Origin of the sequence: Marinobacterium sp. MBR-109, from assembly GCF_040547565.1 — a bacterium.
Classification (GTDB): domain Bacteria; phylum Pseudomonadota; class Gammaproteobacteria; order Pseudomonadales; family Balneatricaceae; genus Marinobacterium.
The window spans coordinates 1-57,671 of sequence record NZ_JBEPPZ010000016.1 but is presented as its reverse complement, the minus strand read 5'-3'; the positions used below and the strand labels follow the sequence as shown (position 1 = coordinate 57,671).

Annotated in this window: 53 protein-coding genes and 4 tRNA genes (1 of these 57 running past the window's edge); 50 read left to right on the top strand and 7 right to left on the bottom strand. The window is 55.7% G+C overall.

Going from position 1 to position 57,671, the window contains the following annotated elements; all coding sequences use genetic code 11:
• From rpsB to rpoS, 26 genes are all read left to right on the top strand, one after another.
• Window positions 1-153 carry the final stretch of a 30S ribosomal protein S2 gene (gene rpsB, locus ABIE60_RS16030; protein WP_354470503.1) on the top strand. Its footprint begins 582 nt before the window's first position, so 153 of the gene's 735 nt are visible here — the last part of the coding sequence; its start codon lies off the left edge, out of view; the stop codon is at window positions 151-153.
• Window positions 154-258: 105 nt separating this feature from the next.
• Window positions 259-1,119 (top strand): translation elongation factor Ts, encoded by an 861-nt coding sequence (tsf, locus tag ABIE60_RS16025; protein WP_354470502.1) that lies wholly within the window; start codon window positions 259-261, stop codon window positions 1,117-1,119.
• A 96-nt stretch (window positions 1,120-1,215) separates the two neighbouring features.
• Window positions 1,216-1,971 (top strand): UMP kinase, encoded by a 756-nt coding sequence (gene pyrH / locus ABIE60_RS16020; RefSeq protein ID WP_354470501.1) that lies wholly within the window; start codon window positions 1,216-1,218, stop codon window positions 1,969-1,971.
• On the top strand, window positions 1,964-2,521 hold the full coding sequence (gene frr / locus ABIE60_RS16015; RefSeq protein WP_354470500.1) for a ribosome recycling factor: 558 nt from the start codon (window positions 1,964-1,966) through the stop codon (window positions 2,519-2,521). The genes pyrH and frr overlap by 8 nt, the downstream gene beginning before the upstream one ends.
• 36 nt (window positions 2,522-2,557) lie before the next feature.
• Window positions 2,558-3,322 (top strand): polyprenyl diphosphate synthase, encoded by a 765-nt coding sequence (gene uppS, locus ABIE60_RS16010; protein ID WP_354470499.1) that lies wholly within the window; start codon window positions 2,558-2,560, stop codon window positions 3,320-3,322.
• Window positions 3,316-4,119, top strand: coding sequence for a phosphatidate cytidylyltransferase (locus tag ABIE60_RS16005; RefSeq protein ID WP_354470498.1), 804 nt, complete (start codon window positions 3,316-3,318; stop codon window positions 4,117-4,119). The genes uppS and ABIE60_RS16005 overlap by 7 nt, the downstream gene beginning before the upstream one ends.
• Window positions 4,120-4,127: 8 nt before the next feature.
• The gene (gene rseP, locus ABIE60_RS16000; RefSeq protein WP_354470497.1) at window positions 4,128-5,486 is read left to right on the top strand and encodes a sigma E protease regulator RseP; all 1,359 of its coding nucleotides are present in this window, start codon (window positions 4,128-4,130) and stop codon (window positions 5,484-5,486) included.
• Window positions 5,487-5,535: 49 nt separating this feature from the next.
• Entirely contained in the window at window positions 5,536-7,824 is a 2,289-nt protein-coding gene (gene bamA / locus ABIE60_RS15995) for an outer membrane protein assembly factor BamA (protein ID WP_354470496.1), read from the top strand.
• Between the two features lie 9 nt (window positions 7,825-7,833).
• A complete protein-coding gene (locus tag ABIE60_RS15990) occupies window positions 7,834-8,328 on the top strand; it encodes an OmpH/Skp family outer membrane protein (RefSeq protein WP_354470495.1) in 495 nt (164 codons plus the stop codon).
• Window positions 8,329-8,337: 9 nt separating this feature from the next.
• Complete coding sequence (gene lpxD, locus ABIE60_RS15985; protein ID WP_354470494.1) at window positions 8,338-9,402, top strand: UDP-3-O-(3-hydroxymyristoyl)glucosamine N-acyltransferase; 1,065 nt, start codon at window positions 8,338-8,340, stop codon at window positions 9,400-9,402.
• Window positions 9,389-9,826, top strand: coding sequence for a 3-hydroxyacyl-ACP dehydratase FabZ (fabZ, locus tag ABIE60_RS15980; RefSeq protein ID WP_091826885.1), 438 nt, complete (start codon window positions 9,389-9,391; stop codon window positions 9,824-9,826). The genes lpxD and fabZ overlap by 14 nt, the downstream gene beginning before the upstream one ends.
• A 2-nt stretch (window positions 9,827-9,828) precedes the next feature.
• Window positions 9,829-10,599 (top strand): acyl-ACP--UDP-N-acetylglucosamine O-acyltransferase, encoded by a 771-nt coding sequence (gene lpxA, locus ABIE60_RS15975; protein ID WP_354470493.1) that lies wholly within the window; start codon window positions 9,829-9,831, stop codon window positions 10,597-10,599.
• A gap of 8 nt (window positions 10,600-10,607) precedes the next feature.
• Window positions 10,608-11,768, top strand: a complete 1,161-nt coding sequence (lpxB, locus tag ABIE60_RS15970; protein ID WP_354470492.1) for a lipid-A-disaccharide synthase — start codon at window positions 10,608-10,610, stop codon at window positions 11,766-11,768.
• Window positions 11,755-12,363 (top strand): ribonuclease HII, encoded by a 609-nt coding sequence (gene rnhB, locus ABIE60_RS15965; RefSeq protein WP_354470491.1) that lies wholly within the window; start codon window positions 11,755-11,757, stop codon window positions 12,361-12,363. Before lpxB ends, rnhB begins: the two co-directional genes overlap by 14 nt.
• A complete protein-coding gene (dnaE, locus tag ABIE60_RS15960) occupies window positions 12,356-15,853 on the top strand; it encodes a DNA polymerase III subunit alpha (protein WP_354470490.1) in 3,498 nt (1,165 codons plus the stop codon). The genes rnhB and dnaE overlap by 8 nt, the downstream gene beginning before the upstream one ends.
• Before the next feature lie 89 nt (window positions 15,854-15,942).
• Window positions 15,943-16,902, top strand: coding sequence for an acetyl-CoA carboxylase carboxyl transferase subunit alpha (gene accA / locus ABIE60_RS15955; RefSeq protein ID WP_354470489.1), 960 nt, complete (start codon window positions 15,943-15,945; stop codon window positions 16,900-16,902).
• Window positions 16,903-16,921: 19 nt separating this feature from the next.
• Complete coding sequence (gene tilS, locus ABIE60_RS15950) at window positions 16,922-18,205, top strand: tRNA lysidine(34) synthetase TilS (protein WP_354470488.1); 1,284 nt, start codon at window positions 16,922-16,924, stop codon at window positions 18,203-18,205.
• 77 nt (window positions 18,206-18,282) lie between these two features.
• The gene (gene pyrG / locus ABIE60_RS15945) at window positions 18,283-19,911 is read left to right on the top strand and encodes a CTP synthase (protein WP_354470487.1); all 1,629 of its coding nucleotides are present in this window, start codon (window positions 18,283-18,285) and stop codon (window positions 19,909-19,911) included.
• A 32-nt stretch (window positions 19,912-19,943) separates the two neighbouring features.
• The gene (eno, locus tag ABIE60_RS15940) at window positions 19,944-21,239 is read left to right on the top strand and encodes a phosphopyruvate hydratase (RefSeq protein WP_354470486.1); all 1,296 of its coding nucleotides are present in this window, start codon (window positions 19,944-19,946) and stop codon (window positions 21,237-21,239) included.
• 59 nt (window positions 21,240-21,298) lie between these two features.
• Complete coding sequence (gene ftsB, locus ABIE60_RS15935; RefSeq protein WP_354470485.1) at window positions 21,299-21,595, top strand: cell division protein FtsB; 297 nt, start codon at window positions 21,299-21,301, stop codon at window positions 21,593-21,595.
• The gene (truD, locus tag ABIE60_RS15930) at window positions 21,595-22,635 is read left to right on the top strand and encodes a tRNA pseudouridine(13) synthase TruD (protein WP_354470521.1); all 1,041 of its coding nucleotides are present in this window, start codon (window positions 21,595-21,597) and stop codon (window positions 22,633-22,635) included. The genes ftsB and truD overlap by 1 nt, the downstream gene beginning before the upstream one ends.
• 14 nt (window positions 22,636-22,649) lie before the next feature.
• Window positions 22,650-23,405, top strand: coding sequence for a 5'/3'-nucleotidase SurE (gene surE / locus ABIE60_RS15925; RefSeq protein ID WP_354470484.1), 756 nt, complete (start codon window positions 22,650-22,652; stop codon window positions 23,403-23,405).
• Window positions 23,405-24,067 carry a protein-L-isoaspartate(D-aspartate) O-methyltransferase gene (locus ABIE60_RS15920; protein WP_354470520.1) on the top strand — a complete coding sequence of 221 codons (663 nt, stop codon included), beginning with the start codon at window positions 23,405-23,407 and terminating at the stop codon, window positions 24,065-24,067. The genes surE and ABIE60_RS15920 overlap by 1 nt, the downstream gene beginning before the upstream one ends.
• 19 nt (window positions 24,068-24,086) lie before the next feature.
• Window positions 24,087-25,007 (top strand): polyprenyl-phosphate transporter, encoded by a 921-nt coding sequence (locus ABIE60_RS15915; protein ID WP_354470483.1) that lies wholly within the window; start codon window positions 24,087-24,089, stop codon window positions 25,005-25,007.
• Between the two features lie 15 nt (window positions 25,008-25,022).
• Window positions 25,023-25,835 (top strand): peptidoglycan DD-metalloendopeptidase family protein, encoded by an 813-nt coding sequence (locus tag ABIE60_RS15910; RefSeq protein WP_354470482.1) that lies wholly within the window; start codon window positions 25,023-25,025, stop codon window positions 25,833-25,835.
• A gap of 63 nt (window positions 25,836-25,898) precedes the next feature.
• Window positions 25,899-26,948: an RNA polymerase sigma factor RpoS gene (rpoS, locus tag ABIE60_RS15905; RefSeq protein ID WP_354470481.1), complete on the top strand. Its 1,050-nt coding sequence runs from the start codon at window positions 25,899-25,901 to the stop codon at window positions 26,946-26,948.
• A 43-nt stretch (window positions 26,949-26,991) separates the two neighbouring features.
• Here rpoS and fdxA read toward each other — a convergent pair whose 3' ends face one another.
• Together fdxA and mutS are read right to left on the bottom strand one after the other, a co-directional pair.
• Window positions 26,992-27,315, bottom strand: a complete 324-nt coding sequence (fdxA, locus tag ABIE60_RS15900; protein WP_354470480.1) for a ferredoxin FdxA — start codon at window positions 27,313-27,315, stop codon at window positions 26,992-26,994.
• Between the two features lie 56 nt (window positions 27,316-27,371).
• Entirely contained in the window at window positions 27,372-29,972 is a 2,601-nt protein-coding gene (mutS, locus tag ABIE60_RS15895; protein ID WP_354470479.1) for a DNA mismatch repair protein MutS, read from the bottom strand.
• Window positions 29,973-30,088: 116 nt separating this feature from the next.
• On the opposite strand from mutS, the gene ABIE60_RS15890 reads away from it, so the two are divergent.
• The 14 genes from ABIE60_RS15890 to ABIE60_RS15825 all read left to right on the top strand — a co-directional run bounded on the left by ABIE60_RS15890 (window position 30,089) and on the right by ABIE60_RS15825 (window position 42,359).
• The gene (locus ABIE60_RS15890; RefSeq protein WP_354470478.1) at window positions 30,089-30,565 is read left to right on the top strand and encodes a CinA family protein; all 477 of its coding nucleotides are present in this window, start codon (window positions 30,089-30,091) and stop codon (window positions 30,563-30,565) included.
• An 89-nt stretch (window positions 30,566-30,654) separates the two neighbouring features.
• Window positions 30,655-31,698, top strand: a complete 1,044-nt coding sequence (gene recA / locus ABIE60_RS15885) for a recombinase RecA (protein ID WP_354470477.1) — start codon at window positions 30,655-30,657, stop codon at window positions 31,696-31,698.
• Window positions 31,699-31,768: 70 nt separating this feature from the next.
• A complete protein-coding gene (locus ABIE60_RS15880) occupies window positions 31,769-32,233 on the top strand; it encodes a regulatory protein RecX (protein ID WP_354470476.1) in 465 nt (154 codons plus the stop codon).
• Window positions 32,234-32,391: 158 nt separating this feature from the next.
• Window positions 32,392-34,986 carry an alanine--tRNA ligase gene (gene alaS, locus ABIE60_RS15875; RefSeq protein ID WP_354470519.1) on the top strand — a complete coding sequence of 865 codons (2,595 nt, stop codon included), beginning with the start codon at window positions 32,392-32,394 and terminating at the stop codon, window positions 34,984-34,986.
• A gap of 57 nt (window positions 34,987-35,043) precedes the next feature.
• Window positions 35,044-36,279 (top strand): aspartate kinase, encoded by a 1,236-nt coding sequence (locus tag ABIE60_RS15870; protein WP_354470475.1) that lies wholly within the window; start codon window positions 35,044-35,046, stop codon window positions 36,277-36,279.
• A 186-nt stretch (window positions 36,280-36,465) separates the two neighbouring features.
• Window positions 36,466-36,654 carry a carbon storage regulator CsrA gene (gene csrA, locus ABIE60_RS15865; protein WP_354470474.1) on the top strand — a complete coding sequence of 63 codons (189 nt, stop codon included), beginning with the start codon at window positions 36,466-36,468 and terminating at the stop codon, window positions 36,652-36,654.
• A 64-nt stretch (window positions 36,655-36,718) separates the two neighbouring features.
• A tRNA-Ser gene (locus ABIE60_RS15860) sits at window positions 36,719-36,806 on the top strand.
• Between the two features lie 4 nt (window positions 36,807-36,810).
• Window positions 36,811-36,887: transfer RNA gene (locus ABIE60_RS15855), tRNA-Arg, on the top strand.
• A gap of 31 nt (window positions 36,888-36,918) precedes the next feature.
• Window positions 36,919-36,995, top strand: a tRNA-Arg gene (locus ABIE60_RS15850).
• Window positions 36,996-37,016: 21 nt separating this feature from the next.
• A tRNA-Arg gene (locus tag ABIE60_RS15845) sits at window positions 37,017-37,093 on the top strand.
• A gap of 65 nt (window positions 37,094-37,158) precedes the next feature.
• Window positions 37,159-38,619, top strand: coding sequence for a tRNA uracil 4-sulfurtransferase ThiI (thiI, locus tag ABIE60_RS15840; RefSeq protein ID WP_354470473.1), 1,461 nt, complete (start codon window positions 37,159-37,161; stop codon window positions 38,617-38,619).
• 349 nt (window positions 38,620-38,968) lie between these two features.
• Window positions 38,969-39,214: an OadG family protein gene (locus ABIE60_RS15835; protein WP_354470472.1), complete on the top strand. Its 246-nt coding sequence runs from the start codon at window positions 38,969-38,971 to the stop codon at window positions 39,212-39,214.
• Window positions 39,215-39,258: 44 nt separating this feature from the next.
• A complete protein-coding gene (oadA, locus tag ABIE60_RS15830; protein ID WP_354470471.1) occupies window positions 39,259-41,046 on the top strand; it encodes a sodium-extruding oxaloacetate decarboxylase subunit alpha in 1,788 nt (595 codons plus the stop codon).
• Window positions 41,047-41,057: 11 nt separating this feature from the next.
• Entirely contained in the window at window positions 41,058-42,359 is a 1,302-nt protein-coding gene (locus ABIE60_RS15825) for a sodium ion-translocating decarboxylase subunit beta (protein ID WP_354470470.1), read from the top strand.
• Between the two features lie 73 nt (window positions 42,360-42,432).
• On the opposite strand, the gene ABIE60_RS15820 is transcribed toward ABIE60_RS15825, so the two are convergent.
• Window positions 42,433-43,365 carry a histone deacetylase family protein gene (locus tag ABIE60_RS15820; RefSeq protein ID WP_354470469.1) on the bottom strand — a complete coding sequence of 311 codons (933 nt, stop codon included), beginning with the start codon at window positions 43,363-43,365 and terminating at the stop codon, window positions 42,433-42,435.
• Between the two features lie 329 nt (window positions 43,366-43,694).
• Between ABIE60_RS15820 and ABIE60_RS15815 the strand changes: the two genes are divergently transcribed.
• A complete protein-coding gene (locus tag ABIE60_RS15815) occupies window positions 43,695-45,308 on the top strand; it encodes a response regulator (RefSeq protein WP_354470468.1) in 1,614 nt (537 codons plus the stop codon).
• On the opposite strand, the gene ABIE60_RS15810 is transcribed toward ABIE60_RS15815, so the two are convergent.
• From ABIE60_RS15810 to ABIE60_RS15795, 4 genes are all read right to left on the bottom strand, one after another.
• Window positions 45,305-46,849, bottom strand: coding sequence for a cryptochrome/photolyase family protein (locus ABIE60_RS15810; RefSeq protein WP_354470467.1), 1,545 nt, complete (start codon window positions 46,847-46,849; stop codon window positions 45,305-45,307). The two genes, ABIE60_RS15815 and ABIE60_RS15810, sit on opposite strands and share 4 nt — an antisense overlap.
• 91 nt (window positions 46,850-46,940) lie before the next feature.
• Window positions 46,941-47,255: a hypothetical protein gene (locus tag ABIE60_RS15805; RefSeq protein WP_354470466.1), complete on the bottom strand. Its 315-nt coding sequence runs from the start codon at window positions 47,253-47,255 to the stop codon at window positions 46,941-46,943.
• A gap of 9 nt (window positions 47,256-47,264) precedes the next feature.
• Window positions 47,265-48,596, bottom strand: coding sequence for an NAD(P)/FAD-dependent oxidoreductase (locus tag ABIE60_RS15800; protein WP_354470465.1), 1,332 nt, complete (start codon window positions 48,594-48,596; stop codon window positions 47,265-47,267).
• Window positions 48,597-48,793: 197 nt separating this feature from the next.
• Entirely contained in the window at window positions 48,794-49,030 is a 237-nt protein-coding gene (locus ABIE60_RS15795; RefSeq protein ID WP_354470464.1) for a hypothetical protein, read from the bottom strand.
• Window positions 49,031-49,192: 162 nt separating this feature from the next.
• Here ABIE60_RS15795 and ABIE60_RS15790 point away from each other — a divergent pair, with 162 nt between their 5' ends.
• The 9 genes from ABIE60_RS15790 to mobV all read left to right on the top strand — a co-directional run bounded on the left by ABIE60_RS15790 (window position 49,193) and on the right by mobV (window position 56,974).
• On the top strand, window positions 49,193-49,624 hold the full coding sequence (locus ABIE60_RS15790) for a LexA family protein (RefSeq protein WP_354470463.1): 432 nt from the start codon (window positions 49,193-49,195) through the stop codon (window positions 49,622-49,624).
• Window positions 49,621-50,892, top strand: a complete 1,272-nt coding sequence (umuC, locus tag ABIE60_RS15785; protein WP_354470462.1) for a translesion error-prone DNA polymerase V subunit UmuC — start codon at window positions 49,621-49,623, stop codon at window positions 50,890-50,892. Before ABIE60_RS15790 ends, umuC begins: the two co-directional genes overlap by 4 nt.
• Window positions 50,893-50,919: 27 nt before the next feature.
• Entirely contained in the window at window positions 50,920-52,230 is a 1,311-nt protein-coding gene (gene guaD / locus ABIE60_RS15780) for a guanine deaminase (RefSeq protein ID WP_354470461.1), read from the top strand.
• Between the two features lie 57 nt (window positions 52,231-52,287).
• Window positions 52,288-53,058, top strand: coding sequence for a DUF4197 domain-containing protein (locus ABIE60_RS15775; protein WP_354470460.1), 771 nt, complete (start codon window positions 52,288-52,290; stop codon window positions 53,056-53,058).
• Between the two features lie 214 nt (window positions 53,059-53,272).
• Window positions 53,273-54,634 carry a tyrosine-type recombinase/integrase gene (locus tag ABIE60_RS15770; protein ID WP_354470459.1) on the top strand — a complete coding sequence of 454 codons (1,362 nt, stop codon included), beginning with the start codon at window positions 53,273-53,275 and terminating at the stop codon, window positions 54,632-54,634.
• Between the two features lie 354 nt (window positions 54,635-54,988).
• Window positions 54,989-55,219, top strand: coding sequence for a hypothetical protein (locus ABIE60_RS15765; RefSeq protein ID WP_354470458.1), 231 nt, complete (start codon window positions 54,989-54,991; stop codon window positions 55,217-55,219).
• 27 nt (window positions 55,220-55,246) lie between these two features.
• On the top strand, window positions 55,247-55,516 hold the full coding sequence (locus ABIE60_RS15760; RefSeq protein WP_354470457.1) for a hypothetical protein: 270 nt from the start codon (window positions 55,247-55,249) through the stop codon (window positions 55,514-55,516).
• A gap of 28 nt (window positions 55,517-55,544) precedes the next feature.
• Window positions 55,545-55,727: a hypothetical protein gene (locus ABIE60_RS15755; RefSeq protein WP_354470456.1), complete on the top strand. Its 183-nt coding sequence runs from the start codon at window positions 55,545-55,547 to the stop codon at window positions 55,725-55,727.
• 59 nt (window positions 55,728-55,786) lie between these two features.
• Window positions 55,787-56,974, top strand: a complete 1,188-nt coding sequence (gene mobV, locus ABIE60_RS15750; protein WP_354470455.1) for a MobV family relaxase — start codon at window positions 55,787-55,789, stop codon at window positions 56,972-56,974.
• The last annotated feature ends 697 nt before the right edge of the window (window positions 56,975-57,671 follow it).

Sequence of the window (57,671 nt, the reverse complement as noted above, 5' to 3'; positions counted from 1 at the left end):
GGCATCGACCATGTTATCCCGGGTAACGACGATGCTCTGCGTGCCATCCAGATTTACGTCAAGTCCGTTGCTGATGCCTGCATCGAAGGCGCGGCTGCCAATGCTGGCAAGGGCGAGTTCGTGGAAGTTGACGCTGAAGAAGCTGCTCAGTAACCGAACTGACAACTGACGCGTGTAATCGTGTCTGGATGTGCAAAGGGGGGCCTGGCTCCCCTTTTTTGAATTTGAATTGAAGCGATTAATAAAGAGGAACGCGACATGGCGAATATCTCTGCAGCGATGGTCAAGGAACTGCGCGAGCGTACCGGCCTGGGCATGATGGAGTGCAAAAAGGCACTGGTTGAAGCGGAAGGCGACATCGAAAAAGCGATCGACGATCTGCGCAAGTCCTCCGGCATGAAAGCGGCCAAGAAGGCTGGCCGTACTGCGGCTGACGGTGTGGTAGCGGTCAAGGTTGCTGACGACAACAGCTATGCGGTTGCGGTTGAAGTCAACTCTGAAACCGACTTCGTCGCGCGTGACGACAACTTCCTGGGCTTCGTGAACACCGTGCTGGAAAAGGCATTTGCCGCCAAGGAAACAGACGTGGCTGCGCTGATGGCAGGTGAGCTGGAATCCGCTCGTGAAGCGCTGGTACAGAAAATCGGTGAAAACATCAGCGTGCGTCGTCTGATGCTGGTTGAAGGTGACAAGGTTGACGCCTACGTGCACAGCACTAACCGTCTGGCCGCCATCGTGGCGCTGAATGGTGGCAATGCTGACGTGGCGCGTGATATCGCGATGCACGTAACCGCGGTTAACCCCCGTATTGCACGTCCGGAAGATATGCCGGAAGAAGAGCTGGTGCGTGAAAAAGAGATCATCATGGCACAGCCGGATATGGAAGGTAAGCCGCAGGAAATCAAGGAAAAGATGGCCGGTGGTCGCATCAAGAAATTCCTGGCTGAAAACAGCCTGGTTGAGCAGCCGTTCGTCAAGAACCCTGAGCAGACTGTTGGTCAGATGGCCAAGGATGCGGGTGCTGAAATTGTATCCTTCGTTCGTGTTGCCGTTGGCGAAGGTATCGAAGTCGAGCACAAGGACTTCGCTGCTGAAGTTGCAGAACAGCTGAAGAAGTAAACAGCTGCTGCGCTTTCCGGCTGGGTGTAGCCCTTATGCCCAGCCGCATGCTTTCCTGCTACACTCTATGCCATTTCGTCCGCGCGGAGACAGATCATGCCTGCCAAAGATAAACAATCCAGATACAAACGACTGCTGCTGAAGCTCAGCGGTGAAGCGCTGATGGGAGAGGAGAACTTCGGGATCGATCCGAAGGTGCTCAACCGCATGGCGCTGGAGATTGGTCAGCTGGTGGGGATTGGTGTCCAGGTAGGAATGGTGATCGGTGGCGGCAACCTGTTCCGAGGTGCTGCGCTGAGTGCTGCCGGACTTGATCGTGTTACCGGCGACCATATGGGCATGCTGGCAACGGTGATGAACGCGCTGGCCATGCGTGATGCGCTGGAGCGCTGCAACATTGCGACCCGTGTCATGTCAGCCATTCCGATGAGTGGCGTAGTGGATCAGTACGACCGCCGCAACGCGATGCGCTACCTGAATCAGGGCGATGTGGTAATCTTTGCAGCCGGTACCGGCAACCCCTTCTTTACCACCGACTCGGCGGCCTGTCTGCGCGGGATCGAGATTGAAGCGGATGTGGTGCTGAAAGCAACCAAGGTTGACGGTGTATACACGGCGGATCCGATGAAAGATCCTGACGCGCGCAAGTATACTCGTTTGAGTTTCGATGAGGTGCTGGAAAAGCAGCTCGGGGTGATGGATATGACCGCCATCTGCCTGACTCGGGACCATGACATGCCTGTGCGGGTGTTCAATATGAACAAACCCGGTGCGCTGGTGAATCTGGTGTTCGGTGGCGATGAAGGTACCCTGATTGATAGCGGCTCTGTTGCTGGAGAAAACAATGATTAACGAAATTGTGAAAGATGCCGAAGGGCGGATGAAAAAAAGCGTTGAAGCGCTGGTCGAGAACTTCAAGAAAATTCGTACCGGGCGTGCTCATCCGAGCATTCTCGATAGCATTACCGTCTCCTACTACGGATCTGACGTGCCTATTCAGCAGGTCGCCAACGTCTCCGTTGAAGATGCACGCATGCTGACCATCGTTCCCTGGGAGAAAAAGGTCGTCAGTGATATCGAAAGAGCGATCATGAAGTCTGACCTGGGACTGAACCCGAGCACCAACGGCGATGTTATCCGGGTGCCGATGCCGGCGCTTACGGAAGAAACCCGCAAGAACTACATCCGTCAGGCGCGTACCGAAGCGGAAAACGCGCGTGTGGCGATCCGCAACATTCGTCGCGATGCGAATGGTGACATCAAGGGTCTGCTGAAGGAAAAGGAGATCAGTGAAGATGACAGCCATCGTGGCGAAGATCAGGTGCAAAAACTGACCGACAAGTATGTGGCCGAGGTGGACAGCCTGCTGGCACAGAAAGAAACGGACCTGATGGAAATCTGAACCAACGGAGCGGGGCTCGCCCCGCCGCGGATCTGCATGGCTGTTGAGCACCAATTGACAATTCCTCCGGGGCGCTCACTGCCCCGTCATATTGCCATCATCATGGATGGCAACAACCGTTGGGCCAAAGAACGGCGTTTGCCCGGTCTTGCAGGGCACAAGGCCGGTGTGAACAGTGTGCGTGCCGTGATCGAGTGCTGTGCGGAGCAGGGTGTGGAAGCGTTAACCCTGTTTGCCTTCAGCAGCGAGAACTGGAAGCGGCCAGCAGTTGAGGTCAGTGGCCTGATGCAGTTGTTCATGCTGGCGCTCAAGAATGAAGTGCGCAAGCTGGCGCGTCACAATATCCGTTTACAGGTGATTGGTGACCTGTCTCGCTTCAGTCCCGAACTGCAGGAGCTGATTCGCAAGGCAGAGGCCGAAACGGCCGCCAATACCGGTCTGGCACTTAATATAGCCGCCAATTATGGTGGTCGCTGGGACATAGTCACGGCAACCCAGCGGCTTGCGCAGCACTGTGTTGAGGGTGAACTGAAGCCTGAACAGATTGACGAGGAGCTGTTCGCTCGTCAGCTTTCACTGGCGAGCCTGCCGTCACCTGATCTGTGCATCCGTACCGGTGGCGAACAGCGCGTCAGCAATTTTTTAATCTGGCAGTTGGCCTATACCGAGCTCTATTTTACCGATTGCTTCTGGCCTGACTTCGACAAGCAGGCGATGCTGGCGGCGCTACAGTCCTATCTCACCCGTGAGCGTCGTTTTGGTCGAACCAGTGAACAGGTGGAGGCCGACAGCCAGTGTTGAAACAGCGTGTTCTGACTGCACTGGTGCTGGCTCCACTGGCATTGGCAGCTGTCTTTCTGTTACCCCAGGCGGCCTTTGAAGTCGTGCTGGCGGTGGTTTTCCTCTACGGCAGTTGGGAGTGGGGTAATCTCTGCCGACTGGCCCTGTCTGCCCGGCTTGTTTATCTGGCTGTGCATGCAGCGGCGCTTTCGGTTGTGGCCTTTGTTCCGGGCAGTCAGTCGCTGGCCATCGTGCTGGCGCTGCTGTTCTGGTCGGTAGCGCTGCTGTTGGTGAAGGGGTATCCGGCAACGGCAGGCTACAGTCGAGTTCCTCTCAGGCTGTTGATGGGTCTGCTGGTTCTGGTGCCGGCCTGGTATGCCGTTACTGCCCTGCGGGCGGGAGAAAACGGTCTGGCGCTGCTGTTGCTGCTGTTGTTGCTGGTGTGGGGGGCTGATATTGGGGCCTATGCCGCCGGCAAAACCTGGGGGCGGCGCAAACTGCTGCCGGCGGTCAGTCCCGGCAAAACACTTGAAGGGGCTGCCGGTGGCCTTGTCGCCTGCATGCTGGTCGGGCTCGGGTTTGCCGTTTGGCTGGAACTAAGCCTGCTTGCATCGGTCACTCTGGTGTTGCTGTCACTGTTAACCGGTATGGTTTCGGTGCTGGGTGATCTGCTGGAAAGCATGCTTAAGCGTGAGCGAGGGATCAAGGACAGTGGCCAGTTGCTGCCGGGGCATGGCGGTGTACTGGATCGTATTGACAGTCTGACAGCTGCGGCCCCCGTGTTTTTTGCGGGGCTTCATTTTGTGACAGGGGCCTGAACAACATCATGAGTTTGCTGCAGACGATTCTGGCTACCCTTGTGACACTCGGGCTGCTGGTCACCATACATGAATGGGGACACTTCTGGGTGGCGCGCCGCTGTGGCGTCAAGGTGCTCCGGTTTTCGGTCGGTTTTGGCAAGCCGCTCTGGATGCGCGTGGGGCGCGACGGTACCGAGTATACCGTTGCAGCCATACCGCTGGGGGGCTATGTACGGATGCTGGACGAGCGCGAAGGTGATGTGCCTGAAGCACTGCGTGCCCAGGCGTTCAATAACAAGCCAGTGCTGCAGCGTATCGCCATTGTCGCGGCAGGTCCTCTGGTCAATTTGTTGTTTGCTGTACTCGCCTACTGGTTTCTTTTCATTTACGGAGTCTCATCGGTTGTCCCGATGGTGGGTGACGTACGCCCGGATTCGCCAGCCGCTCTTGCAAGTGTGGAACCCGGTTATGAAGTGCTTGAAGTCGATGGCAATCCCGTCCGCTCCTGGGGTGAAGTAAATCTCAGGCTGGCGGCGCGGGTGGGTGAAACCGGCCGAGTCGAGCTAATGCTGGGCGAGCCTGCGCGTGGCTACGCTCGCAGTTACTCAGTGCCGATTGATCGCTGGTATGTTGATCTTGAGCGCGAATCCCCGGTTGCGGCACTTGGGTTGATGCCGTGGCAGCCTGAGATACCGGCCGTGATCGGCCTGCTGACAGAAGATGGCAGCGCCGGTGTTGCCGGCATTCAGGTCGGTGACCGGGTGCTTGAAGTTGATGGTGAGCCGGTAGCGGACTGGATCGAACTTGTGCGCAAGGTACAGGCGGCCCCCGAGCAACCTCTGCAGCTGATGCTTGAACGTGACGGGCGCATCGTCATGCTGGAGGTGGTGCCCGAGTCTCGGACGCTGGCAGATGGTCGGGTACAGGGCTATATCGGTGCCGGTGTTTCTCCGGTTGAGTATCCTGAGTCAATGCAGCGCACTCTGCGTTACGGTCCGATCGACGCGTTGGTGGCGGGTGTTGATAAAACGGGCCAGATGATTGGTCTGACCCTGGATGCCATCGGCAAGATGATTGCCGGGGTGATCTCGGTAAAAAACTTGAGTGGTCCGATAACCATTGCTAAAGTGGCGGGGACTTCGGCTGCGTCCGGTCTGGAGTCGTTTGTCAGTTTTCTGGCCTATCTGAGTATCAGCCTCGGTGTGCTTAATCTGTTGCCGATTCCGATGCTTGATGGTGGACACCTGCTCTATTATGCGATCGAGCTGATCCGAGGACGGCCGGTCAGTGAGCGGGTTCAGATGCTGGGTCTGAGAATCGGCATGATGTTGCTGTTCAGCTTGATGGCGCTCGCGATACTCAATGATCTGGCACGGCTGTTCTGATCTGCGCCAGTTTTCCTATCAGTCGATAACCTAACGTAAGAAGTAGTGCATGAAACGCAAACTGGGTCTGTTTTTCGTATCGATGCTATGGATGGTGCAGGCGCAGGCGGCTGCATTCCCCTTCGAAGTGAACGATATCCGTCTGGAAGGGCTGCAACGGGTAGAGCCCGGCGTCGTATTCCGTAATTTTCCTGTTACAGCGGGTGACGAACTGACCCGCAGTCAATTGTCCGATGCGGTCAGGACGCTGTTTCGCTCCGGCTACTTTGCTGATGTGCAGGTCGAGCGCGATGGTGGAGTGTTGGTACTCAAGGTTCAGGAGCGCCCATCGGTTGCCTTAATTAATATTGAAGGCAACAAGGTGATTAAAAAAGAGGACCTGCTCAATGGTCTGAAGCAGTCCGGTCTGCAGGAGGGCGATGTGTTCCGTCGTGCCGCACTGGACCAGATCAGCCAGGATCTGCTGCGGGTATACACCTCCCAGGGGCGCTATGGTGCCGATATTCAAACCGAGGTCGAACCCCTTTCTGGCAACCGGGTGCAACTGAACATCAACATCCGTGAAGGTCAGGTTGCCTCGATTCAGCACATCAACATCGTGGGTAATACGGTGTTCAGTGATGAAGAACTGACCGACCTGTTCTCGCTCAAACTGCCCAACTTCTGGTCCTTCTACAAGAAGGATGACCGCTATGCCCGTGAAAAGCTGACCGGTGACCTTGAGCGTTTGCGTTCCTGGTATCTGGATCGTGGCTATATCAACTTCGAGATCGATTCGGCCCAGGTCTCCATTACGCCGGACAAGAAGGACGTCTACATCAGTGTCGCCATTACCGAAGGTGAACAGTATTCGGTGCGTGATGTGAGTGTGGCCGGTGAGATGGTGGTGCCGCAAGACGTGATGCTGGCCGAGATGAGTGTTGAAGCGGGTGAGATTTTCTCGCGCAAGGATATGACCCAAAGCCAGGAGCGTCTGGTGCGCCTGCTGGGCGATGAGGGTTACATGTTTGCCAATGTAAGCCCGGTGCCCGAGCTGCACGAAGACAATACGGTCTCCATCCGCTACTTCGTTGAACCCGGCAAGCGCACTTATGTACGCCGCATCGCCATCAAGGGCAATACCCGCACGGCGGATGAAGTGATTCGACGCGAACTGGAACAGATGGAAGCGGGTATCGCCTCTACCAAGGACATCGAGCGCTCCCGTACCCGTCTGGACAAGACCGGTTACTTCAAGACCGTCAATGTTGAAACGCGCCCTGTACCTGGTACCGATGATCAGGTTGATATCGAGTACAGCGTCGAAGAGCAGCAGTCGGGCCAGTTCACGGCCAGTATCGGCTTCTCTCAGAACGACGGCATCATTCTTGATCTAGGCGTGCAGCAGGACAACTTCCTCGGCAGCGGCAAAAAGATCGGCTTCAATATCTCCAACAGCTCCACCCGTACCGAATACAGCTTCAATTATCTCGATCCCTACTACACGCTGGATGGGGTGAGTCGTGGCTTTAACGTTTATTACCGTGAGCGTGATTACGAAGAGGACGATATCAGCTCCTATACGGCTGATGAAGCGGGCGGTGGTGTGACCTTTGGCTACCCGATCGATGACTTCCAGCGGTTGAGCTTCAGTGGTGATATTGAGTTTATTCAGCTCAATACATACGCTCAAACTGCAACTGAAGTTAAGGATTTTATTACTGACGAAGGCGACTCCTTCTTCAACTGGAAGTTGACCGCCGGCTGGAGTGATAACCGACTTAACCGAGGCTTCTTCCCAAGCCGAGGCTACGCACAGGGTGCCAGTGTGGAAGTGGCCATTCCGGGCAGTGATCTGACCTATTTCCGAGCCAACTACAACAACCGCTTTTACAAGCCGCTGAACGAGGACGAGACCTGGATCTTTGCGCTGCGCGGACGTGCAGGCTATGGCGACAGCTGGGGCGACAACCAGTATCCGTTCTTCAAGAACTTCTATGCCGGTGGTCTCAAAAGCGTGCGTGGCTATTCCAACAACTCGCTGGGCCCACAGGATTCCAATGATGACCCCTTTGGCGGCAACCTGATGCTGGCCGGCAGTGCCGAATTCATCTTCCCGATGCCCTTCCTGGAAGACAAGAGTGCCTGGCGCAGCCTGGTGTTCATGGATGCAGGTAACGTCTACTCCACTGACAGCGGTGCCGATGTTGACCTGGGTGATCTGCGTTACTCGGTCGGTGTGGGCGTCAGCTGGCTGACACCGATTGGCCCGCTGTCCGTGTCGCTGGGCATGCCGCTGAATGACAAGGAAAACGACGATACCGAAGTGTTCCAGTTCGCACTCGGTCAGACCTTCTAAGGAGATACCATGAAGTTTGCTGTACAACTGTTTACTGCTGTTTTACTGGCGTTCAGCAGCCATGCCATGGCTGAAAAAGTGGCGGTTTTGGGTGTGGAAGAAGCCCTGCTCAATTCCAATGCGGCGAAAAGCTTCCGCGAGGAGCTGAAAAAGGAATTCGCTGATGATGAAAAGCAGCTCGTGGCACTGGAAAAACAGGCACGCGAACTGAGAGAAAAGCTGCAGAAAAATGCAGGTCTTGCCTCTGAAGATGATATCAAGCAGATGCGGATGCAGTTTCAGAAGGCATTTACCGAGTATCAGCGTCGTGGACAGGAACTGCAGCAGAAACGTGGTGAGCGTGAGCAGGCATTCATTGCCGAGATGCGACCTCGTCTGGATAAGGCGATACGTGAGCTGATCGAGGGCGAGCAGTTTGATGTGGTGATCTCCAAACAGGCAACTGTTTTCAGTGCCAACCGTGTTGATCTCACGCCAAGAGTCATCGAACTGCTGAACAAGTAAGACACATCTATGGCATCCACTGTCCGCTATACCCTGGGGGATCTTGCGCAGCGCTTGGGCGCAACCCTGCAGGGAGGGGATTCCGAGGCGGGCATTGTAACTCTGGCAACCCTGAGTTCGGCTGGCGCAGGTGAGCTGTCTTTTTTTGCCAATCCCCGCTACCTGCGTCAGTTGCAGCAAACTTCCGCTGAGGCTGTTCTGGTGCGGCCCGAACAGGCCGGCGACTGCCCTGTGGCAGCGCTGGTCGTTGATGACCCCTATCTTGCCTTTGCCAAAGCCAGTCAGTTGTTTGACTGGCGTTCCCCTGTGTGTCCTGGCATTCACGGCACTGCCGTTATTGCCGATTCTGCCCAACTGGCTGCCGATGTCGAAATCGGTCCCTATGTGGTGATCGGCGAGAATGTGGAAATTGCCTCCGGTGTCAGCGTGGGTGCCGGTACGGTGATCGGACGAGATTGTCGGATCGGCCTAGCCTGTCGGCTTGAAGCGCATGTCACGCTTTATCCCAACGTGATACTGGGTGAGCAGGTTCTGGTTCACAGTGGTAGCGTGCTGGGCAGCGATGGTTTCGGTTTTGCGCGCAACCAACAGGGCTGGGAGAAAATTTGCCAGTTGGGTGGTGTGGTAATCGGTGACAGGGTTGAAATCGGCGCGGGTGTCACGATTGATCGAGGTGCGCTGGACGATACCCGGATCGAAGCGGGCGTGAAGCTCGATAATCAGATTCAGATAGCCCACAACGTGATTGTTGGCCGAGATAGCGCCATTGCAGGCTGTACCGCCGTAGCCGGAAGCACTAAAATTGGCGAGCGCTGTACCATTGCCGGAATGGCCGGTATCACTGGTCATCTTGAAATTGCTGATGATACCCATGTGACTGCCATGTCGCTGGTCAGCAAGTCCATTACCCGGCCGGGGGCCTATTCCTCTGGTACAGGGCTTGAACCGCATCAGCAATGGAAGCGCAATGTGGTCCGTTTCCGTCAGCTGGATGATCTGGCACGACGCGTGCGCAGAATCGAACAGGCTGTCGAACATATTACTACTGAAGGTCAAAACAATGATGGACGTTAAAGAGATCCGGAAATACCTGCCCCACCGCTACCCGTTTCTGCTGGTGGACCGGGTCTTGGCTCTTGAGCCAGGTGAGTCAATTACCGCTATCAAGAATGTAACCGTGAACGAGCCTTTCTTTAACGGCCATTTTCCTGATCATCCGGTTATGCCGGGTGTGCTGATTGTGGAAGCCATGGCTCAGGCCGCCGGTATTCTCGGCTTCAAAACCATGAACAAGGGGCCGGAAGACGGTTCGATCTATTACTTTGTTGGCGCTGACAACCTGCGCTTCAAGCGCCCGGTGGTGCCGGGAGACCAGTTGCAGCTGGAAGCAAAAGTGGTTTCCGAGCGTCGCGGTATCTGGAAATTCGATGTGCGCGCCAGCGTCGATGGCGAAACCGTCAGCAGCGCCACCATTCTTTGTGCAGACAGGAAGGTGTGACATTGATTCACCCGCAAGCCATTGTCGACCCGTCGGCCCGTCTGGCCGATGATGTTGAAGTGGGGCCCTGGACCCTGATCGGCCCGGACGTGGAGATCGGGAGGGGCACCCGCATCGAGTCGCATGTCGTGATCAAGGGGCCAACCCGTATTGGTGAAGGCAACCGGATCTTCCAGTTCGCGACTGTGGGTGAAGAGTGTCAGGACAAGAAGTACCGGGGTGAGCCGACTCGATTGGAGATCGGTGACCACAATGTGATCCGTGAAGGGGTCACCCTGCATCGCGGTACGGTTCAGGATGCCGGCATCACTCGTATTGGCAGCCACAATCTGTTAATGGCCTATGCCCATGTAGCCCACGATTGCATCGTGGGTGATCACGTCATTCTGGCCAACAATGCGGCACTGGCCGGGCATGTGCATGTGGGTGATCATGCCATTCTGGGTGGTTTCACGGCGGTGCATCAGTTCTGTCATGTTGGTCCGCATGTCATGTGCGGCGCCGGCACGGTGGTACTCAAGGATATTCCGGCCTATGTGATGGCCAGCGGCAACAGTGCGCGTCCCCACGGGATTAACCTCGAAGGGCTGCGCCGGCGTGGTTTCTCGTCCGAGGCACTGGCCATACTGCGGCGCGCCTACAAGGCGATCTATCGCCAGGGGCTGACCGTTGATCAGGCGCTACAGGCGCTTGAGGAGATGGCATCTGAAGAACCTTCCGTTCGTGCTCTGATCGAATCGCTGCAGACGTCCAGTCGCGGCATTATCCGCTGAGGTTATCGATGCGCCCCTTGCGGATCGGCATCGTTGCAGGTGAGGCATCCGGGGATATTCTGGGTGCAGCCTTGATCTCGGCCCTGCATGAGCGTAATCCCGAAATCCAGTTTGAAGGTATCCCCGGCGAGTTGATGCAACAGCAGGGCTGTGCCGAACTGTTTCCGCTGGAGCGGCTGTCTGTCATGGGGCTGATCGAGGTGCTGGGCCGCTTGCCGGAGCTGCTGCGTGCCCGCCAGCGTCTGATTCATCACTTCATCGACAACCCGCCCGATCTGTTCATCGGTATTGATGCGCCCGATTTCACCTTCGGCATGGAAAAGGCACTGAAGCAGGCGGGCATTCCCACGGTGCATTATGTCAGCCCTTCTGTCTGGGCCTGGAAGCGCAAGCGCATCTTCAAGATCAAGCAAAGCACCGACCTGCTGCTGACGCTGTTCCCGTTTGAGGCAGAGGTGTATCAGCCGACCGGCCAGAATCTGCGTTTTGTCGGCCATCCGCTGGCGGATCAGATACCGGCCGAGCTGGATCTGGAAAGCGCCCGTCAGCACTATGGGCGCGACCGTGCCGATCAGGGGCCGCTGGTGGCCATTTTGCCCGGCAGTCGCGGCTCCGAGTTGAAGTATCTGGCCGAGCCCTTCCTCGAGACAGCGCGCTGGCTGGCTCAGCAACGCCCAGAACTGGAATTTATTATTCCGGCCGCCAATCGGCGCCGCTATGAACAGTTGGCGCAGCAGGTGCGGCAGTATCCGGAACTTAACCTCACACTGGTGTTGCAGGGCTCCCGTGAGGTAATGGCGCTGGCGGATGCGATTCTGATCGCCTCTGGGACAGCAACACTTGAAGCCTGTCTGCTGCAAAAGCCAATGGTGGTGGCGTACAAAATGGCCGGCCTGACCTATTCAATCTATTCGCGCATGATCAAAAGCCGTTGGATTTCGCTGCCCAATGTACTGGCGCAGGAGGAGATGGTGCCTGAGGTGCTGCAGGATCAGGTTCGGGCCGAGGTGCTTGGGCCTCTGGTATTGAGAGCGCTGGAAGATCAGCCGTACCGTAACCGGGTAGAGCGGGTTTTTACCGCCATCGGCGATGAGTTGCGCTGTAATGCCAGTGAACGTGCTGCCGACGCCGTGCTGGAGTTGCTGGAGTCACGCCATGGAAAATGCTGAATTGATATTCCGCCCTGCCGGTTTGATCGCAGGCGTGGATGAGGTCGGTCGGGGCCCGCTGGTGGGTGATGTGGTGGCGGCGGCAGTGATTCTGGACCCGAGTCGTCCCATTGAAGGGCTGGCCGACTCCAAGAAACTGAGTGAAAAGCGACGCGAGCAGCTGTACGCATTGATCCGTGAGCGCGCACTGGCCTGGTGTGTTGCCAAAGCCAGTCCGACTGAAATTGATGAGCTTAATATTCTGCATGCCACCATGCTGGCCATGCAGAGGGCGGTGGCAGGGCTCAAGATTGCACCGGACTATGCCCTGATCGACGGCAATCGTTGCCCGGTTCTGGCCTGTCCCGCTGAGCCGGTCGTGAAAGGCGATGCCCGAGTGGCTGAAATCAGTGCAGCCTCGATTCTAGCGAAGGTTGAACGCGACCGTCAGATGCAGCAACTGCATCTGCAATTCCCTGAATACGGCTTTGCACGACACAAGGGTTACCCGACGCCCGAACACCTTGAAGCGCTGTCCCGACTGGGAGCGCTGCCTGAACATCGACGCAGTTTTCGCCCGGTACGAGAACAACTGAACCGAGAGCCTCATGTCTGATCCACGCTTTGTCCATCTTCGGGTACATACCGAATATTCACTGTTCGACGGTCTGGTCAGAATCAAGCCGCTGGTGGCTACGGCGGCGGCACAGAAAATGCCGGCCGTTGCGGTCACTGATCAGACCAACCTGTTTGCCTTGATCAAATTCTACAAGGCGGCACTGGGCGCTGGCGTCAAGCCGATCTGCGGTGTTGACCTATGGGTACAAAACCCGATCGAGCCCGAGGGGGAGCCGTTTCGGCTGACCTTGCTGGTACGTACGGGCAAGGGTTATCGCAACTTGATGGAGCTGGTATCCCGCGCCTATGCCGAAGGGCAGAACATCGATCCCGAGCGCGCACTGGTCAAGGTGGAGTGGATACGGGAAAAGGCTGAAGGTCTGATTGCCCTGTCCGGTGCGCGTCAGGGCGAGGTGGGGCGGGCGCTGCTATCCGAAAGCGGCAATGCCGAAGCGGTCCTCGACAGCTGGCGTCAGGTCTTCCCGGACAGCTTCTACCTTGAAATTCAGCGCACCGGTCGCTCCGGCGATGAGGCGCTGGTGCATGCCAGTGTTGAGCTGGCCGCCAGAACGGGCTGCCCGCTGGTGGCAACCAATGAGGTGATGTTTCTCAAACAGGATGACTTTGAAGCCCATGAGGCACGGGTGTGCATCAACCTGGGCCGCACTCTGGACGATCCGCAACGACCGCGCAACTACTCCGATCAGCAATATTTCCGTTCGGCCGATGAGATGGCCGAACTGTTCAGTGATATCCCCAGTGCGCTGGAAAACACGGTCGAGATCGCCAGACGTTGTAACATCGAGCTGGAACTGGGTACCTACTATCTGCCGCGCTACCCCGTTCCGGAAGGGATGTTGATGGATGACTACTTCCGTCAGGTGTCATGGGAAGGGCTGGAAGAGCGGCTTGAGTTTCTGCTCGACAAGGATGCAGATGACTATCAGGCACGGCGCAAGCCCTACGAAGAGCGGCTTGAGTTCGAACTCGACATCATCATCCAGATGGGTTTCCCCGGCTACTTCCTTATCGTGATGGACTTCATCAAGTGGGCCAAGGAAAACGGCATTCCGGTGGGTCCGGGGCGTGGCTCCGGTGCCGGTTCACTGGTGGCCTACGTACAGAAGATCACCGATCTTGACCCGCTGGAATACGACCTGCTGTTCGAACGCTTCCTGAACCCGGAACGTGTGTCCATGCCCGACTTCGATATCGACTTCTGCATGGATAACCGTGACAAGGTGATCGACTACGTGGCCCGTACTTACGGTCGTGACGCGGTATCGCAGATCATCACCTATGGCACCATGGCCGCCAAGGCGGTGGTGCGTGACGTCGCACGTGTACAGGGCAAACCCTTCGGTCTGGCTGATCGCCTGTCCAAGCTGATCCCGTTTGAAGTGGGCATGACCCTGAACAAGGCCTGGGAGCAGGAGGAAACCCTGCGCGACTTCGTTAACGGCAGCGATGAAGCGCAGGAAATCATGGAGATGGCCTACAAGCTGGAAGGTGTCACCCGCAACGTGGGCAAGCACGCCGGCGGTGTGGTCATTGCGCCCACCAAGCTGACCGATTTCTCCGCCACCTACTGTGACGAATACGGTCAGGGTTTGGTGACCCAGTTTGACAAGAACGATGTGGAAGAAGCAGGCCTGGTGAAGTTCGACTTCCTGGGGTTGCGTACGCTGACCATCATCGACTGGGCGCTGGACACCATCAATCGCAAACGCAGGAAAACCGGCGAGGCGGCGCTGGAGATCGAGACCATCGATCTGGAAGATCCTGAAACGTTCAAGCTGCTGCAGAGTGCCCAGACCACCGCGGTGTTCCAGCTGGAATCCAGCGGCATGAAGGATCTGATTCGCCGCCTGCTACCGAACCGGTTTGAAGATATCATCGCGCTGGTGGCCCTGTTCCGTCCGGGGCCGCTGCAGTCAGGCATGGTGGATGACTTCATCAACCGCAAGCATGGCCGCGCTCCACTGGCCTGGCCGCACCCGGATTACCAGCTTGACAGCCTGCAGCCGGTTCTGGAGCCCACCTACGGCATCATTCTGTATCAGGAGCAGGTGATGCAGATCGCGCAGGTGATGGCGGGTTATACTCTCGGCGGCGCCGACATGCTGCGCCGGGCCATGGGCAAGAAAAAACCCGAAGAGATGGCCAAGCAGCGCAGCATCTTCCTTGAGGGCTGCGCCAATCAGGGGATCGACAAGGATCTGGCAGGCAATATCTTTGATCTGGTGGAAAAATTCGCCGGTTATGGCTTCAACAAGTCACACTCGGCGGCCTATGCGCTGGTGTCCTACCAGACTGCCTGGCTGAAACAGCACTACCCGGCAGCCTTCATGGCCGCCGTACTGTCATCGGACATGCAGAACACCGATAAGGTGGTGATCTTCATTGAAGAGTGCCGTCAGATGAAGCTGACGGTGCGGTTGCCGGACGTCAATGACAGCGAGTACATGTTCACCGTTAACGACGCCGATGAAGTGGTATATGGCCTCGGCGCGGTGAAGGGGGTGGGCGAAGGACCGGTCGATGCCATTGTGCGAGCGCGACAGGAGGGCGGTGCCTTCAGTGACCTGTTCGATTTCTGTGAGCGGGTAGGGGCGGGCAAACTCAACAAGCGGGTACTGGAGGCGCTGGTGCGCTGCGGCGCATTGGACGGCGTAGGCCCTTCGCGTGCCGTGCTGTGGGATGCGATCCCGGCCGCATTGAAGGCGGCTGATCAAAGTGCCCGCAATGAAGATGCCGGCATGATGGATCTGTTTGGCGCGGTGGAAGCGGAAGCGCCCTCGGATCCCTATGCCGAGTTTCACAAGGCCCGTGACTGGACCGACAAGGAGCGCCTGCAGGGCGAAAAGGATACGCTGGGGCTCTATGTTACCGGTCACCCGATCGATGAGTATGAAACGGAGCTGAAACATCTGGTCAGTCGCAAGCTGGTGGAGATTCAGCCAGATCGTGGCCGCAGCCAGAAGATGGCCGGTCTTGTCGTCGACATGCGGCTGAAAAAGACTAAAAAGGGCGATAACCTCTGTTTTCTGACACTGGATGACCGCAGTGCGAGGCTTGAGGTCACCCTGTTTGGTGATACCTATGAAGAAGCCCGCAACGTGATCAACAAGGACGCGATTCTGGTGGTTGAAGGCGAAGTGGTACAGGATGACTACAATGGTGGCCTCAAGGTACGCTGTAATCGAGTGCAAAGCATGGCTCAGGTACGTGCGGCACATGCGCGCTGTGTCGAAGTGCAGTGCGAGAGCCGTCAGCTTGGCCAGCGTCAGTTGCGGCAGCTGGCCGAGACACTGACCAAGGGGCGCAGCCCTCTGATCAGTCTGTCCGTGGCGCTGCGTTACCGGCGTGAAGACGCAGAGGCACGGGTCTGGCTGGGCAGTGAGTGGTCCGTCTCGCCGACTGATGAGCTGCTGTTGCAGTTGAAGGAACAGTTCGGTAACAAGGCCGTGCGCCTGTGTTATGACTGATGGGGTGGTGATCCACCCGCGCAACCGTTAAAATCGTCCAATTATTCAGTGCCCCCGGGCCCCATGTTACAGAACAGAAGCAGACGCGCATGAACCCCAATTATCTGGATTTCGAACAGCCGATCGCAGAACTTGAAGCCAAGATCAGTGAATTGCGTCACGTCAATGAAGGTACTGACGGTCTGAATCTGGGTGATGAGCTGGAAAAACTGCAGGACAAGAGCCGCAGTCTGACCGAATCGATCTTCAAGGATCTCTCGGCCTGGCAGATCTCCCAGCTGGCGCGCCACCCGCAGCGTCCCTATACGCTGGACTACGTCAAGCATGTCTTCGAAGACTTTGACGAAATCCATGGCGATCGTCACTTTGCCGATGATCAGGCGATTGTCGGTGGCCTGGCCCGCCTTGATGGTCGCCCGGTCATGGTGATCGGTCACCAGAAAGGTCGTGAAGTGAAGGAAAAGGTACGCCGCAACTTCGGTATGCCGCGTCCCGAAGGTTACCGCAAGGCTCTGCGTATGATGGAGATGGCGGAGCGCTTCAAGCTGCCGGTGCTGACCTTCATCGACACCCCCGGCGCCTATCCGGGGATCGATGCCGAAGAGCGCGGCCAGTCCGAAGCGATCGCCTTCAATCTGGCCAAAATGTCACAGCTGAACACTCCGATCATCTCCACCGTTATCGGTGAGGGTGGCTCCGGTGGCGCACTGGCGATCGGTGTCTGTGACGAGCTGTTGATGCTGCAGTACGGCACCTATTCCGTGATTTCACCGGAAGGCTGTGCCTCCATCCTGTGGAAAAGTGCCGAGCGTGCTTCTGATGCCGCCAAGGCGATGGGTATCACCTCCGGGCGCCTGCACGAGCTGGGTCTGGTGGATCAGGTCATCAGCGAGCCACTGGGCGGTGCGCATCGCAACCCCAAACTGATGGCGGCCAACCTGAAGAAGCACCTGCTGGAGACGCTTGATCGTCTGGCCGAGTTGCCCTCCGATGAGCTGCTGGAGCGCCGTTATCAGCGCCTGATGTCTTACGGTGTGTTCGAGGACTGATACCTCGCAGGCAGTTGTATTGCCTGAGCTTCTCGACACGCTGCAACAGCAGCTTGCAGCCCTGCCTGAAACCCGTCGCTGGGTGGTTGCACTCAGCGGCGGGCTGGACTCCTCTCTGTTACTGTTCCTGCTGCAGCGACTTGCGCCCTCGCAGCCTGTTGTAGCCCTGCATATCGATCATCAGCTGCAGGCCGACTCGGTGCTGTGGGCCGAACACTGCCGTCAGCAGTGCGAACGGCTGAGTATCCCATTCAATTTGATGCGCGTTTCACCCGGTTCAGCCTCGGAGGCATCGGCACGCAAAGCGCGCTACAGTGCTTTTGTATCCTTTCTGCAGCGCGGTGACTGCCTGTTGCTGGCACAGCATGGGGATGATCAGGCCGAAACCCTGTTGTTGCGGCTGTTACGTGGTTCTGGGGTGGCGGGCCTTGCGGCCATGCCGCTATCACGACCACTGGGGCAGGGCATGCTGCTGCGGCCCTTGCTGCAGCAGCCCCGTGACCGGCTTGAACGGGCCGCCCTTGAAGCCGGGCTTGAGCCTGTTGAAGACCCCAGTAACGCCAGCCCGCGCTATGACCGCAATTTCCTGCGGTTGACGGTGTTGCCAGCTCTCAAGCAACGCTGGCCGGGCCTCTTGTCCCGCTGGAGTGAAACCGCTGCGTTGATGAGTGAAGCCAGTGAGTTGCTCACTGAGCGTGCGCAGGAGGATATGACCCAGTGTGAAAAGCGGGGCGGAATCAGCCTCGCGCACCTGAAAGTACTGAGTCTGGCGCGTCAGCGTAACCTGCTGCATGTCTGGGTCAGTGAGCAGAGCGGGCATCGGCTGGGACGGGCTCAGCTGCTGCAGCTTGAGAAGGATCTTCTGCATGCACGATCGGATGCCCAGCCGGTTTTTCGCCTGCCCGATCATCAGTTGAGGCGCCATCAGGGTGTACTTTATCTGTTGCCCGATCCCCTGCCGCTTATCGAAGAGGGCGAACGGAATCTGGTCGTGGGTGAGTCGATCCAATTGCCACTGGGGTGCTTGCAGTGGCAACCGGCCAGGCGAGGCCTGCAGGTCGGTCAGCCCCTGACGCTGCAGTTTCGGCAAGGTGGTGAGCGCCTGCGTCCGGCTGGGCGAGGCGGTTCGGTCAGTCTGAAACAGCTGCTGCAGGAAGCGGGATTGCCACCCTGGCTGCGGTCCTGTCAGCCGTTGCTGGTGAGCGAAGGCGAGATTATTGCGGTTCCGGGCATCACTCTGTGTGAAGCGGCAAGCAGCGAGGGTGGTCTCTTGCCGATCTGGAGTGGTTTTGGTTTGTCCTGAGGCGCGCCTTTTGCTATCCTGCAGTCCCATCTTGAGTACGTTTTCTCCCCTCAATATCTTGATCTGACAGGTTCCGCATGACGCGTTATATTTTCGTCACAGGCGGTGTTGTGTCCTCATTGGGCAAAGGCATCGCATCAGCTTCTCTGGCGGCTATTCTCGAGGCTCGTGGCCTCAAAGTTACAATGCTCAAGCTGGACCCGTATATCAACGTGGACCCGGGCACCATGAGCCCTTTCCAGCATGGTGAAGTATTTGTAACCGAAGATGGCGCCGAGACCGACCTTGACCTTGGTCATTATGAGCGCTTCATTCGCACCACCATGAGCAAGCGCAACAACTTCACCACTGGCCGTGTGTATCAGCATGTGCTGCGCAAGGAGCGTCGTGGCGATTACCTGGGCGGAACCGTACAGGTGATTCCGCACATCACCGACGAGATCAAGCGCCGGGTGATCGAGGGGGCCGGCGACGCTGATGTGGCACTGGTCGAGATCGGTGGCACCGTGGGTGATATCGAATCCCTGCCGTTCCTGGAGGCGGTACGTCAGCTCAAGGCTGAAGTGGGCGCCTCCCGCGCGCTGTTCATGCACCTCACACTGGTGCCGTACATCGCCACGGCTGGCGAGACCAAGACCAAGCCGACCCAGCACTCCGTGAAAGAGCTGCGTTCCATCGGTATTCAGCCGGATATTCTGGTCTGCCGCTCCGAGAAGCCGCTGGACGAGTCCTCCCGTCGCAAGGTGGCCATGTTCACCAACGTGGAAGAGCGTGCGGTCATCTCCCTGCCGGATGCCAACACCATCTACAACATTCCGGCCATGCTGTGGGAACAGCATCTGGACGAGATTGTGACCGAGCGTTTCCGCATCAACTGCAAGGCCGCGGATCTAACTGAATGGAACCGGGTAGCGGATGCGTTCCTGCGCCCGGATGGCGAAGTGACCATTGCCATGGTTGGCAAGTACATGGAGCTGCTGGACGCCTACAAGTCACTGATCGAAGCGATCTCGCATGCCGGCATCGCCTTGCGTCAAAAAGTGCGGATCGAGTATATCGATTCCGAACGGGTTGAGCGTGAGGGCAGTGCGATTCTGGAAGGTTTCAGTGCCATTCTGGTACCGGGCGGCTTTGGTGAGCGTGGCGTTGAAGGCAAGATTGAAGCCGTGCGTTTCGCGCGCGAGAACAAGGTGCCCTATCTGGGCATCTGCCTTGGCATGCAGGTGGCCGTGATCGAATACGCCCGCCATGTGGCCGGGCTGGACGGTGCCAACTCAACCGAATTTGATCGTCAGTCACCGCACCCGGTGATTGCGCTGATCACCGAATGGACCGACCACACCGGTGAAATCGAAGTGCGTGGCGAGAACTCCGACCTGGGCGGCACCATGCGCCTTGGAGCACAGACCTGTCACCTGGCGGCAGGCTCCAGCGTGGCCGAGGCTTACGGCAACACCGAGATCCGTGAGCGTCATCGTCACCGTTATGAGGTGAACAACAACTACGTGCCGCTGCTGGAAGAGGCCGGGTTGAAAATCACCGGGCGTTCAGTGGATGGTGAGCTGGTCGAAGTGGTTGAAGCACCGGACCACCCCTGGTTTGTGGCCTGCCAGTTCCACCCGGAGTTCACCTCGACCCCGCGTGACGGACATGGCCTGTTTACAGGATTTATCAAAGCTGCGCTGGCCCGTCAGGCGCAGCAGTAATCTTTCAAGCGTTAACTGGAGACACAAGCACAATGGCTCAGATTGCGAATATCAAGGCACGCGAAGTACTGGATTCCCGTGGTAACCCGACCGTAGAGGCCGATGTCATCCTGACCTCCGGCGTAATGGGAACAGCCTGTGCACCTTCAGGTGCTTCCACCGGCTCGCGCGAAGCACTGGAACTGCGTGACGGCGATAAATCCCGCTATCTGGGCAAGGGTGTACAGAAGGCGGTGGCTGCGGTCAACGGTGCTATCCGTGAGGCCCTGGTTGGCATGGATGTGACCGACCAGCGTGCGCTGGATGACAAAATGCTGGCGCTGGACGGTACTGAAAACAAGGCCAATCTGGGTGCCAATGCCATTCTGGCCGTGTCTCTTGCAGCCGCCAAGGCAGCCGCCACCGAGAAGGGCATTCCGCTGTACGCTCACATTGCCGAGATCAACGGCACCGCCGGTCAGTTCTCCATGCCGGTCCCGATGATGAATATCCTCAACGGCGGTGAGCATGCCGACAACAACGTCGATATTCAGGAGTTCATGGTTCAGCCGGTAAACTTTGACAATTTCCCGGATGCACTGCGTTGCGGCACTGAGATTTTCCATGCACTCAAGGCCGTTCTCAAGGCCCGTGGCCTGAATACGGCGGTGGGTGACGAAGGCGGTTTTGCACCCAATCTGGGCTCCAACGAAGAAGCACTGGTGGTGATCAAGGAAGCGATCGATAATGCCGGCTATGAGCTGGGCAAGGACGTAACCCTGGCCCTGGACTGTGCATCCTCTGAGTTTTACAAGGACGGCAAGTACGACCTGGCCGGTGAAGGCAAGGTGTTCGATGCTGAAGGCTTCGGTGACTACCTGGCGCAGTTGTGCGAAACCTATCCGATCGTGTCCATCGAAGACGGCATGGATGAGTCCGACTGGGATGGCTGGGCCAGCCTGACGCGCAAGATCGGTGACAAGGTGCAGCTGGTGGGTGACGACCTGTTCGTGACCAACACCAAGATCCTCAAGCGCGGTATCGATAACGCCATTGCCAACTCCATCCTGATCAAATTCAACCAGATCGGCTCCCTGTCCGAAACTCTGGATGCGATCAAGATGGCCAAGGACGCCGGTTACACCGCGGTAATTTCACATCGCTCCGGCGAAACCGAAGACACCACCATTGCCGATCTGGCCGTGGGTACCGCTGCCGGCCAGATCAAGACCGGTTCCCTGTGTCGTTCCGACCGCGTAGCCAAGTACAACCGTCTGCTGCGCATCGCTGAAGAGCTGGGCGATAAGGCGGCTTATAACGGACTGAAAGAGATCAAGGGCCAGGCCTGATTGGCTGGCGTGTGATCCGAGGGGGCTGCGGCCCCCTTTTTTGACCCCGGGGAAGAACAGTGTATCGCTGGCTGCTGTTGATATTACTGCTGTTACTGGCAGGGCTTCAGTACCGACTCTGGTTCGGCGAGGCCAACCTGCGCCAGGTCTGGCAGTTGGAAGAACAGATTCTGCAGCAGCAGATGGAAAACCAGCAGCTGGCCGAACGCAACCAACGCCTTGAGGCTGAAGTACAGGACCTCAAGCGCGGCTTCAGCGCCTTGGAAGAGCGTGCTCGGAGTGAAATGGGCATGGTGCGCAAGGGCGAAACTTTCTTTCAATTGATAGAACCCGAGCCGGAGCAACCAAGGCCGTGATGTTTGATTCCGCCTGCGAATGGCTGTTGGGCGAGCCACCTTCCACTGCAACGATCCGCAGTTGCCCCGAAGATTTTCAAGTGTTTGAGCAGTTGCCTTTTGAGCCCGACGGCGAAGGAGAGCACCTGTTTCTCCATATCCGCAAACGGGGCGAGAATACCGATTGGGTAGCGCGTCAACTGGCCAACTTCTGTCAGATCAGCCCGCGTGATGTAGGCTATGCCGGCAAAAAGGATCGCCATGCCGTTACCGAGCAATGGTTCAGTGTACGCCTGCCCATCGGCCGTACCCTGAACTGGTCCCTGTTTGGCGGCGACAGTATCGAAGTACTGCACAGCTGTCGTCACAGTCGCAAGCTGCGACTGGGTGCCCTGTCGGGCAATCGATTCGTTATTCGGTTGCGTGACCTGACCGAGCCCGAGGCATTTCTCGAACGGGTTGAACAGATCCGTCAGGGGGTACCCAACTTCTTTGGTGAGCAGCGCTTTGGCAATGCCGGTGGCAATCTCGACAAGGGGCTGGCGCTTCTGGAAGGCAGGCTGCGTGAGCGACAGCGCCACAAAAAGGGCCTGTATATATCGGCCCTGCGTTCCTGGCTGTTCAATCAGGTGATCAATGCCCGCCTGCGACAGGGGATTTGGGATCGTATTCTGCCCGGTGACGTGCTGATGCTTGATGGCAGTCAAAGCTGCTTTATGGCGGATGACAGCGCTGAACTTCTGGCCCGGCTGCAGCAGGGGGACATTCACCTGACTGGACCCATGTGGGGGCGTGGACAGTTGATGACCCAGGATGAGGCGGCTGCTTTTGAGCAGGCAGTGCTGTCATCGGCGCAGTCGATCTGCCAGGGACTGGAGTCGCTGGGCCTGAATCAAGAGCGGCGTGCACTGCGCCTGATACCAAAGGCGCTTGCGGCACGGGAGGCGTCTGAAGGACAATGGGTCCTCGAATTTGAGCTGCCTTCCGGTGCCTTTGCCACCAGTGTGCTGCGGGAGCTCTGCCAGTGGCAGAATGCGGCGGCCTCAGCGGAAGTGAACTGAGATACCTACAGATAATGCTGATTCTGATTTCAAATGATGATGGGGTTTACGCCCCTGGACTGGCCACACTCGCCGAGCGACTGCAGCAGGATGCTGAAACCTGTGTTGTTGCGCCTGACCGCAATCGCAGCGGGGCCAGCAATTCCCTGACCCTTGACCGGCCGCTGGAAGCCCATCAACACCACAGTGGCTATATCGGGATCAATGGCACTCCAACAGACTGTGTGCATCTTGGAGGCTCCGGGCTGTTCACCGAACAACGCCGTCCCGACATCGTCGTGTCGGGCATTAACGCCGGTGCGAACCTGGGTGACGATGTGCTCTACTCCGGTACCGTGGCCGCAGCAACGGAAGGGCGTCACTGCCGCCTGCCGCCGATTGCCGTTTCCATGCACAGTTTTCATCCTAAACACTATGAAACCGCGGCAGAAATCGTTGCCTCTCTGGTACAGCGGCTGGACAGTCTGGTGGTTGCGCCACGTACGGTTCTGAATGTGAATGTACCAGACCTGCCGCTGGACCAGATTCGCGGTATTCATGTAACCCGGCTGGGGCATCGTCACGGTGCCGAGCCACCGGTGCAGGTAGAAGACCCGCGTGGTCGCATCCGCTACTGGATTGCCGGTGCCGGCGCGGCAGCGGATGCCGAGCCCGGAACCGATTTTTTTGCCGTTGAAAACGGCTTTGTCTCCGTCACACCGCTGCAGATCGACATGACCCACTATACGGGCATGGACAATCTGGGGGACTGGCTGGAGGGGCTGCTGTGATCGACATGGATCTGCAGGGTATCGGCATGACCTCGCGCCGTACCCGAGACCGACTTGCCCAGCGCTTGCGTGATCAGGGTGTGATCAGTGAAGAAGTGCTGAATGTGGTACGGGATACGCCACGCCATATCTTCATAGATGAGGCGCTTTCACATCGGGCCTATGAAGATACGGCTCTGCCCATCGGCTACAACCAGACGATCTCCCAGCCCTATATCGTGGCCCGCATGACTGAGCTGCTGCTGGAAGGCGAAGCGCTCAACAAGGTACTGGAGGTCGGTACAGGATCGGGTTATCAGACCGCTGTACTGGCACAGCTGGTGGATCAGGTGTTCAGTGTTGAGCGCATTCGTCCATTGCAGGAAAAGGCACGCAAGCGTTTGCAGCGACTGAAACTGCACAATGTAATGTTGCGTCACACCGATGGTGGCATGGGCTGGTCGGAAAAGGCACCCTTTGACGGTATTCTGGTAACCGCAGCGCCACGCGAAATCCCCCATGAGCTGCTGGAGCAGCTGGCAGTGGGCGGGCGGCTGGTGATCCCCGTCGGTCATGACGAACAGATCCTGAAGCGGATTACGCGTGTGGCTGAAGACAAGTACGAAACCGAAACGCTGGAGGCAGTGCGCTTTGTGCCCCTGCTCAGCGGTACCGTGCGCTGACGGGTTGCAAGGAGGCTCAATGCGAAGCAAGAAGGATTATCTGGTCCTCTCCGGCAAGGGGATGATGATGGGAGCCGCTGATGCCGTCCCCGGCGTTTCCGGCGGCACCATTGCATTTATCACCGGTATCTACGAAGAGCTGATCGACAGCATCAAGCAATTCAATCCGGAAGCGGTCCGTATTCTTTTCAGTGAAGGGCTGCTCTCTTGCTGGCGATATGTGAACGGTAATTTTCTGTTGGCGCTGGTGTCAGGTATTCTGCTGAGCCTGTTGACCATCTCCCGGGTAGTGCTCTACCTGCTGGATGAATATCCGATTCTGCTCTGGTCCTTCTTTTTTGGCCTCATTCTGGCGTCTACCTGGAGTGTCATTCGGCATATTCGGGGCTGGAACATGAACCTGATGGCCACATTCGCCATGGGGGTGCTGCTGGCGTACATCATCACTGAGCAGGCGCCAGGCAGCGTGGAGCCCTCCAGCCTGATTGTATTTCTGGCGGGTATGATCGCCATCTGTGCCATGATTCTGCCAGGCATATCAGGCAGTTTTATTCTGCTGCTGATGGGAATGTATGCGCCCATTCTGGGGGCGATCAAGGGGCTTGAGTGGGCCATACTGCTGGTGTTTATGGCTGGCTGTGCCGTCGGGCTGCTGAGTTTTTCCCGCGTGCTGAGCTGGGCCTTCCACCATCACAGAATGCTGACACTGGCCCTGCTGGGTGGTTTTATGCTCGGCTCGCTCAACAAGGTATGGCCCTGGAAATATACCCTCTCCTATACCATCAACAGCAAGGGTGAAGAGGTACCGGTGCTGCAGCAGAATCTGCTGCCGGGCAGTTTTGAAGCCCTGACCGGGCTCAATGACTGGTTCTGGCCTGCGCTGATGCTGATGCTGGTTGGGGCTGCACTGGGTATACTGTTGGATCGACAGAAAACCTGAAGATGGGAGACCTTGTTGCCGAATCCTCTGCTGCTCTGGCTGATATCGCTAATGCTCCTGCTGCAGGGATGTTCAAGCGGCTATGCTCCCGTGTCCGAGCGTTCCATGGGCGCTCGCAGTGAGGCCAGAGGACCGGCACCGGCCAGTTATCGGGTGCAGCGTGGCGATACCCTGTACTCCATCTCGTTTCGTTACGGTCTGGATTACCGTGAAGTCGCACGCTGGAACAGCATCGACAGTCGCTACTTCATCTACCCGGGTCAGACTCTCAAACTGAGGCCGAACAGCGGCTCAAAGGTGTCAGCCGCCAGCTCGACGGCTGCATCCAAACCCCCGTCCACTGCAGTGGCTGCCTCAGCAGAGACTGCGCGACCCGCGGCCAATCCCAACCGCTCAGCAACGACTGCCCGTACAAGTTCTTCCAGCCCTCCTTCTGCCAGCGCAGGCGGCACTGGACCTGTCAGCTGGCAATGGCCACACAAGGGCAGAATTATCAGTCGTTTCGGGGGTGGAGAGCCGGCGAACAAGGGCCTGGATATTGCCGGTAACGCCGGTGAACCCGTCAAGGCCGCTGCCGGTGGGGAGGTGGTCTATGCCGGAAATGGCCTGCTGGGCTACGGCAATCTGGTGATTATTAATCATAACCAGCGTTATCTGAGTGCGTATGCGCATAACAGTCGCATTTTTGTGCGCGAGGGTGATAAGGTTAAAGCGGGTGAGAAAATTGCCGAAATAGGCAATACGGGGGCAACGCGCACCATGCTCCACTTCGAGATTCGCCGCGACGGCAATCCGGTGGATCCGTTGCGATATTTGCCCAAACAATGATAAAAACAATAATGATGGCCGTGCAGAGATGATCGGATCGTCTCGACTACCTGGGGGTGAATAATGGAAACCGTGGGTAAGGGTAAAGAATACCGAGTGTCAGCCCAGAGCAGCGATGCCGAGTTTGATGACACTGAAGACCGTTACGATGAAGAAGAAACGCTCAATGCTGTCGATGAAGACAGTGACGATGCTGACAGCAGCGAGGCTGAACCGCCCGAGTTTCTGAACAGCGGGCGCGGCAGAGGTTCCATGGCTCATCAGGACCTGGTCAACGCCAAGTCGCTGGATGCAACTCAGCTGTATCTCAACGAGATCGGCTTTTCCCCGTTGTTGACGGCGGAAGAGGAGGTCTATTTCTCCAGGCGAGCCCTCAAGGGTGACGAAGCCGCCCGCAAGCGGATGATCGAAAGCAACCTGCGCCTGGTGGTCAAGATTGCACGACGGTATATCAACCGTGGCCTCACGCTGCTTGATCTGATCGAAGAGGGTAACCTCGGTCTGATTCGCGCAGTGGAAAAATTCGATCCCGAGCGCGGCTTCCGCTTCTCGACCTATGCGACCTGGTGGATTCGTCAGACCATCGAACGTGCCATCATGAACCAGACACGCACCATTCGCCTGCCGATCCATGTAGTGAAAGAGTTGAATGTCTATCTGCGTGCCTCTCGCGAGCTGGCCCAAAAGCTGGATCATGAGCCTACGGCCGAAGAGATAGCGACGCTGGTCGACAAGCCGGTTGCAAATGTGGAGCGCATGCTGGGGTTGAACGAACGTGTAAGTTCAGTCGATGTGCCGGCCGGGCAGGGGGCTGATAAGCCGCTGCTGGATACGATCCCCGATCTGGATGCGCTTGACCCGGAAACGCTGCTGCAGAACAACAACATCAGCGGCAATCTCAATCGCTGGATGGAAATGTTGCCTGACAAGCACGCGGATGTTCTGTCACGTCGATTTGGTCTGCGCGGCTATGAAATGAGTACGCTGGAGCAGGTCGGGCAGGAAATTGGCCTGACGCGTGAGCGAGTACGTCAGATTCAGGTTGAGGCGCTGCGCAAGCTGCGCGAGATTGTGGAGAAAAACGGCCTGAGCGGAGAGGATCTGCTGCAGTAGCGGCGTGCCGGTAAAGTGCCGGCACATCTTCCACCCCCCCCCGTCAGCGCTCCAGATACTTGAGCTTGTCGGGCTCACCATTCCACTTGTCGGCATCGGGCAGCGGTGCCTTGCGCTGATTGATATTGGGCCAGATTTCGGACAGCTCCGTGTTCAGCTGGAAGTAGACTTCCTGCGCATCGCTCAGATCATCCTCGTGTAGAATGGCGTCGGCCGGGCATTCCGGCTCGCACAGGCCACAGTCGATGCACTCGTCCGGGTGGATCACCAGAAAGTTTGGTCCTTCGTAGAAGCAGTCCACAGGACATACCTCGACGCAGTCCGTGTACTTACAGCGGATACAGTTCTCGGTCACGATATAGGTCATGGATCAGCTCCGGTTGATCATTTTGTCTGCAGTATAGTGCCCCAGAGCCGTTTGTCTCATTCCAGCAACTGCTTGAGGCTGTAGAGTGCCTCCAGCGCCTGGCGGGGTGTCAGCTCATCCGGTTGCAGCTCGCGCAGCTGCAGCTCGGCAGCAGAGGGGCCTGCGGTCACAAACAGGTCGTTCTGAACAGGCCCGTTCTGGCTTGTTGCAGCCGGTGCCGGATTGCGGGCCGGCTGGCTGGCGCTGCTGCGGCTGTCCTGCTCCAGCAGGACCAGCTTGTCACGGGCCTGGCTGATCACCTGTGCTGGAATACCCGCCAACTGTGCGACCTGCAGGCCGTAACTTTGGCTGGCCGGGCCCTGCTTTACCTCATGCATGAATACGATGTGATCGTTGTGCTCAACTGCCGTCAAATGCACGTTATCGACCCCTGTCGCCTGCTCCGGCAGGGCGGTCAGTTCAAAATAGTGGGTGGCAAACAGGGTGAAGGCATGAACTTCACGAGCGAGATGCTCGGCACATGACCAGGCCAGTGACAGGCCATCAAAGGTACTGGTGCCACGGCCCACCTCATCCATCAGCACCAGGCTGCGTTCGGTTGCGTTGTGCAGAATGTTGGCGGTCTCGGTCATCTCGACCATGAAAGTGGAACGCCCGCCGGCCAAGTCATCCGAGGAGCCCATGCGGGTAAAGATACGATCGACAATACCGATGCGGGCGGCCTGGGCCGGAACGTAGCTGCCGATGTGTGCCAGCAGGGTGATCAGTGCTGCCTGGCGCATGTAGGTCGATTTACCGCCCATGTTGGGGCCCGTGATGATCAGCATCCGCCGTTCCTGATGCAGTTCCAGGTCATTGGCCACAAACGGCGTTTCCAGTACGGCTTCAACCACCGGGTGACGGCCGGCTTCGATATGGATGCAGGGTTCGTCAACCAGTTGTGGACGCCGGTATTCAAGAGCGGCGGCGCGGTCGGCCAGAGTGTTCAGCACATCCAGTTGAGCCAATGCCGATGCAGACTCCTGCAGAGGCCCGAGTTCGGCTGCCAGCGTTTCGATCAATTCATCGTAGAGTGCTTTCTCCCGTGCCAGCGCCTTGCTTTTGGCGCTCAGTGCCTTGTCCTCAAACTCTTTCAGTTCCGGCGTGATGAAGCGCTCGGCATTTTTCAGCGTCTGCCGGCGGATATAGTCTGCCGGCATGTCGATCGCCTGCGCCTTGGTCACTTCGATATAGTAACCATGCACCCGGTTATACCCCACCTTGAGCGTGGCAATATCGGTGCGTGCACGCTCGCGCTGTTCCAGCTGCAACAGATAATCACCGGCGTTCTCGCTGAGGCCGCGCAGCTCGTCCAGCTCGGCATCGTAACCGGTGGCAATCACACCACCGTCGCGGATCACGACGGGTGGACCATCAATGATTGCGCGTTGCAGCAGTTCGGCCATATGAGGGAAGGTGGCAATTGAACCGGCAAGCTGGTTGATCAGGGGGGTATCAGCGGGCTGGATCAATTGCTGAAGATCCGGCAGTGAGGCCAGTGCATTGCGCAGGCGTTCCAGATCTCGCGGGCGGGCAGAACGCAGGGCGATACGTGACAGAATACGCTCCATATCGCCGATCAAGCGCAGCTGCTCACTGATATCCTCGCTGCGGCCCGGCTCAATCAGCCAGCGAATCGCATCCTGACGTCCCTCAAGAGTGACGCGGTCACGCAGCGGACGGTGCAACCAGCGCCGCAACAGGCGGCTGCCCATCGGCGTACGGCACTTGTCCAGTACCGAGGCCAGCGTATTGCTGCGACCGCCCGACAGGTTCAGGTCAAGCTCAAGGTTGCGCCGCGTTGTAGCATCCAGAATCACAGCTTCGTCATGCTGCTCAACCTGAATACGACGGATATGGGGCAGTGTGCTGCGCTGGGTATCACGCGCATACTGCAGCAGGCAGCCGGCCGCGCTGATCGCCAGGGGCAGATGGTCACAGCCGAAGCCGCTCAGATCACGGGTATTGAACTGATCACACAGCAGACGTCGAGCGGTGTCAGACTCAAACTCCCAGGGGGGGCGGCCATGACTGCCGGGGCGCTTGCCAAGCAACTGCGGCAGGCCGGAGTCATCCGGGTAGAGCAGTTCGGCAGGGCGCAGTCGTTCCAGCTCCGCCTGCAGGGCATTATGTCCCTCTATTTCAAACAGACTGAAGCGCCCCGAGCTGATATCCACCATTGCCAGCCCAAACTGTTCACCCTGAGCGCTGATCGCCATCAGAATATTGTCCTGATGCTCATCTAGCAGCGCTTCGTCACTCAATGTGCCGGGCGTCACAATGCGAACCACTTCGCGTTTGACAGGCCCTTTGCTGGTGGCAGGGTCGCCTACCTGCTCACAGATCACCACCGACTCACCCGCCTTGACGATGCGGGCAATATAGCCCTCGGCCGAATGATAGGGAATGCCCGCCATCGGAATCGGCTCACCGGCCGACTTGCCTCGTGCCGTCAGCGAAATATCAAGCAGTTGGGCAGCCTTTTTGGCATCGTCATAGAACAGTTCATAGAAGTCACCCATGCGGTAAAACATCAGCTGGTCCGGGTGCTGAGCCTTAATGCGTAAATATTGCTGCATCATGGGAGTATGTTGGGTGTTCGGCGCTGCCACTGACATGCTGTTTGGGTCGTCCTGTTGTCCGGGGATTGAATCGATCACCGTGCGGGGTTTTAATGTCAGGATTGTACGTGAATCATGGCGGCCTGCGTAGTCGCCCGCTTGGAGTTGGATCGATGAAAAACCTGGCACAAAAGGTAGGTGAAACACTGTTGCAGAAAGGGATCAAGCTGGCGACGGCCGAGTCCTGTACCGGGGGCTGGGTGGCGCAGGCAGTGACAGCCGTGCCCGGCAGCTCAGGCTGGTTTGACTGCGGTTTCGTGTCCTATTCCAACACGGCGAAGCAAAAAATGCTGGGTGTGGATCTGGCGGTGCTGGAAAAAAGTGGTGCCGTCAGCGAGCCTGTGGTGGCGCAGATGGCCGAAGGCGCTCTGCACAACAGCGAAGCCGATATTGCGGTCGCCATCAGCGGTATAGCCGGCCCTGAGGGCGGTACCGAAGACCGTCCGGTGGGTACTGTCTGGCTGGCGTGGGCCATTACCGGGCACCCCACGGTAACCTGTCTGAGTTTTTTCAATGGTGATCGTGACGCAATTCGTCAGCAGGCCGTAGAACAGGCCCTGGAAGGGATTCTGGCCTACCTGCCACAGTGACGCATTGAGTGGTTGCATTCTGCTCAGGTTGTGAAATAATACTGTTCAAGCATACAGTATTTTAACCACCCGGCTAAAAAGGTTCCCCGATGGACGCTAACAGAAAGAAAGCGCTGGATGCGGCACTGTCGCAGATTGAACGTCAATTCGGCAAGGGCGCAGTGATGCGCATGGGCGATCAGCCGCGTGAAGCGATTCCTGCGGTCTCAACCGGCTCACTGGGGCTTGATATCGCTCTCGGTATAGGCGGTCTGCCCTATGGCCGTGTGGTTGAGATTTATGGTCCTGAATCTTCAGGCAAAACCACGCTGACACTACAGGTCATTGCGGAAGCCCAGAAGCAGGGCAAAGTGTGTGCGTTTGTGGATGCCGAACATGCACTGGACCCGAACTATGCCGAGAAACTCGGTGTCGACGTGGATGCCCTGCTGGTCTCCCAGCCGGATACCGGTGAACAGGCGCTGGAAATCACCGACATGCTGACTCGCTCCGGCGCGGTTGACGTGATCGTGGTTGACTCGGTTGCGGCACTGGTGCCCAAGGCTGAAATTGAAGGCGAGATGGGGGATTCCCACGTTGGCCTGCAGGCGCGCTTGATGTCTCAGGCACTGCGCAAACTGACCGGCAGCGTGAAGCAGTCCAACTGTTTGCTGGTGTTCATCAACCAGATTCGTATGAAGATAGGTGTGATGTTCGGTAACCCCGAGACGACAACCGGGGGGAATGCACTCAAGTTCTATGCCTCCGTGCGTTTGGATATCCGTCGCATCGGTGCAGTGAAACAGGGCGATGAAATAACCGGTAACGAAACCCGCGTCAAGGTTGTAAAAAATAAGGTTTCCCCGCCGTTCCGCCAGGCCGAATTCCAGATTCTGTACGGTCAGGGCATCTATCACATGGGTGAAGTGATTGACCTGGGTGTACAGCAGGGGCTGGTGGATAAATCCGGTGCCTGGTATGCCTACAAGGGTGACAAAATCGGTCAGGGCAAGGCGAATGCAGCCAAATACCTGGAAGAACACCCGGACATTGCGCAGGAGATCGAAGCGGAAATCCGTGCCCAGTTGTTGAGTGTGCCCCAATCAAAGGCTGCACAGGAACAGCCGGAAGAAGCCGGTCAGCTGGATCTCTGATTCAGGCAGACAGCATGTGATTTAAAAACAGGGGCCTTTTGGGCCCCTGTTGTCGTTATGGAGACTGATCATGGCCAAATTGCTGGAAACTGAAGCCGAGTTGCGCAACGCAGCGTTTGCACTGTTGGGGCGGCGAGAATACAGCCGTGCCGAAATGGAACAAAAGCTGGGGCGCCGCTGTGAAAATGCCGAACTGTTACGGCAGGTGCTGGATCAGTTTGTGGCAGATGGCTACCAGAGCGATGAGCGCTTTGCGCATGTTTTTACCCGCAGCCGTTTTGGCTCAGGTTACGGTGCCATGCGGATCAGGCAGGAGCTGCGTCAAAAAGGGCTGCAGCCCGAGCTGATCGAGCAGGCGCTGGAGGACGAATCGACGGACAGTTATCAGCAGGCGTTGGAGAGTTGTCAGCGCCGTTTTGGTGATCAGCCTCCCTCCGATCCAAAAGAGTATGCCCGCCGCATGCGTTTTCTGGTCAATCGGGGATTCTCATTCGATGATGCCAAGCGGGCTGTCAAGGCTGAAGGAAGTGAGTGAATTCAGGCGTTGCAGGGCAGAAAAGCTATCGTACATTTTTTGCTCGCGTTATATACTTGTCCGCTATTTTTGCGTACATATGACCGCCGTTCCTGCAACCGGGCGGGCGGTCCTGTCGTGCCAACCAGTACAGACGCAACGGACCTTATATGAACTACATGACAAGTGCGGAAATCCGCCAGGCATTTCTTGACTACTTCAACCAGCAAGGGCATGAAATCATTGCCTCAAGTCCGCTGATTCCGGGTAATGACCCTACACTGCTGTTTACCAATGCAGGCATGGTTCAGTTCAAGGATGTGTTCCTCGGCTCTGACAAGCGTCCCTATTCCCGTGCCACCACTTCACAGCGCTGTGTGCGTGCAGGCGGCAAGCACAACGATCTTGAAAATGTTGGCTATACGGCGCGTCACCACACCTTTTTTGAAATGTTGGGCAACTTCAGCTTCGGTGATTATTTCAAGCGCGAAGCGATACGCTTTGCCTGGGAGTTTCTGACCAAACGCCTGGGGCTGCCTGAAGAACGCCTGTGGGTAACGGTTCATTATACCGACGACGAAGCCGAGAAAATCTGGAAAGATGAGATGGGAATCGACCCCGAGCGCTTCTCGAAACTGGATGAAGACAACTTCTGGGCCATGGGTGATACCGGTCCCTGCGGCCCCTGCACCGAAATCTTCTTTGATCATGGTCCTGATGTGGCCGGTGGTCCTCCGGGCAGTCCGGATGAAGATGGTGACCGTTATATCGAGATCTGGAATCTGGTGTTCATGCAGTACAACCGCTCGGCCGATGGCAGCATGGAGCCGCTGGCGCGTCCGAGCATCGATACTGGCATGGGACTTGAGCGTGTTGCTGCGGTAATGCAGAACGTGCACAGCAACTACGAGATTGACCTGTTCCGCAATTTGCTCGGTGCTACCGCCGAAGTGCTGGGTCTGGATAATACCGACAGCAAATCCCTGCGCGTGATTGCCGACCATATCCGCTCCTGTGCCTTCCTGATCACCGATGGTGTGTTGCCGTCCAACGAAGGTCGCGGCTATGTGCTGCGCCGCATTATGCGTCGTGCGATTCGTCACGGTAACAAACTGGGTGCAAAAGAGCCGTTTTTCCATAAGCTTGTAGCACCTCTGGTCAAGGAGATGGGCGAGGCCTATCCGGAACTGGCCAGGCTGCAGGACCAGGTTGAACGTATTCTTCTGAAGGAAGAGCAGCAGTTTGCCAAGACCCTTGAGCATGGCATGCAACTGCTGGAGCAGGCGATCAACGGCCTCGAAGGCAAGGTGATCCCGGGTGAAACCGTTTTCCGCCTGTATGACACCTACGGCTTCCCGGTTGACCTCACGGCTGATGTGGCGCGTGAGCATGAGCTGAGCATCGATATGGAAAGCTTCGAGCGTGAAATGGATGCTCAGCGTGAGCGTGCACGTGCCTCGGGTCAGTTCTCGGTCGACTACAACGAACAGATCAAGCTGGAGGGCAGTACCGCCTTCAATGGCTATGACAGCCTTGAAGACCGCTCTGAGGTCATCGCACTGTTCCGCGAAGGCGAGGAAGTAAAACAGCTTTCCGCCGGCGAGAGCGGCGTAGTGGTTCTGAAAAATACCAGCTTTTATGCCGAATCCGGTGGCCAGGCAGGTGACCAGGGCGTGCTGCGCTGGGATCGTGGCCAGTTCACGGTCAGCGACTGTACCAAAGAGAGCGGTCACCACCTGCACCATGGTCAGCTTGGCGAAGGTGTGCTGCAGGTTGGCGACCAGGTGGTCACCGAGGTGGACACGGCCAAGCGTCAGGCAACGGCGCTGAATCATTCAGCGACACACCTGTTGCATGCCGCCCTGCGCAAGGTGTTGGGTGATCATGTGCAGCAGAAGGGCTCTCTGGTAAATGCTGAGCGCCTGCGCTTCGACTTTGCCCACTTTGAGGCGATGACAACCGAGCAGATCAAGACTGTCGAAACCCTGGTCAATGACCAGATTCGTGCAAACTCGGCGGTTGAAACCGAGCTGATGCAGCTGGAGGCTGCCAAGGCCAAGGGTGCCATGGCTCTGTTTGGTGAGAAATATGACGATGATGTCCGTGTTCTGACCATGGGCGACGGCTTCTCGGTAGAGCTGTGTGGCGGCACTCATGCCAGCCGCACCGGCGATATCGGTTTGTTTAAAATCGTCGCTGAGAGCGGTATTGCCTCGGGTGTGCGCCGTATTGAGGCCGTCACCGGGGTTCAGGCACTGAATTGGGTTAACAGCAACGAACAGGCACTTGGCGAGATTGCGGCCCTGTTGAAGGGCTCACGTGAGAGCGCGCTGGAAAAGGTGCGTGGCCTGAACGAACGTGCACGTCAACTGGAAAAAGAGCTGGAGCGTCTGGCAGCCAAGCTTGCCAGTGCTCAAAGTGGTGACCTGCTGAGTCAGGTACAGGATGTAAATGGCATCAAGGTGCTGGCAGCGAAGCTCGAAGGTGTTGAGCCCAAGGCGTTGCGCGACACACTTGATCAGCTCAAGAACAAACTGGGCAGCGGCGTCGTGGTTCTGCTGACTGCGCAGGATGACAAAGTCAGCCTGATAGCCGGGGTGACCAAGGATCTGACCGGTCAGATCAAGGCAGGTGACCTGGTGCGTGAGCTGGCCTCACGTCTGGGTGGTAAGGGGGGCGGGCGTCCCGATATGGCGCAGGGTGGAGGCACTGATGTAAGTGCTGTTCCCGCTGCGCTGAAAGCGGTGCCCGAACTGGTTGCGGCAAGCCTGTAACTGAACACAGGCGCCTGCCGGTGTTCAATGCACCGGCAGCCGGATGGAAACACTGAAATGGCGTTATACGTACAGAAATACGGCGGCACTTCGGTCGGCTCGGTGGAGCGCATCGAAGCGGTGGCCGAAAAGGTCAAGGGCTTTCGTCAGCAAGGGCATGATGTGGTTGTTGTTGTCTCCGCAATGAGCGGTGAAACCAACCGACTGATTGCGCTGGCCAACGAGATCCAGGAGCGTCCCGATCCGCGTGAAATGGATACGCTGGTGTCTACCGGTGAGCAGGTCACCATTGCGCTGCTGTGCATGGCCCTGAAAGCCCGTGGCGTGGATGCCCGCTCCTATACGGGTGGTCAGGTGCGAATCCTGACTGACCAGTATCATACCAAGGCGCGTATCCAGGATATCGAGACAGGCCGCATGCGGTCCGATCTGGACCAGGGGCGGGTCGTGGTTGTGGCAGGGTTCCAGGGTGTTGATCCTGACGGCAATATCACGACCCTTGGGCGTGGCGGTTCCGACACGACCGGTGTTGCACTGGCGGCTGCCCTGAAGGCGGATGAGTGCCAGATTTACACCGATGTGGACGGTGTGTATACCACCGACCCGCGTGTGGTTGAAGGTGCGCGTCGACTGGAAAAAATCACCTTTGAAGAGATGCTGGAGATGGCCAGCCTTGGCTCCAAGGTGTTGCAGATTCGTTCCGTTGAGTTTGCCGGCAAGTACAAGGTGCCGCTGCGGGTGCTGTCCAGCTTCAAGGATGGCCCCGGTACACTGATTACGATAGAGGATGATGAGACTGTGGAAAAACCGGTTATCTCTGGTATTGCGTTCAATCGTGACGAGGCCAAGCTGACAGTTGTCGGTGTGCCGGATATTCCGGGTGTTGCATCCCGGATCCTGGGGCCGATCAGTCGTGCCAATATTGAAGTCGATATGATTGTGCAGAACATCGGTGCAGATCAAACCACCGATTTTACCTTCACGGTGCACAGAAACGACTATGATAAAGCTCAGCAGGTGCTGGAGCAGGTTGTACAGGAACTTGGCGCCCGTGAGTGTGTCGGAGATAACAGGATTGCGAAAGTATCGATCGTGGGTGTTGGCATGCGTTCCCACGCCGGTGTCGCCAGCAAGATGTTTGATGCTCTGGCAGCCGAAAATATCAACATCCAGATGATCTCAACGTCCGAGATCAAGGTATCAGTAGTGATCGCCGAAAAATATCTGGAGCTGGCAGTGCGAGCGTTGCATTCGGCGTTCGATCTGGATTCATCTGATACAGTCCGTGAGTAACGACAGTATCAGATGACGGCGGCCTGCATCTGTTCTATAGTAACGGCTGCAGGCCCCCGAAGGCCTGAAACGGTCAGCGCCGCCATGATACCTGGATGGTCCAAGGACATATAAGGTGGAAGGGGCTGTGCTCGTTTCAGAAAAACCGGAACTCAGCACCCCAGGACTAAACTAAGGAGAGCCACAATGCTGATTCTAACCCGCCGCGTAGGCGAAACCCTCATGGTTGGTGACGATGTCACTGTTACTGTGCTTGGTGTAAAAGGCAACCAGGTACGTATTGGTGTCAATGCGCCCAAGGATGTCTCCGTTCATCGCGAAGAGATCTATCAGCGTATTCAGCGCGAAAAGTCACAAGAATCTGATCAGGAATAAGTTTTTCCAAATATTCCTTTTCTTTTGAAAATCAGTCTTGTAACATACGCGCCGTTGTTGACGAGGTGAGTTGGCCGAGTGGCTGAAGGCGCGCCCCTGCTAAGGGCGTATACCGCAAGGTATCGAGGGTTCGAATCCCTCACTCACCGCCATTGTGCGCCCGTAGCTCAGCTGGATAGAGTACCTGGCTACGAACCAGGCGGTCAGAGGTTCGAATCCTCTCGGGCGCGCCATTACTCAACAATGCTTTAGAAAAACATGTGTGCGCCCGTAGCTCAGCTGGATAGAGTACCTGGCTACGAACCAGGCGGTCAGAGGTTCGAATCCTCTCGGGCGCGCCATCTTTTCTTCCCCATCGGTATGCGCCCGTAGCTCAGCTGGATAGAGTACCTGGCTACGAACCAGGCGGTCAGAGGTTCGAATCCTCTCGGGCGCGCCATCCGTTTTTTACCCCTTCCCGATCAATCCGGTTACCCGGCCCGAATCACAGATTCCGGAACAGTCATGAAATTCATTGCCAAGCTTTTCCCCGAGATTACGATCAAGAGCCGTCCCGTTCGTCGTCGCTTGATTCAGCGTCTGCAAACCAATCTGCAAATCCTGCTTCAGCGTGTGGATGAGCGCGTCAAGGTCAGCGGTCATTGGGATAAGGTTGAGATCAGCTTCCCGGGACAGGATGCTGCGCTCAGTGAACGTTTGTTTGACGAGATGCAGCGAGTACCGGGTATTCAATCGATCGTGGAGGTGCAGGAGTATCCTCTTGAAGACTTCGATCAGGTCTTCCAGCTGACCCGTGAAGCCTATGCCGAGCGTCTGCGCGGCAAGACCTTCAAGGTGCGTGTGCGGCGCAGTGGCGATCACGACTTTACTTCGGTTGAGCTCGAACGCTATGTCGGTGGCGGGTTGCGTCAGCACACCGAAGCGGCGGGCGTTGATGTACGCAACCCTGAAGTCTGGGTGGACCTGGAAGTGCGTAACCAGACACTGTTTGTGGTTACGGCCATTCATCAGGGGCTTGGGGGCTACCCGCTGGGAACGCAGGAAGATGTGTTGTCACTCATCTCAGGCGGCTTTGATTCGGTGGTGGCGTCCTACATGACCATGCGCCGCGGCAGCAAAACACACTTCCTGTTTTTCAATCTGGGTGGCTATGCACACGAAATCGGCGTCAAGCAGGTAGCGCTGTATCTGTGGAAGCGCTATGGCGCATCGGCACGGGTCAAGTTCATCACGGTTCCGTTCGAGGAAGTGGTGGGAGAGATTCTGCAATCCGTGCATCATTCGCACATGGGCGTTGTCCTGAAGCGTATGATGATGCGTGCAGCCGACCGGGTGGCGGACCGGATGGAGCTTAACGCCATCGTGACCGGTGAAAGCGTGGCACAGGTTTCCAGTCAAACGCTGCCTAATCTGCGCCTCATTGATGAAAGCTGTGAGCACCTGGTGTTGCGCCCCTTGATCACAATGGACAAGCCCGACATCATCGAGATTACCCGCAAGATTGGTGCTTTCGAGTTTGCCAGCGCGATGCCTGAATACTGTGGCGTCATTTCCGACAAGCCAACCACTCATGCCAGGCGGGACCGGGTTGAACGGGAAGAGTCCGGGTTTGATTACGAGACGCTGGATCGAGCGCTGGAACAGGCCGAAATGATCAGCATCGATGAAATAGTGGAAAACCGTGACATCAACGCCGAGATTGAGGCGATGACCCGGGTCGAACCGAATCAAACGCTGGTTGATATCCGTCCTCCGCGCGAGCAGGAGCGCAAGCCGCTCAACATGCCCGGCTGTGATATTCGTATTATTCCTTTCTACAAGTTGGAAAGTGAGTTCCCGAATCTGGAAACAGACCGTGAGTACCTGTTGTATTGCGACAAGGGTGTAATGTCACAGATGCATGCGCAGCACTTGCGCGAACAGGGCCACAACAACGTCAAAGTCTACCGTCCAGCCACTCATTGAGTGGCTTTTTTCTGCATTCTGTCTGTAAATTAGCCAAAAGGCTAATAGGTATTGTTCCCCTAAACATGACATAAAAAGCCTTATGTCGACATTATTGTCGCGCTGAGTGCTCTAAAGGCCTGTTTCTGTAAAAAAATTACAGATTGTCGACAATCTTGCAATGGCCCCGGGGGTCTGAGTTAGAATAGCGCGGGTTGATTGTGCATGCGTACCTGATAGTCTGAGCGTTCAGGTGCATGCCGTCTGAACATCTGTCTGTCGTTCTGGCTCTGCTAACCCGGTGAGCTGGACGCGGCCAAAAGCCGCCGGCAGGCCAAAGGGTTTCGAATTACAACAGGAGCACCCACAGATGGATAATCTGTTCTCGGAGGGCCTCACACTCATGGCCTTCGGCATGGGTTTCGTCTTCGTCTTTCTGACGCTGCTGGTCTTGATTACCAGCACGATGTCCCGGCTGGTAAGCCGTTATCTGCCAGAGCCCGCCCCCAAAACAGTCAAGGCACGTCCTCAGGCTGCTGCCGGGGTTGCGGCTGGCAACAATGATGAGCTGATCGCGGTCCTCACGGCGGCGGTACACAAGTACCGTTCCAAGTGAGTCGGGTCAAAGAACAAGAACTTCTGATAGATAAAGGCTAACTCATGTCCGACGTAAAAAAACCGCTAGGCATTACCGACGTCGTCCTGCGTGATGCGCATCAGTCTCTGTTTGCCACCCGCATGCGACTCGACGACATGCTTCCGATTGCCGAGAAGCTGGACAAGATTGGTTACTGGTCCCTCGAAAGCTGGGGCGGTGCAACCTTCGACTCCTGTATCCGTTATTTGGGTGAAGATCCCTGGACACGCATCCGCGAACTCAAGGCTGCCATGCCCAACACGCGTCAGCAGATGCTGCTGCGCGGTCAAAACCTGCTGGGCTACCGTCACTATGCCGATGACGTGGTTGACAGGTTTGTTGAGCGTGCCGCCACTAATGGCGTTGATGTGTTCCGTATCTTTGATGCGATGAATGACCCTCGCAACCTTGATCGTGCCATCAAGGCAGTCAAAAACTGCGGCAAGCATGCTCAAGGCACCATCTCCTACACGACCAGCCCGGTGCACACCATCGAGATGTGGGTTGATTACGCCAAGACTCTTGAAGATCTGGGTGCTGATTCCATCGCGATCAAGGACATGTCCGGCATCCTGACGCCGTACAACGCCTTTGACCTGATCTCCCGCCTCAAGGCTCAGACCGGCCTTGAAGTGCAGTTCCACGCGCATGCGACAGCCGGCCTGTCTGACATGACCATTCTCAAGGCGGTCGAGGCGGGTGTTGACCGTGTTGATACGGCGATCTCCTCCATGTCCATGACCTATGGTCATACGGCGACCGAGTCTGTAGTGGCAGCTCTTGCCGGTACGGATCGTGATACCGGTCTGGATCTGTTGGCGCTGGAAGAAATTGCGGCCTATTTCCGTGAAGTGCGGAAGAAGTACGCCAAGTTTGAAGGTTCGCTGCGGGGTACCGATTCCCGCATTCTGGTAGCTCAGGTGCCAGGCGGCATGCTGACCAACATGGAAAGCCAGCTCAAGGAGCAGGGCGCAGCGGACAAGTTTGACGAAGTTCTGGCCGAAATCCCGCGTGTGCGTGAAGATCTTGGCTACATCCCGCTGGTGACCCCGACCTCCCAGATCGTGGGGACTCAGGCGGTGATCAACGTGCTCATGGGTGAGCGCTACAAGACCATCTCCAAGGAAGTACAGGGGATTCTGAAAGGTGAATACGGCTCAGCGCCGGCGCCCTACAACGCTGAACTGCAGGCGCGTGTGCTTGATGGCAAGGAAGCAATCACCTGCCGTCCGGCCGATATGCTTGAGTCGGAAATGGACAAGCTGACCACCGAACTGAAGCAGATTGCGACTGACAAGGGGATCAAGCTGGAGCAGGGCGAGCACGAAATTGACGACGTACTCACCTACGCACTGTTCCCGCAGATCGGTCTTAAATTCCTTGAAAACCGCGGCAACCCCGACGCCTTTGAACCTGTACCTACGCTTGAGGACGCACAACCCATGGCAGCCAAGAAAAACAACGGTCCCGAAGTCTACACCATCAATGTAAATGGCCAGAACTACGTGGTTCAGGTGAGTGAAGGTGGTGATATATCCTCCGTATCGTCAGCCCCTGCTGCCGCAGCGGCTCCGGCTGCAGCACCTGCAGCCGGCTCTGGTGAGCCGGTGCCGGCACCGCTGGCGGGCAACATCTGGAAGGTTCAGGTTTCCGCGGGTCAGGCGGTTCAAGAGGGTGATGTGCTGGTGATCCTTGAAGCGATGAAGATGGAAACCGAAGTGCGTGCCGCACGCGCCGGTACCGTTGTGTCGGTTGATGTCAAAGAGGGTGATGCCGTTCAGGTCGGTGACTCCCTGCTGACACTGACCTGAGGGGCAGAGGCATGGAAAACCTACTCGAACTTTGGCAGGCCTCGGGGATATACAATATCTCCGTCGGTCAGCTGACAATGATTGTGGTTGGCCTGGGGCTGCTCTTTCTTGCGATTCGCAAGAATTTTGAGCCGCTCTTGCTGGTTCCGATCGGTTTCGGCGGTATTCTGGCGAATATTCCCGAAGCCGGTATGGCATTCTCTGCGGTTGAAAATGCAATTCATTTTGCCAAACCGCAGGTTCTGAACGAGCTGGCATCCATTCTGGGTGTGGCAGCGAGTGATCCCCATGCGATTACTGAGGCGTATCACTCTTCCAATGCCAGTACCCATGCGGCTGCGAGCCTGGTTGCACTGGATGCGGGCTATAACAACGGCATGCTGTACAACTTCTACACCATTGCAATCGCCTCAGGTGCAGCACCGCTGCTGATCTTCATGGGTGTGGGGGCAATGACCGACTTCGGTCCGCTGCTGGCCAACCCGCGGACGCTGTTCCTGGGTGCCGCTGCGCAGTTTGGTATCTTTGCGACCGTACTGGGTGCTGTAGCACTGAGCGCATTCGGTATCATGGACTTCAGCATTCAGGATGCGGCCGCCATCGGTATCATTGGTGGCGCGGATGGCCCCACGGCAATCTATGTTGCCAGTCTGCTGTCTCCGCATCTGCTGGGTGCGATTGCAGTGGCGGCTTACTCCTATATGGCGCTGGTACCGATGATTCAGCCGCCGATCATGCGTGCACTCACTACCGAGGCCGAGCGCAAGATCAGCATGAGCCAGCTGCGTCATGTATCGAAGACAGAGAAAATTCTGTTTCCGATTCTGCTGCTTGTCCTGGTTGCCTTGCTGCTGCCGGATGCGGCACCGCTGCTGGGGATGTTCTGCTTCGGTAACCTGATGCGTGAGTGCGGTGTGGTGGATCGTCTGAGTGATACCGCCCAGAATGCACTGATTAACATCGTCACCATCTTCCTCGGTCTGTCTGTCGGTTCCAAACTGTCGGCTGACAAATTCCTGGATGTGCAGACGCTGGGTATTCTGGTGCTGGGTATTGTTGCCTTCGGTATCGGTACCGCAGCGGGTGTATTGATGGCCAAGTTGATGAACAAGCTGCAGGGTGGCAACGCCATCAACCCGCTGATCGGTTCAGCAGGTGTTTCGGCAGTACCGATGGCGGCGCGTGTTTCCAACAAGCTTGGCCTCGAAGCCAACCCGCAGAACTTCCTGCTGATGCACGCAATGGGGCCGAACGTGGCCGGTGTTATCGGTTCGGCGGTCGCGGCAGGTGTGATGATCAAGTTTGTCGGTTAAAACCGATAAGTGAGTACAAAAAAGGCTGCCCATCGGCAGCCTTTTTCGTTTGGTGCGAGTGTCGCGTCTGGTGTCAGCCTTCTGAAAATCCGGCCAGTACTTCCAGGTGTGCCTGTACACTGAAGGCCAGCGGCACCGGGTTATATCCACCCTCAAGTACAGACACGATTCGGCCCTGACAGTGGCGGTCGGCAAATGCCTTGATCTTCTGAGTGACCCAACGGTAATCCTCTTCATCCAGATTCAAGTCTGCCATCGGGTCTTCCTTGTGGGCATCAAAGCCTGCCGAAATGAAGATCATGTCGGGCTTGTGCGCCTCCAGTGCCGGCAGCCAGCACTTTTCAATGGCATCATGAAACAGGCTCGGATCGCTGTGAGCCGGTATTGGGCAGTTGATAATGTTGGGTCGATCGATTTCGTGATAGCGCTCCGGGTAGTAGGGGTGCTGGAACGTCGAACAGACCAGCACTTCCGGGCGATCCTTGAAGATGTCGACGGTGCCGTTGCAGTGGTGTACGTCGAAGTCGAGAATGGCCACCCGCTCTATGCCCGGCTGCTGCAGTGCATGGGCGGCGCCGATGGCAACGTTGTTGTAAAGGCAGAAGCCCATCGCCAGATTATATTCGGCGTGGTGGCCGGGTGGGCGGACTGCACAAAAAGCGTTTTCGGCCTTGCCGCTGAGTACGCGGTTGGTTGCGAGGATCACGCCTCCAGCAGCCAGACTTGCCGCTTTCAGGGAGTCCGGACACAGGGCGGTATCGTCATCGGTATAGACCACGCCCGAGTCCGGCACTTTCATTTCCAGTCGCTTCTGATGCAGGCGGTGGTGTGCGAGCAATATCTGCTCTTCGGTTACCTCAACGGCGGTCAGCTGATCGAGTTGATCGAGCAGCCCGGTGCGTTGCAGCACCTTGTTAATGGCAACCAGCCGCACGGGGCTCTCCGGATGTTCCGGTCCCATATTGTGCAGCATGCAGTCCTTGTGGGTGATAAATGCTGTTGTCATGGCCTTAGCATACTCCTCTACTGTCAACATTCTAGAGGAAAAGGTGGTATGAGAGGCTTAGGCCTTGGTCTTAATACCGTCTTTATCATACGGTTAACCCAACTATTGATCGATGTCATGCCACCCCATCATCAGGTTCATTATAGTGTCCCCACAGCATAGAACTGTCTTCTGCACCGAGTGTTCTCACCCAACGCTCGGTGTTTTTTTTATCCCCCTCCTGTTTGCGTGAATACTTCTTGCCTTTGCCCTGGCCCTGTATACTCGTTGCTGATTGCCGGCCCTCGTGTGTCGGTACACAGAGTTCGGCATAGGGTGGACAGGCCAAGGTGGCTTCACGCAAGGTAGATTACTCCGACAAGAATGTTTTGCTGATCGACAGCAGCGGCAACCTGCGCTCTACGATCTACTACATGCTGCGTGAGCTCGGTGTAAAAAACCTGAAGGCGGCCACTGTAAACGAGAAGGTGCTGCAGCTGATCGAGGAGGAGCAGTTCGATATCATCCTGCTCGGCCACAACAGCAGCGATGCAGTGACCGGCATGCAGTTGCTGGAGGAGGCTCGTTTCCGCGGCTATATCCGCCCCACGGCCGGCTGGATCTTCATGACCAGCGATGCGTCCCAGGAAGTGGTGCTGCACGCCATCGACAGCCGACCTGATGACCTGCTCACGCGCCCTTTTTCCATTGATGAACTCAAGAATCGTCTCGATCAGCTGGTGCTGCGCAAGCAGGTACTGAGGCCAGTGGAGCAGTCGGTAGAAGTGGGCGACCTTGAAGGTGCAGTATTGGCCTGCGATGACATTCCCCGTCACGATCCCAACATCGACTATGCACGTCGCATCAAGGCCATCCTGTTGATTCAGTTGGGTCGCGCTGATGAGGCCTATGAGGTACTTGAGCCCATCTTCTGGCAGGACCCGGACAAGGACACGGGTCTGTGCATGGCGCAGGCATTGATCGGGATGCAGCGCCTGAATGAGGCCGGAGATCTGCTTGACAGTCTGATTGAGAATTACCCGTTGCTGATCGCGGCGTATGACCTGCGTGCTCAAGTGCATGAGAAAAGTGGTGACATGGAGCAGGCGCGGGAGACGCTCAAGGTGGCGACCGCCAAGGCTCCTCTGGGTATTCCTCGGCAGATGGAGCTGGGCCGGGTTGCGACCCAGACCCGTGTGCTTGAGCTTGCCGAGGGTGCTTACCGCAAGTCGATTGTGCTGGGTCGGCGCAGCTGCTACCGCTCACCGGAACCCTACCTGCGGCTGGCGAACATCAGACGGCTCGAAATGAAAAGTGCAGATTCGCGTCGCCAGATTGAGCTGCGCAATGATCTGGACGCTATTTTGAACAATGCCGAATACAACTTTTCCAAGGACCCGGCTCTGAAGGTCAGAACAGCGCTGTTGCGAGCTCAGGCCAGCGAAGACATGGGAGAGCAGGATGAGGCCCGGCGCTTGAGTGAAGAAGCCCAGCGCCGCAACGCTGCCCTCAGCCAGCCCTTGCAGCTTGAGCGAGAACGCTTAAGCCTGTCGGGCGACCCGGTGCCGGTATTGGAGCCGGAACCAGAGCACGATTCGGCCAGAGAGGCACCGCGCCAGGTACGTCGCGATCCGGATATGAGCGACAAGGTCAATCGGCTTGGGGTCAAACACTACCTGGCCGGCAAGGGCTCTCAGGCGATTCGCTATTTTGGTCTTGCCATCGAATATGATCCCGGCAATGTGCCGGCCCTGCTTAATCTGGCACAGATGTTCCTTGAAGCCGCGCGAGATCAGGAAGCCAAGCGAGACGAACGCCTCAAGATGGTGGATCGCTACCTGCGTCTGACAGACCGCCTGCCACTTGAGGCGGTGGAAAAACTGCGTCAAAGCCAATTGAAAACCTTCCGTCGCATGCCGTTGTCCGAACTGCCGGAAGGCTCTCTTGGGGTGCTGCTGCGCTAGTCTGTCTGATCGAGTGACATCAGAAATATGCGGGCACTTTGCTGCAGCGCCTGTTGCTGCTCTTCATCCATGTTTCGTAGCTGTCGGTAGGTCAGTCCAAGCCGCGGATTCTGGCTCAGCAATGACGCATGCCGCGCCATAAAATCCCAATACAGATAGTTGAACGGACAGGCATCGGGTCCGGTCCTGCGGCGCACGTCATAGCGACAGTGCTTGCAGTAATTCGACATGCGGTTGATGTAGGCGCCGCTGGCAGCATAGGGCTTGCTGGCCATCTCGCCACCGTCCGCAAACAGTACCATGCCCAGCACGTTCGGCAGCTCAACCCACTCGTATGCATCGGCATAGACTTCCAGATACCAGCGGCTGACCTGCTCCGGGTCGAGCCCGGCCAGCAAGCAAAAATTGCCGATCACCATCAGGCGCTGAATATGGTGTGCATAGGCGTAGTCACGTGTTTGTGAAATGCACTGCTGCAGACAGTTCAATTCGGTGTCGGCACTCCAGAAAAATGCAGGCAATGGGCGGTGGGCATTCAGGTAATTGCGGCTGGCGTATTCGGGCATATGCAGCCAGTACAGGCCACGGACATATTCACGCCAACCCAGAATCTGGCGAATGAAACCCTCCACGGCATTCAAGGGAGCCTGCCCTTTTTGCCATCGCTCCTGCGCTGCCTGAATGACTTCCAGTGGATGGAGCAGCCCCAGGTTGATGCTGGTGCTGAGCAAAGAGTGGTGCAGCCAGGGCTCGTCCTGACGCATGGCATCCTGGTAGTCGCCAAACAGGGGGAGTGAGTTATCCAGGAAATGTGACAGCTGCAGCAGGGCCTGTTCCCGTGTTACGGCATGGTTGAGCGATTCAAGGGACCCGAAATGCTGCCCGAACCGACTTTCAACAAGTCTGATGACATCCAGCGTGATCTTATCAGGAGTGAATCGAGGCTGTGTCGGCATGACCCTATTGGAAGGCAGAGGCTTGCGGTTTTCCCGGTCAAAATTCCATTGCCCGCCAGCAGGTTGGCCCTGTTCCATCAAAATGCCGTATTCCTGGCGTAACTGACGATAGAAGTACTCCATTCGCAGCTGCTTACGACCCTGTGCCCAGTGCCGGAATTTGTCATGGCTGCAGAGAAAACGATCATCTTCGCGAATCTCAACCTGCCACTGCGGGTGTTGTTGCTGCCAATGTCTGAATTGCTGCAGAAGTCGATACTCGGCAGGTTCCGTTAAAACAGCATGCCGGCAGCCTGAACGTGTCAGTACCGATTCGATCTCGGTGAAGAAACTGCCGCTGTTTTCGGGTGAGTCCAGTGTAACGTAGTGAACCTTGAAGCCCAGCTGGCGCAGCTGACGGGCAAAGTGACGCATGGCCGACAGCACCAGTACCAGCTTCTGCTTGTGATGATGCACATAAGTGGCTTCGGTGACCAGCTCACACATCAGGATCAAATCCTGCTCGGGCTGCATGTCCCTGAGGCTGGAGATGTCCGGCGTCAATTGGTCGCCCAGAATCAGGCGCAGGCAGGGGGGAGACGACATGCATACCTCATCGACAATCATTCAGTCGTTAGGGTACGCAGCAGGTACCCGGATGGATTCCGGGTACCTTCGGATTTCAAGCCGATCGTTTTCAGGAAGCTCGGCGCAGTATCGGGCTCAGCAGCAGGAAACAGTAAATGGCTGCCCCGAGTGCAACGGCCAGCAATGCAAGCCAGTCAGTGGTGGTCGCGACATAGCTGAGCTTTGACAGGGTAAGGGTTGGGGCCAACAGGGCCGCTCCGATGCCCGCAGCGGCACACAGCAGGTAAAGAAGGGCAGGCCTTGGTCCGCGCTTTTTCCAGCCTGACAGCTGGGTCAGTACCAGTGGTACCAGCAACAGTACCAGCAGCCACCAGTAAGGCTTTAGCGAGTAAAGAATGATCGTGATTATGCCTTCAAAAGTCATTGTTGCCCCCTACACCTGTCCGTTGAGCATGGCGTAATACGCCGGCTGCAGCATTTTTTCCTTCATTACCCACACCGCCCAGGACTCTTCAGTCGGGCTGATGAAGGAGAAGGACGGCATCAGTTTGCCGCCATAGCCGAACTCGGCCAGCACGGCACGGCCAATCGAGGTAATCAGCGGGCAGGAGGTGTAGCCGTCATACTTCGCCAGCAGGGGCTGTCCTGCCAGATAGGCCAGGATATTTGCCTCTGCTACGGGAGCCTGCTTTTTCACACTGGCAGCCGTCTTGCCGAAGGGGGTGCCAATAACATCTCCAACGCCGAAAATCTCCGGATAGCGGCGGTGTTGCAGACTGTACTGGTCAATCTCAAGCCACTGATTGGCCATGGGCCCTTCCTGCCAGGCCAGCTCACTCTGCCGCACTGCATCCGGTGCGCTCATGGGAGGAACAACATGGATGAAGTCATAGGATTCCCGCTCTGTCTGGCCATCTGCTGACGAGAACAGGGCGGTTTTGCTGCTCGCATCAATACCGACAAGCGTACGCTGATTGTGGAGGCCAACCTGTTGCTCCTGCCAGCGATTCAGCACGAAATCGTTGTATACCGGTACTGAAAACACGCGATTCTGATATGGAGTAAAGAAATCCACCTGGAACTGGTCACGCTTGCCGGACTCTTCCAGTCGTGACAGGGTCGTAAAGGTCATTTTCAAGGGGGCGCCAGCACACTTCAGGGCTGTATCGCAGAGGGTGAAAATGGCGCGCCCTGAACCTTGCTTGATCAGTGATTCGATCTGGGCGCTGGTGGCGCTGGCCGCAGCGGGGCTGGCGTAGACGCTGCCGATACCGTTGTGGCCGATCAGGTCGGTGCTCATGCCTTCAATATCGGTGTAGTTCAGCTGACAGCCAGTGGCGATCACCAGCAGGTCATATTCCAGTGTCTGGCCATCCGTCAGTTTGACCTTGCGCTGGTCCGGCATGAACTCGCTGACATCCGAAGGGATCCAGCTGACACCGGATGGCAGCCATTCAGCCGTACTGCTGGCAACCTTGTCCGCGGGCCAAAGACCTGAGGCAATCATTGTGTAACCGGGCTGGTACAGGTGCTGCTGACGCTCCCCCGCAATGGTGATTCTTGCATCCGAAAGTGAATTGTTGAGACGGTTGGTGATGGCTGTACCCGCCGCTCCAGCGCCGAGAATAACGATACGTGCATTGCTGCCCTGACGGGCAAACGCTGTGCTGAAAGGCAGTGTGGACATGGCGGTCGCGCCCAGGCCCAGTTGCAGAATCCGGCGGCGTCCGGGGCTTTGAGGTGCTGAAGCCTTAAAGGGGTGCATGATAGCGCCTCCGTTATTACTTTTAATAATAAGCATATTACAAATAAATTATACACAACGGAGGGCTTTAATGACCTGCGACATACTGTCGCAGGTCAATTCAGTACGGTGCGGGCAAAAAAAATCCGCTCAGGCAAGCCGGAGCGGACGGAATAACAACAAACAACAGATAAAGAATCGACACCAAGGTGTCAGGATCAGGCAGCAGTCACTGCCTCAATCCGGCGGGCAGCATCTGCCCCAATACGGCAACCGTATACGCCAACTTCACCTTTCCAGCGCATCCAGGTCAGGAAGTCTGCAGCCTGAGCCAGCAGCTTTGACAGTGCGCCAGCTTCAGCCTTGCAGGGCTGGTCAGCGTACCCCATGGCGATCAGCTCCTGGTGGATGCGGCGATCGTCATTCGGAATACCGGTGTACTGATTGAATTTCATAACAACACTCCCCGAACTTTGTGTGTTAGACGTTAGTATTATAATAGCGTCTGTTGCGCTGCACAAGAGGGCGTTATGACAAGTGCATGAATCTTCACTGGACAGGTCTCCGGTTGGCGATAGTATACTGTATATAAATACAGAAATAAGGGGTTGATGGTTATGCCAGCAGTGATTATCGGCCGGGGTGGAGTGTTTCAGCCGCTGTGGATTCCTTTGCAGTTGGAGTCGGTGTGTGCCGGTTTTCCCTCTCCTGCGCAGGACTATGTGGAACAGGTATTGGACTTGAATCAACTGTGCGTCCAGCGTCCGGCCGCCACATTCTTTGTGCGGGTCAGTGGTGACTCCATGCTTGAGGCCGGCATCTGCCCGGGTGATATTCTGGTGGTGGACCGCTCGCTGGAGGCTGTCAGCGGGGATACGGTTGTGGCCAGTCTGGATAACGAGTTCACGGTCAAGGAACTGCAGCTGAAGCCCGTGCCCAGGCTCCTGCCGCGCAACCGCCGTTACCCGGTCATTGATCTGAAAGCGGAGCAGGAGCTGGAGATATTTGGCGTGGTGGTTGGTGTTGTCAGGCAGATGAGGCGCGGATGAGCAAAACCTTTGCACTGGTGGACTGCAACAGCTTCTACGCCTCCTGTGAAAAGCTGTTTCGGCCTGACCTTAAACATTCTCCGGTTGTGGTGTTGTCAAACAATGATGGTTGTGTGGTGGCGCGCTCGCCAGAGGCAAAGGCCCTGGGGATCGGTATGGCGGTCCCCTTCTTTCAGGTGCAGGCACTGGCCGAGCGCCAGGGCGTGGCCGTTTTTTCCTCCAATTATGCTCTGTATGCGGATATTTCGGCGCGCGTGATGAGTGTGCTTGAGGAGATGGCACCTGCGGTAGAGGTCTATTCCATTGATGAGGCCTTTCTTGATCTGAGCGGGGTAGGGCGAGTCTGCAGCCTCGAAACATTCGGTCAACAGGTGCGTGATCGGGTGCAGCGCTGGGTTGGCGTTACGGTAGGGGTCGGAATTGCGCCCAGCAAGACACTGGCGAAACTGGCCAATCATGCGGCCAAGCAGTATCCGGCCACAGGCGGAGTCGTCGATCTGAGCTGCCCCGAGCGCCAACGGCGCCTATTGCGACGGGTACCGGTTGCAGATGTGTGGGACGTTGGGCGGCGCCTGACTCGGCAGCTGCAGGAGCAAGGCGTGCAAACGGCAGCAGACTTGGCAGCCATGCCACCTCGTTTGGCACGCCAGCGCTTTTCGGTAGTGCTGGAACGCACCATCCGAGAGCTGAATGGTGAGTCCTGTCTGTCACTGGAGCAGCAGCCAGCGGTGAAGCAACAGATCATCTGCAGCCGCTCGTTCGGCCAGCGCATCAGTCAATTTGAAGAGATGAAACAGGCGATCTGCACCTATGCTGCCCGTGCCGCCGAAAAACTGCGGCAGGAGGGTCAGTACGCCAAAGTCGTCAGTGTATTCATCCGTACAAGCTCCTTTCGACCGGGAGAGCCCTTTTACAGCAATGCAGCCACGGCCGAGCTGCCAATTCCCGATGACGACAGTCGAGTGATTATCAATCGGGCCGTCCTGCTGCTGCGTCAGATCTGGCGTGATGGGCATCGCTACATGAAAGCGGGCGTTATGCTGGGGGATTTTCATGCCCCCGGCTGCTACCAGCCGGAGCTGTTTGATACCCCGGCGGTCTCACCCGGCAGTCGAGAGCTGATGCAGGTGCTGGACCAAATCAACCGCAGCGGCCGTGGGCAGGTATTTTTTGCCGGGCAGGGTATGCGCACCGGGTGGGCGATGAAACGGGAGCGGCTGTCTCCCTCTTACACCACGCGCTGGGAGGATATACCCTGTGTACGTTAGCCAGCTGAACTGAAGGTGTCATGAGCCATGAGTCAGACCAGACCCTCCCGCGTGATCCGTGCGACCGTTCTGCACTGTTTGGCCAATCCGGCCGAACAAGGCGAAAAGGCGATCGAGCACCTGCAGGACGGCCTGCTCTGGATTGAGCAGGGGCGCATCAAGGCGCTTGGAGAGTATAAAGCGCTGGTGGCACAGTTGCCTGCCGGGCTGGTCATTGAAGATAGGCGGGGCTCCCTGTTGATACCCGGCCTGATCGATACCCACAACCACTATCCACAACTGAGCATCGCGGCCAGCCCGGCCGGAGCGTTGTTTGAGTGGTTAACCAAACGAGCCTTTCCCGCCGAGGCGGCCATTCATGATGCCGTGACGGCAGAGGCGATGGCAGAGCGCTTTATCCGTGAGCTGCTGCGCAACGGTACGACAACCGCAATGGTATTCGCTGGCGTGCAGCCCTGGAGTGCGGATGCCTTTTTTCGAGTGGCGCAGCGATACAACCTGCGCATGATCAGTGGCAAGGTACTGCAGGATCGACTGGTACCGGCTGAACTGCGTGAGCCACTGGCGCAGGCACGTGAACATTGCGATGAACTGATCGCACGCTGGCATGGGGTCGACCGGCTCAGTTACGCACTGACCCCTCGCTTTGCGCCGGCCTGTTCCGAAGCATTGCTGGCCTGGTGTGGCGACCGTCTCGATGGACATCCCGACCTTTACCTGCAAACCCATCTTGCGGAAACGCCCTCTGAGTGTGATCGCGTCCAGCAACTCTTTCCCGAGCGTAAGGGGTATCTGGATGTCTATGACCACTATGGACTGTTGCGCCCGCGCAGTCTGTTTGCACATGCCATCCATCTGAGTGCCGCCGAACAGCACCGCCTGGGTGCCAGTGGGGCCAGCGTGGCACATTGCCCCTCGTCCAACCTGCTGCTGGGCTCTGGACTGATGCCGTTGCAGGCCCTGCGGCAGGCGGGTGTCTCCCTGTCGGTCGGGACCGATGTGGGCGCGGGGCCGAGCTGCTCAATACTGAAAACACTGGCAGATGCGGTACGGGTACAGCAACTGCGAGGCGAGCCGTTGAACCCGCTTTACGCCTTCTACCTGGCAACCCTGGGTGGCGCCAGAGCCCTGCAGCTGGAGTCATGTGCAGGAAACCTGCAGCCGGGTACCGAAGCGGATTTTCTGATGCTGGAGATGTCCGCTGTTCCGGAGCTGGCTGCGCGCAGTGAAGCAGTGAAAAGTATAGAGGAACTGCTGGCGCTGATCATTCTGCTGGGCGACGATCGGCTGGTTGCTGAAATCAACATACTGGGCAATCCGGTGGAGTTGAACGACTGAAGCTTCAACAGCATTACTCTATACTGCCTGCAGATTCGCTACTCAGAGATATCCAAAATGAAACGACGTAATGCAGTGCACGCAGTGGCAATAACCTTCTTGGCCAGCGCCATGGCCATGCCACAGGCCACGGCTGCCTGGGATGACCTGCTCAAGCAGGGTCAGCAATTGCTGGAGGGGCAAAACCGCTCAGAGCAGAGCGGAACGGCAGTGCCGGCGGGCATGGACACGGCGACTCTGGCACGCGGGCTCAAAGAAGCGCTGCGAGTGGGTGGCGAGCGTGCCATCGGCCAGCTTGCCGCAACCGATGGCTACTATGGTCGCCCCGACGTGCGGATACCGTTGCCGGGCATGCTCGAAAGCGGGGCCGGGCTTCTGCGTCGTGCCGGGCTTGAGTCCTACGTGGAAACCTTTGAGCGCAGTATGAACCGCGCCGCTGAGCAGGCGATCAGTGAAGCGACGCCCGTGTTTCTGGATACGCTTGAACAGATGACACTGGAAGATGCCCGCCGCATTTACTCCGGTGGCGACAACGCCGCAACCGAGTATTTCCGTGACAAAACCTCAACCCGGCTACAGCAGCGCATGCAGCCGCTGATCAGCGAGGCCATGTCTGCCAGCGGCGTTAGCCTCGCCTATGAAGCACTGGTGCAACAGGCTGAGTCATATCTGCCACTGCTGCAGGGATACAGCCCAGACCTGAATGAGCATGTTACTTCGCGCGCGCTTGAAGGGCTGTTTCTTCGATTGGGTGAGGAAGAACGCTTGATACGTCAGCAGCCTGCCGCACGGACAACCGAACTGCTGAAGCAGGTGTTTGGGTCTTGAAAAGGTGGTACCAGCGGCCGGACTCGAACCGGCACACCCGTTAAGGCGGGGGATTTTGAATTACATGTGTCTACTCTAAATGCTTGTAAATCAGTTAGTTACGAGCGTTTACGCAATGTCTACAAAATACTCTACAATACATGACTTAACTTTACACACTAAATCAAGCTTCATCAAGCTAGTTCTTGATATGTCAAAAACGGATTTTGATCACATGATCGACGCGCTGCAACAGTCGCAACTCATAAAAGAAGATGATAATCGTTACAAAATAGAGGATGGCCTATGGATATATAGACAGCTCAAAAAATCGAAAAAATGGTATGTGCGTGTTGTCATAAAACAAAATGATAAAAAAACAGAAGAAAAAAAATCATTAGAAACAGAAGATTTTAATGAGGCGTTTAAAAGAGCTATACGAAAAAAAATAGAACTTGAAGCATTAGCAGAAGCAGGTGTAATAGAGGATAAAAATGAGAGTTTATTTTTTTCAAATATAGCAAAAAAAGTAATAGAAGATTTTGATCAAGCAATTGAAAAAGCAAAAGGGGAAAGAATTACTGAAAAAGATTATAAGTCAATTTTAGTTAATCATGTAATTCCGTACTTTAAAAATAAAAGCATTAAAAAAATCGACTTGATTGATATTGAAGAATACTTGATTCAACTAGAAAATAAATCGAAAACAACACTTACGAAGCAAAAAACAGCAATAAAAAAAGTTTTCGATAAAGCCGTTCGTCTGCGACTTATAAAAGATGTTGAAGTACCAATTTTTAAATCAGTAAAAGTTAAGCATGATGATTCAGAGCGTATTACAGAGCCGTTTTCAGAACATGATTTAAACGTTTTTAAAGATAATTATCAGTCATTTATTGATAGCGCAACAAAAGAAAAATCGAAGCACTATCGTCAAGCCTTTCAGTATTATTTTTCTTTCCTGCTTGCTACCGGCGTACGTCCCGGCGAAGAGCCTTTAAATATAAAATACAACGATATCGAAAAACGGAAAGACAAAAAAACAAGTCAAAATTTTTATGTTATTAAAATAACTTCAGGTAAAACACAGACTAAAAATAAAGCGCGGCTTATAGCTGTTGATAAAACTGCAATTAAAGCAATCGAAGCTGTTTCTAAAATACTCATAAATGAAGAAAATCGTAATATTGACGAGTTAATAAAGCAACATCCAGATCGCTATATATTTAAAAGCTATGTTTACGATGCATTTCCAACATATGCGGACATTTTTCGTAAAGAGCAGCTTCTGGGGTTCGTAGCCGATAAGCTGAAATACAAAGATTACGTGCTGTATAGCTGTCGTACAACATATATAAACAACAAAATAGCTGACGGCATACCGCTGAATGATATAGCTGATCACTGCGGAAATTCAGTACAAACCATTGAAAAATATTATAAAAAAGCCACGCTTATGAATAGCATGCCACAGCATATTAAAGCGGATATAGTGGATTATGACTTTGAAAAAGATGTAAAAGAGTCAGCAAATAAAGCAGCAGATTACTTTAAAGATGGACCAAAATTAAGCATTAAAAATACTTATTTTAAATAATTCACGTCAGCAAAAAATGCACACCACTCGCATCAATGTACTCCGGGTCTGTACAGGGGGTGGAGGCATGAGCAGCAACAAGCTATACCACCTCGCAGCAATACAAATAATTTGAATTCATTCAAAAATATTTCGCATAAACCATCCATTTTTAGCTAAAAATGGATGGTTTTACACAAGTCTTTTGTTATCAACCTCCTATCATTAACTATAATATAAAAGAAGGGGGGGGACTCACTCCTCTTTTTAATCCTCTGGATTAAAAAGACCGTTCGCCTACGCTTACGCTCCGGGAATCCCCCCCCTTCTTTTTACCGCTATTTAAATGGAACGAATTGATAACAAGGAGTTGTTATGCACGCAATACTAAACCGTAAAATGCTTAAAAAAATGAATGATACCGGAAAATGGGACGAAGACTTTATTAAGTATGTTGCTGGTAATTTAAACCTTATCATCGCGCACGATGCTTTTATGCTGCCACCGGACAAGCTTAACGCTGCTATTGCTGCGATTTTAAGTAAGCAGGCACTAACAAGCGATGGCGGCGACGATGACGACAATGGTCTAGATTTTGGAATATAATATCATTTATTAAACAAGGAGATAAAAATGAACGAACTTTATATTGTAAATTCCGAAAATGATGAAGTTATAGCATTTGCCGAAGTAAGCGATGACGATATAAACGACTTAAATTTAATAGCAACATGTAGTTTATCTGTTTTCCAGAATAGCGAGTTAATCGAATTAATGGGCACGTATTATGCTTACACAAAAGATCAAATCTTGGAGCTAGGCTGGGACACTGAAACCTCAATATATAGTGCAGAATTAAAAACTGCATCTAAAAACAGCTTTATGCTCAAGCTGATAATATAACCATTTTTTAAATAGGAAGGATTTTATAATGAGTGATTTAATAAAGCGCTATCCTTTTTCAAAAGATAAGGAGATTAAAGTGGAGATCAGCAGAGAGCAGATGGCCGCGATCCTTTACGCGCAGGATTATGGTTTAAAGCGGATGGACCCCGACGCACTGGCGGTTCTGGATAGTGTTATGGATACTTTAACTTATAAGTTACATCCATAAATATTTACATCAATGTTTTTTTGAGGGTGTTATTCACCCTCTGACACGGAGGTCATCGTATGAACTACGAAGCACAACAGGAGGAGCAACGCATTAAGCGAGAGCAGGAGCGCATACGCTCCGAGGCAAAGCGCAATGCAACCCAGCGTGAACGCGATCAGCGCAGCGGCAAAGGCGGCACTAAGGGCAGCGGTAAGGCTGGCCGCATATCTGGTTGTGGCTTTGCCATCATGCGCACACAAAAGCTTAAAACATTCGCGCAAATTACGGGCGCGGGGAAGCACGTACAGCGCTTGCAAAACACGCCCAACGCTAACCCAAAACTAACTGCACAAAACCGCCAGCTGCTCGGCTCCGGCAATCTAAGCGCTGATGTAAAAGCGTACATTGAGCAAAACGTGCAAGGCAATATTCGCAAAAATGCCGTGTTATGTATCGAGCAGCTTTTAACAGCGTCTCCCGAATTTTTTGAAAATGACCCGGACAGCGAAAAGCTTAATGCTTGGGTCGAGGCCCAGAAGCAGTATATCGCGGATCAGTGGGGCGATAACTGCGTATCTGCCGTTCTACATCTGGACGAAAAGACCCCACATATTCATGCACATATAGTACCCGTCGTCGATAACAAGCTTAATCAAAAAAAATTGATCGGGGGATCGAAGTTCAGGATGCGCGAACTTCAGGATGAATACGCCGAAGCAATGAAGCATCTAGGACTTCAGCGGGGCATCGAAAAAACCAAGGCAGCACATACAGATATCAAGAGCTTTTACGGTCAGATTCAGCCCATGCCAGCCCCTGATATCTCGATATCTAATTCTCTAAAAAACCGCTTAAACCCAGCTGCGGCCTTTGCCGATGCCACGGCTGCATTAAGGCAGGAACTGACAACAACTAAAGCACAATTAGCAGCACTTCAGGCAAGCCAAAGCAACAGTAAAAAACGGGCCAAAGTTGTTAATAAAATAAAGGAAAATGCAGATAAAAGCGTCGAACGCGCAAATAGTGAACTGGTAAAAGTAAAGGATGATAATGCTAACCTTCGTTCTATCAATAAACAGCTAATTAATGAGCAGGCAATGCACGCTGAGCAGCTAGCTTTATACCAAAAATACATAGAGCATATAAAGGAATTGGAACGGCAAGAGCAGTTAAAACGAGAGTGTGAACAGCTTAAGCAGCAAGCCCAGAATACCCGCCAATACCAGAAAACCGACCATTCGTCGAGCCGTGGTTTTGGGCGTTAAGTCCGGGGTTTTTAGGCTGATTAAATCAAGTATTCTCATTTATTATTGAATTTTAAAAAAGGTTACATAAAAGCATCCATTTTTGGTCTTAAATGGATGCTTTTTTAAAATGAGTTATTGATGCGCCGGTAACTTTTACTATAATTAATAATGCGCGCAAAGCAACGGAATGTACCGCCGTACGGGCGGCTTAGAAGATTAGCACGGATGCTAAAAAGCGCGTCTACCATCGAATAGATGGATTATATAAGCCGCCGATGGGCGGATAAAAAAATGGGGCGGTAAGCCGCCCCATTAATCTCTAGGTGGAATAAATTATAGCAGACGATAGGAGTAAGTAAACACTTACAGCACGCAATTCCATCATATTTAAAAGTTTTTTTAAAATGCATGGAATTTATTATGTTAGCACCCACTTACCGGCTATCTGCCGCCTCCGCTACGCCAAAAGCTGAAGGTTATGCAAAATATGTACAGCACATTAAGCTAAAACGCCCGCTCTGCTGTCCCTTCAACTTCCCAGATTTTAACCACGCTGCAAACATAAACTTAATTTGCAGCGTAACACCTGATAATATACGTCGAAAAGAGTCCGAAATTAGCCCCCTCTGTCAGGATAGTTGTCGCGTCCTTTGTTAAACTCTCTTATTCACTCAGGGGCGTTTGGAGATCTGTATGCCTCGTTACTCCGATGAGC

Bases quoted from the DNA above. Each gene is read 5' to 3' on its own strand.
- tsf (WP_354470502.1), top strand. From the start codon at position 259: ATGGCGAATATCTCTGCAGCGATGGTCAAGGAACTGCGCGAGCGTACC.
- pyrH (WP_354470501.1), top strand. From the start codon at position 1,216: ATGCCTGCCAAAGATAAACAATCCAGATACAAACGACTGCTGCTGAAG.
- frr (WP_354470500.1), top strand. From the start codon at position 1,964: ATGATTAACGAAATTGTGAAAGATGCCGAAGGGCGGATGAAAAAAAGC.
- uppS (WP_354470499.1), top strand. From the start codon at position 2,558: ATGGCTGTTGAGCACCAATTGACAATTCCTCCGGGGCGCTCACTGCCC.
- rseP (WP_354470497.1), top strand. From the start codon at position 4,128: ATGAGTTTGCTGCAGACGATTCTGGCTACCCTTGTGACACTCGGGCTG.
- bamA (WP_354470496.1), top strand. From the start codon at position 5,536: ATGAAACGCAAACTGGGTCTGTTTTTCGTATCGATGCTATGGATGGTG.
- ABIE60_RS15990 (WP_354470495.1), top strand. From the start codon at position 7,834: ATGAAGTTTGCTGTACAACTGTTTACTGCTGTTTTACTGGCGTTCAGC.
- lpxD (WP_354470494.1), top strand. From the start codon at position 8,338: ATGGCATCCACTGTCCGCTATACCCTGGGGGATCTTGCGCAGCGCTTG.
- fabZ (WP_091826885.1), top strand. From the start codon at position 9,389: ATGATGGACGTTAAAGAGATCCGGAAATACCTGCCCCACCGCTACCCG.
- lpxB (WP_354470492.1), top strand. From the start codon at position 10,608: ATGCGCCCCTTGCGGATCGGCATCGTTGCAGGTGAGGCATCCGGGGAT.
- rnhB (WP_354470491.1), top strand. From the start codon at position 11,755: ATGGAAAATGCTGAATTGATATTCCGCCCTGCCGGTTTGATCGCAGGC.
- dnaE (WP_354470490.1), top strand. From the start codon at position 12,356: ATGTCTGATCCACGCTTTGTCCATCTTCGGGTACATACCGAATATTCA.
- accA (WP_354470489.1), top strand. From the start codon at position 15,943: ATGAACCCCAATTATCTGGATTTCGAACAGCCGATCGCAGAACTTGAA.
- pyrG (WP_354470487.1), top strand. From the start codon at position 18,283: ATGACGCGTTATATTTTCGTCACAGGCGGTGTTGTGTCCTCATTGGGC.
- eno (WP_354470486.1), top strand. From the start codon at position 19,944: ATGGCTCAGATTGCGAATATCAAGGCACGCGAAGTACTGGATTCCCGT.
- truD (WP_354470521.1), top strand. From the start codon at position 21,595: ATGTTTGATTCCGCCTGCGAATGGCTGTTGGGCGAGCCACCTTCCACT.
- surE (WP_354470484.1), top strand. From the start codon at position 22,650: ATGCTGATTCTGATTTCAAATGATGATGGGGTTTACGCCCCTGGACTG.
- ABIE60_RS15915 (WP_354470483.1), top strand. From the start codon at position 24,087: ATGCGAAGCAAGAAGGATTATCTGGTCCTCTCCGGCAAGGGGATGATG.
- rpoS (WP_354470481.1), top strand. From the start codon at position 25,899: ATGGAAACCGTGGGTAAGGGTAAAGAATACCGAGTGTCAGCCCAGAGC.
- fdxA (WP_354470480.1), bottom strand. From the start codon at position 27,315: ATGACCTATATCGTGACCGAGAACTGTATCCGCTGTAAGTACACGGAC.
- mutS (WP_354470479.1), bottom strand. From the start codon at position 29,972: ATGTCAGTGGCAGCGCCGAACACCCAACATACTCCCATGATGCAGCAA.
- ABIE60_RS15890 (WP_354470478.1), top strand. From the start codon at position 30,089: ATGAAAAACCTGGCACAAAAGGTAGGTGAAACACTGTTGCAGAAAGGG.
- recA (WP_354470477.1), top strand. From the start codon at position 30,655: ATGGACGCTAACAGAAAGAAAGCGCTGGATGCGGCACTGTCGCAGATT.
- ABIE60_RS15880 (WP_354470476.1), top strand. From the start codon at position 31,769: ATGGCCAAATTGCTGGAAACTGAAGCCGAGTTGCGCAACGCAGCGTTT.
- alaS (WP_354470519.1), top strand. From the start codon at position 32,392: ATGACAAGTGCGGAAATCCGCCAGGCATTTCTTGACTACTTCAACCAG.
- ABIE60_RS15870 (WP_354470475.1), top strand. From the start codon at position 35,044: ATGGCGTTATACGTACAGAAATACGGCGGCACTTCGGTCGGCTCGGTG.
- csrA (WP_354470474.1), top strand. From the start codon at position 36,466: ATGCTGATTCTAACCCGCCGCGTAGGCGAAACCCTCATGGTTGGTGAC.
- thiI (WP_354470473.1), top strand. From the start codon at position 37,159: ATGAAATTCATTGCCAAGCTTTTCCCCGAGATTACGATCAAGAGCCGT.
- ABIE60_RS15835 (WP_354470472.1), top strand. From the start codon at position 38,969: ATGGATAATCTGTTCTCGGAGGGCCTCACACTCATGGCCTTCGGCATG.
- oadA (WP_354470471.1), top strand. From the start codon at position 39,259: ATGTCCGACGTAAAAAAACCGCTAGGCATTACCGACGTCGTCCTGCGT.
- ABIE60_RS15825 (WP_354470470.1), top strand. From the start codon at position 41,058: ATGGAAAACCTACTCGAACTTTGGCAGGCCTCGGGGATATACAATATC.
- ABIE60_RS15820 (WP_354470469.1), bottom strand. From the start codon at position 43,365: ATGACAACAGCATTTATCACCCACAAGGACTGCATGCTGCACAATATG.
- ABIE60_RS15810 (WP_354470467.1), bottom strand. From the start codon at position 46,849: ATGTCGTCTCCCCCCTGCCTGCGCCTGATTCTGGGCGACCAATTGACG.
- ABIE60_RS15805 (WP_354470466.1), bottom strand. From the start codon at position 47,255: ATGACTTTTGAAGGCATAATCACGATCATTCTTTACTCGCTAAAGCCT.
- ABIE60_RS15800 (WP_354470465.1), bottom strand. From the start codon at position 48,596: ATGCACCCCTTTAAGGCTTCAGCACCTCAAAGCCCCGGACGCCGCCGG.
- ABIE60_RS15795 (WP_354470464.1), bottom strand. From the start codon at position 49,030: ATGAAATTCAATCAGTACACCGGTATTCCGAATGACGATCGCCGCATC.
- ABIE60_RS15790 (WP_354470463.1), top strand. From the start codon at position 49,193: ATGCCAGCAGTGATTATCGGCCGGGGTGGAGTGTTTCAGCCGCTGTGG.
- umuC (WP_354470462.1), top strand. From the start codon at position 49,621: ATGAGCAAAACCTTTGCACTGGTGGACTGCAACAGCTTCTACGCCTCC.
- guaD (WP_354470461.1), top strand. From the start codon at position 50,920: ATGAGTCAGACCAGACCCTCCCGCGTGATCCGTGCGACCGTTCTGCAC.
- ABIE60_RS15775 (WP_354470460.1), top strand. From the start codon at position 52,288: ATGAAACGACGTAATGCAGTGCACGCAGTGGCAATAACCTTCTTGGCC.
- ABIE60_RS15770 (WP_354470459.1), top strand. From the start codon at position 53,273: ATGATCGACGCGCTGCAACAGTCGCAACTCATAAAAGAAGATGATAAT.
- ABIE60_RS15765 (WP_354470458.1), top strand. From the start codon at position 54,989: ATGCACGCAATACTAAACCGTAAAATGCTTAAAAAAATGAATGATACC.
- ABIE60_RS15760 (WP_354470457.1), top strand. From the start codon at position 55,247: ATGAACGAACTTTATATTGTAAATTCCGAAAATGATGAAGTTATAGCA.
- ABIE60_RS15755 (WP_354470456.1), top strand. From the start codon at position 55,545: ATGAGTGATTTAATAAAGCGCTATCCTTTTTCAAAAGATAAGGAGATT.
- mobV (WP_354470455.1), top strand. From the start codon at position 55,787: ATGAACTACGAAGCACAACAGGAGGAGCAACGCATTAAGCGAGAGCAG.